Consider the following 57,671-nt stretch of genomic DNA (forward strand, 5'->3'; position numbering starts at 1 on the left):
GATTTGGTCTGCTCACGAGCCAGCTCGACAGCACGACGACGGAACTCAGGCGGGTGTGGTGCAGGCACGAAGACATCCTCCCTGGTGACCACAGGTCACCTCAGGTGAGGTGTCCGGGCAACGGGGGAACCTCACCACACCAGCACGCTCACACCAGACCCGCCACAAACCTGCTGGTCAAACCAGCCCTGAATGGACACTCTCCAACCACGACAGGCCGCGCGGGCACTATAGATAGATCCGACGCTCCTTCGCTACCGGGTCATCTGCCTCGCCGTAACGCAGAATCACGTAATCAGGGCGTATTGTATTGTTGCGCAACAGGGTCGAGATTGATTCGTACAGAGCATTCGCATCTGGTCCATAAAGGAAAAGTGCTGCTTCGCCGCCACCAAACTCGTCACCATCAAGTTCGCCTATACCCGCCGCCCTGAGCGCATTTTCAATCTTTCTTCCCAGCGCGCGAACTTCATCACGCTCATAGCCTGAACCGAAGTCGTCGTCGCTTAGCTTGAAATGCACTATTACTGCGTTCTCAGACAAAGCCTGCATACTCCGTTCGTCACTCTTCACACTGTCGCACTTCTAAGTTTCGAGCGAGCAAGCCTAGCAGGTCACGAGCTTCGACGACGGAGGCCAGGCGAGTTCACATCGTTTGCAAGATTTTCTTTCCCTCCAAGCAGCTCAATAACATCAGCCTCAACCGCCTCTCGTGCATCTTTATCGCCACAAACGTGAATACATATGACGTGACCATCAGCATCACGTTTTCCGGTACGCACGTGTTCCTTTAGGCGGCGATCAAAGTTGTTTGTCTGACCCACATAAGGCAGACCAGACCGCTTCTCTGTAAAGACATATACTCCAGAGTTATCGCAATTATGGACCAGCACCGGCACATCAGTGACAAGGACGTGGTACGTGTGGATGTCGTTGATGGTGAGGTTGTGGACTCTTTGGTGCGTGATGTAGGGCCGGGTGGCCAGTACCTCACCCTGGCTTGTACCCGCGACCCGTAGGTCGTCGCCTGTGCGTAGGTCTTCTGCGTGGATCCAGCGGGCGTGGTTGTCGATCCAGAAGGGGTGGTTGGCGGTGGCGGTCACGGTGCCGGTTTGGTCGCCGGTGGGGCCGTCGGTGTCGATGGTGACCTCGACCAGGTTCTTGCGGCCCTGGCCGACGATCGTCGCGACCACCTCGCGAGGGCCAGTCTCACCGGTCACCGGATCCGTAGCCAGCACCAAGTCCCCGACTTCGACGTCATCGATCGGCTTCGACGCGCCATCAGCCAGCAGCACCTCGGTACCTGGCACAAAGCTATTGGTCTTGCACGATCGGACTCCGGTACGCGCGGCATCGGCGGCGTTGTCGATACCGCGGAGCAGCCGGGCGCCCGGGACCGCGCTCGCGGCCAACCACGCACACGACTCCGCGCTACCACCCAAACAATCGACCGCATCCGGAACCGGCGTCAGCTCGTACACGAACCGCATCAGGTTGACCAGACCGTCACCCCACACGTCCGGCATGCACTCATCGGCCGCACCGTTCTGGATCTGACAGACGATTCGCCATCCCACATCACTCTGGAGCGCGAACTCAAGGGCCTCCAACCGAGAGAACCGGGCCGACCCCTTATATTTATTCTTTTTAAAATAGGCGAGAAGACTCGGGTCGATGGACTGGCCCAGGATCGGCGAGTTCATGTACACGTCACGTGCGGCCGCGTCCGGGTCCACACCCGACTTGTCCTGGGCCTTGTCGTTGTACTCCTGTGCCTTGTCCGGGTTCGTCGTCCACAACGGGCCCTCATACGGACAGTCCCCACCAGGACCGCCACCACAGATGTAGTAAAGCCCGCTTGGATCGGTGAACGTCATCGGACTGTTGTTGGCGTAGGCGTAGCCGTGCATCTGCTGTGAATCAGCCAGATCCATCAACGGATCAACCGACACGAACCGCCCCAGGGCGGGGTCGTACTCACGCGCACCCAAATGCGTCAACCCGGTCGAGGTGTCGATCGTGCCGCCCACGAACCCTCGCTCACCCGGCCATCCGACCGGTGCCGCGCCGCGGGGCGCGCCGAACGGCTGATGCCGACGACGCGTCACATCCAAGGTGTTCTGATTGATCGACACCTCGGCGGTGCCGTTGCGGTCACCCGCCAACCACGACAGACCCGAACCCTTACGAACCGCGACCGTCTGCCCACCATGCGCGTAGTACCGGGTACCGGTCCGCACACCCGACTGGCGGTCGAGACGGATCTCCTGGTTACCCAGATACAACGTCACCGCCTGTGGATCACGCCGGATCAACCGGTCACCGCCGGGGGTGTAGACGAACGTCGTCTCCGCGCCGGCCTCGGTGGTGACCTTGTTGAGGTGGCCCTCGGCGTCCCACTCGAGTGTCTGCTCCTCACCCACCACAGAGCGGCTGGTGGTATTGCCCACCGCGTCGTAACCGAACTCCTCCAATCTCGTCCCACCGGAGTCGGCGGTGGTCACGGAGTTCAGACGGTGGCCGGTGCTCGCATACGTGCGGGTCGTGTCACCGGACAGGCCGTGTTGGGTCTCGGTGGTCCGGTTGCCGACCTCGTCGTAGGCGAAGGTGTGCCAGTACGGTGCCGGACCACCCAGCCCCACCCTCGTCGGCTCCGCATCACAGCCAGCGGCTGGTGTCCATGCTTCGGTCAACCGTCGCAGGTGGTCGTAGCGGAAGCACTGGGTGTCGGCGGGTTGGTTGATCGGCGTGTCGGCCATGGACAGGACGTTGCCGGCGTCGTCGTAGGTGTAGTGGTAGTCGGCGACCATCGGGCGTGGGATTTCGGCGTCGACGACGGTGCGTTCCAGTCGGCGGGTGTCGTCCTCGTAGTAGTACGAGAGCCATGCCCGCTGTGTGTCCTGTCCGAGTGTCAGGCGTTGTGGTTCGCCGTAGCGGGTGTAGTTCGTACCGAGCACGTAGTCGACCGTGCTGTCGATGCCGCCGCGCGTTCCATCCGGTAGGCCGAGGTCGTTGTAGTCGTAGACAACGCTTTCCTCGGCCAGGTCGCCCGCTTCCGGGTACGACTCCGAGCCCAGGGAGCCGTCTGGCCGGTAGGTCAGGTACGAGGTGTAGGTGCCTGCGAGGTTGCCTTCGGCTGCGGGGATGTCCACTTCCGTTACGCCCGGTTGGTACAGAGGCGAGTACCCGGTCACTCTGGTGGTGTAGGCGGCGGCGCCGACGTAGCGGGTGGCGGTCGCTGGTTGGCCTTTGGCGAACGGGACGGTGTCGTAGGTCCAGTCGGCGAGTCGGGTGCCGGTGGTCGAGTCCCGGTGCAGTGTGGTTTTGCGGCCGAGGGCGTCGTAGGAGTACACGAGTGTCGCACCGCGCGCGTCGGTGGAGGATAGGAGCTGGTTGGCGTTGTCGTAGGTGTAGGTGGACTGGCCGCGATCGGGGTCGTCTTCGGCGATCTTGCGGCCGCGGAGGTCGTAGTCGTAGGTCCAGACGTTGTCGCCTGGATCGGTCACCGTTTTCAGGTCACCGGCGGGGGTGTAGGTGTAGGTGGTGGCCTGGAACCCGTCCGGGCCGTGTTGGCGGAGTTCGGTGGTGCGACCGCGGGCGTCGGTGATCGTGGTCGTTCGGGTGCCGCCCTGGGGTGGGGTGACGGTGGTCCGGTCGCCGCCGTAGGTGGTGGTGGTCTCCCATCGTTTCTCGCCGTAGCCGTGGAACGCCTGGGACACGGGACGGCCGGCGCCGTCGAACAAGCTGACGGTCATGCCCGGGATGGAGTTCTCGAACGGCAACCAGAGTTGAGTGTTGACCGAGGAGCCGTTGTAGTAGGGCTGGGTTACTCGTGCGGGGCGGCCGTGGGAGTCGTAGCGGATGTCGGACAGCAGCCGGCCGCCGCCGGGCGCGGGGGTCTGGGTTTGCCGTTTGCGGAGCAGCCCGTCGTAGAGGTCGTGGTTGGTCGTGTAGTTGCCGTTGGGCCGCAGCGTCGTGGTCGTGATGACGTTCGGGCCGTTCTTGCGGATCTGGTAGGAGAAGCGGTGGTTGCCGTTGGCGTGCTGGGACTTGCGTCGGTTCGCCAGCCACACCTCGGTGGTGCGGCCGAGCGCGTCGTAGGTGATCTCGGTGGGTCGGGTGTTGGGGTCTTCGATCAGGGTCGGCTGGCCTCGGCGGGGGTCGTAGGTCGTGGTGGTGGAGAGGCCTTCGGGGACCGTGTCGGTGCCGGGGGTGGTGGTGACGACCTGCGTGGTCGGGCCGCCGAGGGCAGGGGTGTAGGCGGTCGTGGTGGTGTTGCCGAGCGCGTCGGTGGCCGCAGTGACACGGCCGTGGTCGTCGTACTCGCTGCTCCCGGTGGTGACGTAGACCGGGCCGGACGCGGGGCGGGAGGCGGCGACACGAACCTCGGTGGCGTTCCCGATCGTCGGGGGCGTGTTGTTGGTGTGGCCGTCGTAGAAGGTGCGGGTGTCGCTGACCGCGTCGGCGGGGAACTCCGGGGTCTGTCCGCAGCGGAGGGACACGGTCTCGACGCGGGTCGGGAAGTCGATCAGCCACCTGGTGGTGTTCGGCGTGTAGGTGGTGGTGGTGCACAGGTCGTCGATGTCGGTGGCGATGTCGCCGACGTCGTTGACCGAGGTCGGCAGGCCATAGGTGGTGTCGTAGGTCGTCTCGGTGCTGGTGACTCGACGACCGCCGGCGGCGAGCACGGTGTAGGTCTTCGCTACACCGGAGCGGACGATGTAGGACTTGAACGGGCCCCGCGTCGCGGTTGGACCGTGCACGAACGGCGTGCTGATCGTCTTCGTCAGGCGGACCGGGACGGGCGCGGTCGACGGGGCCTCCCTCGCGAACGTCGCGGTCTCGTACTGGAACCCGCGCAACCAATCCGAGTCGGTGCGCGAGACGTTCTCACTGTCGGGAACGGTCACCGACCGAGTTCCGTTGGGAAGCTTGTCGCCGTGCATGCCGCGGTGGAACCGCTGCTCGGTCATCGTCCGCGGGCCGTCCTCGCCGGAGCCCTTGCGGATCCTGATCCGGTTGAAGCCCCGGAACTCGTCCCAGGTCTTCTTGTCCTCCTTCACGAACTCGGAGGTGTTCCAGTGCCACGCCGCACCACCGAGGTACTCGTAGGCCGTTTCGACCGCGAGCGTGCCGGCGACGCCGTCGTACTCGTTGATCGACTCCACGACGTACTTGTGGAAGTAGTCGGTGCGTTCCGGTGACATCGGAGGTGTCCATCGCACCGGGAAACAGCGTTTGGTGTTCGTGTGCGCGTTCGCGGGCATCGAGGAGCCGTGCACGCAGTCCGGTTCGGCGTAACGGATCGAGGTCACGCCGCCGGCCTCGGAGACGATCGCGTTCATCCGGAACCGGATCAGTGCGGAGTAGCCGTCGACGCCGTGCACGCGGTTGGGCATCCGTACACCGTCGAAGGTCACCTCCGGCAACGAGATCGCGGTTCCGGTGTGCCCGGTGTGCGTGATCCCCTTCAGCCACAGTGCGGCCTTCTCGCCGTCACCAGGGTCGGGCATGATGTGCCGGAGCTTCCAGCTGTCGACGGTGGCCAGCTGTCCGGAAACACGCGCCTTCGTGGTGACGGTGGTGAGTTTCTTGGTCGTCCAGAACGTCGGCGACCACGTGTCCTCGCACGTTCCGCCGGTGCAGCGCAGATCCAGCGGCACGTCAGGCAGGTTCAGCGGCTTGTCCAGCGTGCAGTCCGAGCCGGGCACGCAGCGGTCAGCGACCGTGAAGGTCATCTGGCCGGCGGCCGGCACCGACGGGTCGTCGGCCCGCAGACCGTAGTCCACGCGATCCAGCCAGCCGCCGCGGACGTACTGGGTGGCGGCGCTGTTCTTGTTACGGCCGTAGAAGTTCGTCTCGGTCTGGTAGTGGTAGCGGATCATGTTGCCGTGCCGGTCGACGACCTTGTCGAGGTTCCACCGGTAGGCCTGCGTGCACCACGAGCCGGCGAACGTTGCGGCGTGGCAGGGCTCGTTGGCGTCGTCGCCGAACACCGGCACCGTCCAGGTCGACTTCGACGCCGCGCTCGACCCGTAGAAGTACTGCGTGCCGTCGACCGTGGTGACCTTCCACGTCTCGTTGTTGTCGTCGGCGTTGTCCCCGTTGGTGAGCCGCTCGACCCGCGACCCGTCGTCGGACTTCGGCTTCCAGACCGAGCTCGTGCCGACCCGCACGAGCTCGGAGCCCGACCCGTTCAGCGACAGCGTCGCGTTGTCGGTGTGCCAGCACAGGTCCGCCGGCTTCGGGTCGGCGACACCGTCCAGGTCGTCGCCGCAGCCGCGGTACCGGCGCTCGATGAACCCGGGCCACAGGCTCCACCCGTCACCCACCCAGGACGCCTGGTTGTTCGTGGCGCTGGTCAACCCGTCCACCGCGCCCGAGGAGTACGACAGCCCAAGCTGGGGAACCAACCCGCCAGGCGCCGGCGGCACCGGCAGCGGATAGGACCAGGTGAAGTCGCCGGTTTGTCCGGAAACCTGCCAGGTGGCGGACGGCTTCAGCGAGGTCGCCGTGTAGGTGCCGCCACCCGCCGAGAACTCCTCGCCGACGGTCTGCTCGCCGTCCCGTGCGAACTCCGACGTCTCGTCGGTCGACGCTGGTGCGTCCCGCCCGGCCTGGCTGCCACCGACCGAACTCACCGGTGGCAGCGGCACCGACGGGCCGCTCTGCGCCGACGCCACCGGTGGCAGGGTCACCTGCACCAGGGTCGCCGCCAGCGCCGCGGACAGGAACAGGGCGCCACTTCGCCACAGCCGCATGAGTTTCCTTTCCAACAGCAGACGAGGAGCGGGGGCGCTCAGTCGGTTCCGGGCACCGGTACCGGTGGGACCGCCAGCACGTGCCCCAGCAGACGGTCCACGGTGTGCCCACCGCACGTTTCGGACAGCGAGGTGAACCGCTGGACGTCCTGCTGCTCGCCGACGTCCGACAGGCACCGGTACAGCGGATAGGTGAGCAGCTCCGGTGGCGCCTCAGCCCAGACGTGCCCGATCGTGGCCACCACCTGCGCGCCCTCACAGGCCGGGTCGACCGAGGTGAACGTGTCGGTGTCGGCACGGCAGCTCATCAGGGGCTGGGTGCCGGGCACCGCGACCAGCGGGACCCAACCCTGGTCGCCCTCGGCCAGGTAGCCCGGCGTCGTCCCGTCCACGGTCGTCCAGTGATCGTCACCGTACGGGCCGCGATACCGGGCCAGCGGCGCGTAGGCGGCCGCATATCCGAGCACGACCTCCTCGGTGGCCGCGCCGCAGTCAACCGCGTCGAACCGGTCTCCATCGGTCGCGCACCGGTAGATCGGCACGGTGGCCGCGTGCTCCGGCGGTGTGGTGTGCACCAGTCCGATCTCGCCCAAGAACACCTGTCCACCGCATGCCGCGTCGGTCGAGGTGAACAGGTCGGTTCCCGTCTGGCACGCGTACAGCACATGCGTGCCATCCGGCACCGTACCGTCCTGCTCGCGCTGCACCGGGGTCCCGAGAGTGCGCTCGAATCGGTACCCGGCACGCACTGGCTCGCTCGTGGCGGCCGTGTACCGGTCCCCGACCGCGTTGACGAACACTCCGAGCGTCCCCGGCTGCGGCGCCGACCAACCGGCCCGCCGCGCGATCTCGTCGTCGGACACCATTCCGAGATCCGCGCGCGCCTCGTCGATCACGCCCGGGAAGAACTCGGCCGGCTCGCCGTTGACCACGCCCCGACCGATCGTGAACCCGCCGGTGGCCGCCCACAGCGGCAGGTGATTGCGGGTACCGGACAACTGCCCGTCGACGTACAGCCGGACCTGCTGCGCGGCCCGGTCGTAGACACCAGTCAGCTGCACCCACCGATTCAGCACCGCTGGTTGCGCCGACGCCGCATAGGTCAACGCGGCTCCGTCGGTGTCCGAAGCTCGAGAACCGAACACCCACCGGCCGTTCTCCGGACGGTACTGCAAGACGAACCCGCTCATCCGGCTGCCGTCCTGCCCCAGCACGGTGGCCACCTGATCCCTCCGGCTGAGCTTCGCCCAGGCCGAGACCGTGAAGCTGTCCCGCATGGACAAACCACGCACAGCGGTCACCGCCGCTCCCGACTCGCCGTCAAGTGCCAGCGCCTGACCGCTGATCCCGGGCACGAAGGAAGCCCCGTCGGAAACCGTCGCCGCCGCACGGCCGGTGTAGTCCCGGCCCGTTCCGTCATCGAACCGCCACGAACTCAACGTCATCCACGACGCGCTGTCGTGCACCAACCGGATCTCACCGTCGGACAACGCACCGGAGAACACCCGCACGTCGTCGATCCCTCGCGGGAAGAACCCCATGTTGGCGCCATTCCACTTCCCACGCCCGATCGTGAACGGACCATCCGACGCCGGGATCGTGACGCCATAACGCTGAGCAACCAGCACTCCGTTGACGAACAACCTCAGCTCGTGCTCGTCCTTGTCGTAGACCACACCCAGATGGGTCCACTCACCAAGCCAGGCAGGCTCGGTGGACACGATCGCCTTCGTCGCCGGGTCAACGGTGTCCGTTTCGGGCACCACCACCGACCACCGCTTCTCCGTCGGCTCGAACCCCAACAGGAACGAACTCGCCTGGGCACCGTCCTGGCCAAGCACCACCTTGCCCGCACCCTCGTCGGTGGACAGATACACCCACGCGGTCGCCGAGAAGCTCTCCCCGTCCCGCACCACGGGCTCCGCCGTCTGGGCATAACTCGTCGCACCGTTGAACCACGCCGCCCTACCTCGACGACCAGGCTTCCAGTCCCCCGCGTCACCGCTGCCGCCGTGGATCGTCGCGTGCCGCTGGTACTCGCTCCCGTCACTGGCGGTGTTGCCAGTACCTTCGTCGAAGGTCCACAAACCCAGATCCGGCTCGGGAAGCGTCGGCGGAGGTGACGCGGCGGGAAACGACTGCCGAAGGGTTTCGACGCGAGCACGGCTCAGAGCACCGGAATAGAGCCGAACGTCATCGACCCGGCCCGGCCAGTACTCGACAGATTGTCGGTCCGCGCGCCCCCGTCCGATGTGTAGTTGGCCGTCGGCGTGCCAAGAGGTGGGCAACACGTCGTCGTACTGTTGGACATTCTCGACATAGAGCCGAATCAGACCGCTCGGCTGGTCATAGACCCCCACCAGATGTACCCACGTTCGCACCTCCGATTGCCGGGTCGACACGGCAGCACGAATATCGGGAGAACCAGCGGTGTCCGCAACAGGCATCTCGAAAACCCACTGACCGAACGGATACTCCATGCTCCGTGGCCGGTACCCGAGCTGGAACTTGCTGGTGTGCGTGCCATCAAGGCTCACCGCGGTGGCGGCGTCGGCAGTGCTGTCCAGATAGACCCAGGCCGCCACGGAGAAACTTTCATCGGTCCGTAGGTCCACGCCACTCGTCGAGACCACTCCGTCACCACCGTTGAGATGGACCGCATTGGCAACCCGACCATCCCCGAAGGCCGCACCGCCGGACAACGTGCCGCCGCGCGAACCGACCGCGTCGGCGGCGTTGGTGCCGCTGGCCTCGTCGAGCCGCCAGTGGTGCACCAAGCTCAGATCGCGGCCTGCCATTACCCGGATCTGGTCGTGCAGCAGCGGTCTGCTGTAGACGGACACGTCGTCGATCGCGCCGGTGAAGTGATCGGAATAGCCGCCGTCGTGTCGCCCACGCCCGATCTGCAGGTCACCCTCGGCCGTGAACGACGCCGTGTCTGACGCGGACGCGACGAGGTCCCCGTTCACGTACAGGTCCAGCTGCCCTCGTACGGCGCCTGACTCGACGAACGTGCGGTAGACGCCGACCAGGTGTGTCCACACGCCCACCTGCACCGCACCACCCGTTGCTTGGTGGAGTTGCGCACCGTTCGCATCGGTCGCGTGCATGCCGAACGACCACTGCCCGGTCGACAATGACCGGAGCGTGAAGCCGCTGACCTGCGAGCCGTCCTGGGAAACAACCACCGCCTGCTGCTCGGGCTCGTCCACCCGCGCCCACGCCGTCACCGAGAAACTCTGCTCGGTGTCGACGGCGGCCGGCGCCCGCACGTACTCGTCGGTCGCGCCGGTCAACAGCAACGCCAGATCACCGGAAACCGGGTCGGTGGACTGGCCAGCGGTCCAGGCCGGATCCCCTGCGACGGTGCCGTCCAGGTCCTGTGCCGAGTCGGTCGCATCGCCGTCGAGCTTCCAGGTACCGGCGGCCACGTCGTCCTGGCTGACGATGGCCTGAATCTCGTCCGGGGAGATGACCCGGCTGTACACCCGGACCTCGTCGATCAACCCGTCCCACGAACGTTGCGGCTGCCCAGCGACCTGCGCCTGCCCGATCCGGAACGGTCCGGTGGCCGGCCACGGCGAGGTGTGGCTCGCGGTTCCCTCGAGCTCGCCGTCCACGTACAGCGAGATCCGCTGGGTCGTCGCGTCGTGAACACCAACCAGATGCGTCCATTTGGTCGTAACTTCCTCGTCCGCACCTGACACCACGGAGGCGGTTGCGGACGGGTTGTCCGCATCGGATCCCGGCATCCCGAACGTCCATCGACCCGTTTCCGCGTGCCCCAGGCAGAACCCGGATATCCGAGAGCCGTCCTGACATATCGCCGCCCGGTCCGCCAGGTCGAGATCACGCAGCTGCACCCACGCGGCAACCGAGAAACTCTGGTCGGTCCGGACGGTCGGTGCGTTGGTCGTCACCCATCCGGCCCCGCCGTCCGCCCCGAACTCGACCGCACCGCCACCCGCGACACCGTCCTCGACGAACCTCGCGTCGCCCTCGAGGACCGCCATCGGCCCACCCTGAACCGCGTTGCGCGCGGTGCGTCCCGGATCAGGCAGTTCCACCGCCTCGTCAAACGTCCAGTGCGCCACCTGCACGTTGGACGTGCCGACCGCCGCCTTGACCTCCGCAGGCTCAACGGCTCGGTCATACACACGGACCTCGTCGACAGCACCGGCCCAGGGATCGACGATGTTCCCCTGCCACCTCATCTGCCCGATCCGCATCAAACCGGTCGCGTTCCACGGAAGTACCGATCGCGGCGCGGACCCGGCCAACTCTCCGTTCACATAGAACCGCAGCTCACCTGCCCTGGCGTCGTACACACCAGCCAGGTGCGTCCAGGTGTTCAACTGCGCCGTCGCCGGCGACAGCACCTGATCCGTCCCGGCATAGGTGTCATCGGACTTGGCCATGCCGAACCCCCACCGGCCACCGTTCTCCGGCCGATACCACAGCACGAAACCCGGAAAGTTCACCCCGTCCTGACTCACCGCAGCACGCGCGAAGGCGCCATCAGTCAACCGGACCCACGACATCACCGAGAAACTCGCCTCGGTCGACACCGCGTTCGGAGCCGTCACGTCCGACCCCGCACCACCCTCGAAGTGCACGGCCGTGCCCACAGCCCCGTCGCCGAAGGACGCGTCACCGTTGAGCGTGCCGTGCCGGTCACCGAGAAACGCCGTGTCCCGCGCGTTCCCCTCGAACGGCCACTGCGCGTACGGGCCGTTGCCGGCACGCACATAGATCCGATACGCGGTAATCGGGCTGGGATTGCCGGCCCTGTCCCGTGCTCCCACGTAAAGCGTCTGTGGCCCATCACCGGTCGGTGCGAGCCTCACCGACGCGCTGCCACCGAGTTTGTCGGTCGGGATGGCCTTGGTCGTCGGCGGATACTGCCATCCGTAGATGTAGTGGTCGATATCCGTGTCGGCAGAGCTGAAGGTGAACGTGTCAGCGACGCCGACACCGCCGTGCCAGCGGTTGTCGTCATCGTCGTACAGCTCGGACTTGACGTCTGGCAAATGAGTGGGTTTCTTGTTGTCCACCATGAAACTCGGTCCGTTGACCGGACCGGTACCCAACGCCCCGTCCGTGCCGGCCACATCCCACGTCACGGCCGTACCGGTCTTGATCGTTTCCTCGTTCACGACCAGTTGGGTGGCGGCCTTGTGTCCGGCCGCACGGTTCTGCGACACCCTGCTCTCGGTCGGCTTCCGAATCCGGAAGTTCGCCGTCACCTGACCCCCATCCCGATCATGGACGGTGCCAACCAGGTTCAACGACGTGTTACCGATCCACGGAACGCCGTCGCACCACACGCAGGCGACCAACCGTGGCTCCATACCCACCCCGGACACCGTCGGCCGATGGTTGTAGGTGATCGACAACATCGGATACGTACCGTTCTGCACATAGAACCGCTTCCACCCACTGTCCCCGGTCTCGTCATTGGCCCGAAGACCGAGCACCACCGTGGGCGATCCGTTATTGGCGGCACTCTGGGTTCCAGCCGTGGCGTTCATTCCCACCCAAGCGGGATCACAATAATTTGCCTTGGGCACCGACCGCACCGACGACAGGTGCTGGATCCACCTCGGCTGATTGTTCCACTTGGTGGTCGAGTCGATGCCGCCGGTCTGCCAGAGGTGCATCGGATCGACATCGCTCGGGTTGCAGGAGTTCGAGAACTTCCACACCTGCCAGATCCGGAACCTCGCACTCACCACATCCGTCCCCGCCAACCGCCGCGTATCAAACGCGAACAACGACCGATCCAGGTACTCCGGCGGCCACCCCGGCGCATGCCCAACCCGGGCCACACCCGCCAACCGCTCATCCTCGTCCTGCGGCCGCCGATTCCAATGCGAGATACCCGGGTGCGATCGCCGCACCAACGTCCACGAGTTCCGCGCGTTCGGGGTGTAACCGCTGTACGTCGGGTCAATGGTCACCGGAAACTGGGTCGACGGGTCCCGCAGCATCCCCAGATCTGGCAGCAGTGTCACCGAGTTCGCATCCACCTCGACGCCGACCAGACGCTCGATCCGGGGATCGGAGCTGTCCCACATCATTGGCGCCGGAGCATGGAACACGACCTCCCCGGACTCATCGCTCGCCGACAAATTTCCCGTCCGATCCGCGCGCAACGCCACCCCGGTCGTGGACAACCCCAACCGAATTCGCGACAGCTTCGGGTTCGCCGCCGCCTCGCGGGTCTTCACCACCACGTCGTGTCCGAACCCCTGATCCGTCGCCCGAACCCGCAGGTCCACACCCGGCAACACGTCCCGGTACGTCGCCACCGACCCGTCGACCTCCGGCCTCGGCAACACCGACGGCCAGAACAACGCGATCCCCTTGTCACCCACCGACGCCCGCGCCAACGCCGCCCGGCCACCCCCGGACACCTCGACCGCTGTCGACGTCGCCCTCGTCGCGAACGTCCCGTCCGACGTCTTCCCCAACGAGGTGTCCACCGGCACCCAACCGTCACCGCGACGCACCCGCACCGGACCCACCGACTGATCCAACGTCCACGACCCATCCGGGTTCGCGTACGTCGTCGCCGTCTCCGAACGCAGACTCGCTACCTCGACCCTGCTCCCCTGCCGCATCGCAGCCAACGACGCCGACGCCTCATCCGGAGCCACCGCCACCGGCTCACCCGGCTCCACGGGACGCTCCCACGGCGCACCGGCCACCACCAGCGACGCCAGCAACGACAGAACAACCAGCGGAAGAAGTGACCGACGCAGGACGAACCGAGCGCGCGAACCAAACCCGCGCGCCAAAAGACGGCGCATTATCGACTAACCCCCACAAGGTCAGCGCATGTCCCCCGACATCACACGACCCGACAAGAACCGACACTCAGCGTCGCCGATCACGCACGAAGCGGCAAGACTCCAAACGGACGCTGAGAGCTTGCCACCAGAGTGATGTCCGGAGTCGACGCAGCACATGATGTTGGTGGCGAGGGGAACGAGGCCGTGGTGGATGATCGGTGCGGTCAGCGCCTCGACCAACAGCCGGTTCCTCCCCCGACCACCAGGCCCAGCGACTGTGACTACAACCGGGTTCGCCCGGTGAACGCCCAGGAGCGTTCTGGCGACACGTGCCGACGTAACGAAGGCGGTCGCGGCACGAACGGCGACGGGACAAGCCGATGCCCGCCGTGCACACCAAGAAGCCCTCGTCTCGGTGAAGGGCCGTCCTGGCAGGGACGGCGATCAGCCCTTGCTGCTGCGGCGCGGCCTCGGGGTCGTGCCTCGATGAAGGGTTGGGCCCCCGCCAGGCGCAGGTCGACCACACCCGCGAGCTGACGACCCAATCAGTCGTTCGGCGGTATCAGGAGGAAGTCCCTGATCCGCTCCCGCACCCAGGGAGCCAGCTTCCGCCACCCTAGCCGGACGAGCATACCGGCCAGTGAGGTCAGCGCGACGTAGAGGGCGACCGGTTGAGAGGCCTCGGCGAGCTCGCCGGAGACCCGCCCGGTCACCGTGGCGGTGAGGACGAGAGTTGCGAGGAAGGCGACGAGGAGCGCGACGACATCGACCCGCTCGAGCCGGAGCGGCTCGGTTCCCGAACGCTGCGCAAGTGCCATGGGTCCTCCCGATGCCTTCCGCATCGAGGGTCCCAGAGCCACGCTGGATTCGTCAATATGGAGAGTGATTCCCGATTTTGGAGAACACTGCTAGTCTAGGCGGCGTGGAGAAGCTTGGACCGACGGGGCACCGCGTGGCGCGGCGCCTCGGTGAGCTGCGACGCGAGCGGGGCCTCACCCTCGGTCAACTGGAGAAAAGGCTCACCGAACTGGGTCGTCCCATCCAGCTCTCCGCGCTGTCGAAAACCGAGAAGGGCGAGCGCCGTGTCGACGCTGACGACCTGGTCGCGCTTGCCAGGGCGCTCAGCGTGTCTCCGAATTCACTCCTCCTTCCCCTCCAGATCACGGCGGACACGGAGGTGGAACTGACCTCGGCAGTAGTCCTCCAGGCGGAAGAAGCCTGGACGTGGGCGCTGCGAGACCACCCGTCCATGCGCAGGACCCGCAACTCGAAGGGAACAGCGGCGCTACCGGTGCATCGCTTGATGCTGGCCATGGACGTCGTGGGAGCGTCCACGCGGTCCAACGTCATGCGAGCAACACTCAGGAACACCATCCACGACTTGCTCGAGCGAGCACTCCTGATGTGCGGCATCAGCGAGGACTTGCGGGACCCCCACTTGGACCGCGGCGACGGTCTACTCGTGTTGATCTACCCGGCGGATCAGGTGCCCAAAAGCCTCCTGGTCACAGACCTCCTCCCGCGACTGGCCGCGCTGCTTCAGGAGCACAACGAGACCGCGTCTGACCAACCGTTGCGCCTCAGGGTGGCGCTCCACTCGGGTGACATCCACTTCGACTCACGTGGGGTTTTTGGCGAGGACATTGACATCGTGTTTCGCCTGCTCAACTCAGGGGAGCCCAAAGCTCGGTCACAGCAGTCGTCAAGATTCCTCACCGCGACCATCTCCGAAGGGATGTACCGCTCGGTGGTTCGGCACGGCTACGACGGGATCGACGCCAACGAATTCGAGCCCGTTGCCGCCGGGGAGCATCGGGGGTGGATGACCTCAGTGAGGAGACCAGGCGCGGACCACGTCTTCCAGGACAGACAGCGGTAACGCGCCGTCGCCCAGCACCACGTCGTGGAAGGTGCGGAGGTCGAACGACGACCCCAGGCGCTGTTGATCTCCACCTCGGACATCGGGGTGTTCTCTCGCAGTAGGTCGCCGCCTGGGCACGGACAGCCCTTCGCGTGCGCGTCCGTGTCCACGAGCGGACTTTCTGCGGTGAGCAGGTAGTCCATCAAGCCATCGTTGAAGCCCGGCCAACTGTCGCGTCCGTAGTCGCTCGGCCAGTCATCGATCGCGGCGATCATCGCATTGCGCAGGTCATCGGCACCGTCGCATGACGCCGCGTCCACCTCGACAACCTCGTACCCCAGCCCGGCGAGATCAGCCACGAGACGCGACAGCGCCCATGTGTTTCGGAACAGATGAAGATGCCCTGATTGAAGCAGTTGAAAGTCCTCCGGATGCGTACTCCGGACATCGTCGTCGAATGCCACCACCGAGGCACCATAAGCCCGTGCCGCGACTGAGGTCACACCAATTGCCGTCCCACGCTGCCAGCCAGTCTGTCCCGCCACCACCGCGGTAGCCGCCTGCGCATCGACACCCGAGGGAGGACAGCTCCGGCTTCCGGCTGGTGGACGGCCCGCTGGTGAAGATCGCGAAGAAGGCGGACGCCGACCAGAACAACGACTACGTCCTGGTGATTGAACCGGGGGAATGTCGCGCGGGTGTTTGGTGAGCTGTACTTCCTCCCGGAACATCGCGGCGAACCGCTCGGCTGCTGTACCGAGAGGAGCAGTTCGCCCAGGCCACCGTCGTCACAATCGTCAAGGTCATGTCGATGATGCTGGCCGACGCCGCCGACGAACGCCTCATCGCCACCAACCCCATCCAACCCGACGCCGCGGGAAACGCCACGAGATCCGCACCGAACGAGTCTGGGCCAACCCCGAACAAACCCTCGGCGTCGCCGCCCAAGCGCCGCGCTCGTGGGGGGACTGGGCTGGCTGACGATCACCGCCGCCTGGACGGCGCGCGCTGGAGCGAACTCGCCGGGCTGCGCCGACACAACCTCCACCTTGACGACGCGGCCATCGTCATCGACCCCCACACCGGCGCATTGCACGAGGTGAACGGGCGGGTCGAGCTCGGGCCGCCCACGACCGCTGGACCCGCACGATCGCCCTGCCGCCTTCTCTCGTTGGCCCTCTGCGGACACACCTCGACGGACACGGCCACCCGCATGTGTTCGTCATCGCCGAGCTGAGCCCACGGCAACCCCCGCCACCGTGAGTGAAAGGACGAACCCGGATCAGGTGATCCCCGCCGATCATTGAAAGGCCGATTCTTGACGTGGCGACAAGTGCGGCCGCTCTACCAGCACAAATGGGCGCAGTGGTCGCAGTGTGGTCGCAGCCTGCCGCCAGACGAGTCAACCGGCTCGTCAACACGTCCGGCGCAAGGAGTTGATCATGCAGAATCCCACCCGCGGACGGGTCTACCGTCGGTGCGCATGCCGAGATGACAGTGGCGACCAACTTGGCCCTCACTGCCCGAAACTGGACAACCGAAGCCACGGCCGCTGGAGCTACGCCGTCGATCTGGCTCCGGTAGAGGGCAAGCGCAAGACTCGTCGTCGAGGTGGCTTCGCTACCAAGCAGGAAGCACGAGCCGCTCTGGCCAAGATCCTCGAGTACGAGCACACCGGCCTCGTGATCGATGACCGGCAGACCGTCGGTGACTACCTCACCGACTGGATGCGCACCAAAACGCTGACACTCAAACCGACGACTATCGCCAACTACCAGCGATACATCGCACAGGACCTGCTGCCCAGCCTCGGACACCTGCGCTTGGAGACACTCAACCACCGCCACGTGATGCGGTTCGTCCACGACCAAATCACCGCCGGCCGCGGCCTGACCACCATCCGCCGCTGCGTGGCCACGCTATCCAGCGCACTCCACGACGCCGTCCGGCAACGGCGCTTGCCCCACAACGCCGCCAGATACGTGACTATCCCCCGTCCACCCAAATACGAGCCAACGTGCTGGACTCCTACACAGGCAGCGCGATTCCTGCGCCACTGCGCCGACCACGATGACCCCCTCACCGACCTGTTCGAAGTGATCATCGGCACCGGCATGCGCAGAGGAGAAGCGCTTGCTCTCCACTGGGCTGACATCAATCTCGACGAACGGCTGCTATTCGTCCGCTACACGCTGTCAAACATCAACAACACCACACCGGTGTTCACCACGCCCAAAACCCGTAGCAGCCAAGCCTGGATCAGCCTGTCCGACCGGGTCATCGCAGCCCTGCGCCGTCAAGCAGCACGCCAGCCCGGACACGACCTGGTATTCACCCGCCGAACCGGACAACCACTGCGACCCGACTACGTTCTACGGCACTTCCACGATCTCAGCGCGCAAGCAGGGCTACCCAGGATCCGAGTGCACGACCTACGACACTTCGCCGCGACGACCATGCTCAGCTCACAGGTCCCGCTGGTGATGGCATCCAGAACACTGCGCCACTCCACGGTATCGACGACCACCGAGATCTACGCGCACCTGCTCAAACCGCTCGCCAACGACGCGGTCAACACCATCGAAGCCGCCCTGGCCCGCTGCGACCACAATGCGACCACAAGTGCCTGAAAACAGACCAGGTGGTCTGCTACGAACAGCAGACCACCTGGTCGCGACCGTCGGGCTGACAGGATTTGAACCTGCGACCCCTTGACCCCCAGCCGGTTTGCATAATTCCCGCGACCTGCGGAAATAGAGAATTCCATGCATAGAACAGAGCAGCTCAGGTCCGCTGAAGGCAGTTCACCTCATGAACGGCATAGTGAACTCTCCTGATTTTCTCCTTCTCCTTCATCACGGAGCAGCAGGTCCGCGCCCTTGGCCGACTCCGGAACCTCGATGCCGCCGACCGTGCTCTGTCCGGGCCTCGACACGTCACCGGAGACGACCACGCGTCGGCCGTACGCATGCACGACGACACCGGCGCCGCCGATGATATGTCCTGCGGGAAAGAGTTCGACCTCCACGTCCCCGATGCGCGTCCGTGTTCCGAACGGAACCTCGCGGACCTGCTCGAGAGCGTGCTTGACATCCTCGCGCAGGTAGGGCGCGGGAGAGGCTTCCGCCGCGTCGTTCTCGTCGCTACGGCGCGCGAGCACCTTCGCCGAGTCCAACCACATCGTGGCCAGGAACGCGGCGGTCGCACCGGTGGCGAACACCGGGATCCCGGGCTGGTCGACCAGCAGTGCGGGGACCCAGCCCGCGTGGTCGTTGTGGGCGTGGGTCACGACGATACCGTGCAGTGGCCCTGCGACGGCCCGGTCGATGCGCTCCGGCGCCATCTCCGCAATGGAGCGCCCCGTGGGGCGAGTCCCAGCGTCGATCAGCAACCGGGTATCGCCGGCCGTGATCAGTACGCAGGAGCCACCGATCGCCCGGCCACCACCCAGCACGGCCACCTGGAGGACGCGTTCACGCACCTGGGCCGGCGGACGCGGTGGGGTGACGTAGGCGGCGAGGAGGGCGGGCAACCAGTCGCCCACGGTATCGGCGATATCGGCAGCAAGACCGACGATTCCGGCGGCTTCGACCAGTCGGGACATGTCCACGCGCGACGGAGCCGTCGGCCTGCCGGGGTCGACTCGCGCCGGTTCTCCCGGTGGACGTGGGCCACGCTGCGGCCCTGGGACGAGGAGGTGGGCGGGATGGATACCGAGGAGGCCCGGCTTCGGGAACGGGTGGACAGGCTCGCGCGGGGGCTCGGCACGCTGCACATCGAGACCACGGCTGCTCGCCGAAGGCGTTCACCTACGAGATGGAGTTCCTCGCTTCGCTCGGCACAAGGGTCGAGCACGGCAGTGGCACCACCCGTCGGCGGATGGAGTCGGCGTTCAACGCGCTGCGCCTCGCTCGGCAGCACCGTATCGCCTCGGAGTGGGCCGCAGTGGGACGGCGGATCGCCGACGGCGACGGGACGATGGCCAGCCAGGGTCTAATGAGGGGCGTGCCGGGTTTTTTGGAACGCTGCGGTTACCTGCGCGCCGATCTCCGGGGTTAATTGGCCCGTCAGCTCAAATCCGAGTTGATTCGCGACGTCTCGGCTGTGCAGGTCGACCGAGGACTCTACAAGGTCCGCGTAAACACCGACCGAGCGGCGGATTCGTCGTCGCGACATCAGCGACAACCACAGTCCCGGTACGAGCGCGGGCCACCAGAACGCGCCGACGGCCAGGCACGCCAGGGCCCACATCGGGGTGCGAGCGGCCGAGGCGCACCGCTCCTGACTGGTCGCCACCTCCGCTCGGGTCGCGTCCGGCAGTACCAGCCACAGGCGCGGCCAGGTAGCGGTCAGGTCGAGGCCGGTGCTACGACGGACGCGGTCGGCGACGGCACGCAGCCGGTCGCCGGCCCACGTCGGGCAGGTCGGCTCGATCTCGGAGATCGCGTCGCGTCGTAGCACCGCGTGACGCGCCCTGAGCCTGGCCTGGCGGTCGTCCGGACCGGCGAGCACCGCCTTGACTGCGGTGTCCGCCTTCGCCACTGCCCGCTGCCAGCGGCGACGACGCAGCGCGGTGAACGGCCTGCCGAGGCCCGTGCCCGTGGCTCCCCACGTGGCGATTACGACGTCGCCCAGTGCGGTCACCGCGAGGCACACCACGGCGGTCGCGGCGAGGAAGCCCGCTGCGGCCCACGCCAGAGCCGGGCCCGTGGAGACCGTCATCACGTGGGACCGCAGTAGCGCGACGTCGAGGGCGTGCGAGTGCCCGAGCACGGCCGCCACCATCGTGACCGCCACGAACACTGCGGCGGGCAGCGTGAGCGCGGTGGCCCAGCGGCCCACCAGATTCCTGCCGAGCTCGGTGAGGAAGGCGTTCACAGCTCAACCGTGGTTTCGCGGAATGGTTGGCCGGTGAGGTGGCACGACGGCGGCTTGTCGGTCGCCACGCGCGGGCACGCGCCCGTCGGGCACACCCATGCTGTGACGACCACGTTCCGCGCTCCCGGCCACGGTTGGAAGCTGCGGTATGCCCGTGTCAGGTGGTCGATGCCGTGCTCGGCGAAGGCGCTGTCGAGCAGGTCGAGGTCGGCTGCTGGCACGTTGCCACGAGACGCCGCCGCGACGACCCTGGCCAGCACGTCCGCCACCCCGTACCGCGCGGCGCGTTCCGCCAGTGCCTCTCCTGCTTGTTGGCAGAGCACTTCGACACGTGGACCGGTCGTTGATGCCATGCCGATCTCCGCTCCCCCTTCTTCGCGATCCCCGACACGCTACCGTGGACGGAACGGGTCAGGGGGCTTCGCGTGTATGACGACGTTCGGTTGGTGGTCGAGAACTTCGAGTACTCCGGTGACGTCGGCGCACTGCTCGCCGCCGCCCTCCCGCCGCCGTCGCAGTGCCCTCGGCACCTGCTGCCGCACCTCGCGCGGGCGCACTGGCACCGATACCGCGCGCAGAGCGGTTTCGAAGGGCTGATCGACCGGGAGTGCGCAGCGTCCATCGTGGGTGAGGACGCCGATCTCGCGGTCGCCGCTGTCACGGCAGAGGAACGGTACTGGGACCTGCTGGAGGCACGGGCGAATTTCCACGAATGTCAGGACGCCGGGTCGATCGTCGACTTCGTCAACGCTTACACGGCGTTGCTGGACGCGGTCGACGACGAGCGGATGACGGTCGCACTCACCGTCGACCAATGCGCGTTGCTGCTCACGCTCGACGAGTACCGCGGCACGAACGACTACGCAGAGAACGTCGTCAACGGGTTGGCGTGGGCGTTGGCCCGCACGCCCCACGACGACCCGCAACGCGCTCGCCGGCTGGTCGACCGCGCCCGTGCCAGGGCGAACGCTGGGTGGCGTCGAAGCGGGGTGATCGCCGACTATCGGGCCGCCACCCAGCTGGCACTGCGTGAACGTCCGGTGTGGCGCGACATCGTGATCGAGCTCGCGCAGTACGAGTCCGATCTCTATGCGAACGGGGGCGCGCCGATCCACCTGGCGGGTGCGCTCGTCACGTGCCGCGACCTCGCCGACGCGCTGGAGCGGGACTTCGGCCACAGCGCCGCGCTGCCCGCGCTCGCTCAGCTCGAGCGCGAGGTCAGTAGTCGGATCGGGGCGGACGTAGCACAGTTCCTGCTGACCTGTCACCGCGATCCTCGCGCACTGCAGGCGCAGCGCGACAAGGTCGAAGCGCTGCTGCGACGGGAAATCGGGCCCGGCGTGCTGGTCGAACGGCGAGACCAGGCGTGGTTGCTCACCCTCGGGCTTCCGCTCGACCACGAGGGCAGGTTGGACGCGCTGTTGGGCCTCTACCGCGCGCACAACGACCTGTGGGAGCTCGGCGGTGACGACACGGCGATCTGGCTCGCCTACGACACGGTCAGCGAAGCGATGGTCACCACCCCACCCGCCGACGCGCGCAGAGCGGAGCTGCTGACGGCGCTCGCCCACGCCGCCACCACCGTCTCCGTCCAGACCGGTTCCCCCGACGACGCGACGGCCGCGGTCGACGCTGCCCGCGCCCTGCTGGAGATGCCGGCGCCCGACGACGCTGAGCGAGCACTTCGGCTGTCCACCCTGGCGTCCGCGCTGGCCAGGCAGTTCGAGCTGGACGCCAACCCGGCGGCCGGCCAGGAGGCCATCACCGTTGCCGAGGAGTCCATCGCGCTGACTCCGCCCGGCGACGAGGAGCTCGCGCTGCGCTGGTCGGATTTGTCCGCCGCGGCGTGGAAGGTGGCCGAGTCCGAGGACCACAGCCTATTCGCCAAGGCCGTCGACGCGGGTGCGCAGGCGGTTGCAGCCATTCCTGCCGACGACGTACGCCGCGTCGGGATGCTGTACAACTACGCCGCCGCTGTGCAGAGCCAGGCGGTCACCACGGCGGTCACTGACGCGGAACCGTACCGCGAGGCCGAACGCGCCTACCGGGCCGCGCTTGCGTCGCTACCGCCCGGTCACCCCGACCACCCACGCATCGAGAGCACGATAGCCGACCTGCTGTATCACCGGTACCGGCACTGCGGTGACCTGGACGCCCTGGACGACTCGCTCGACCTCGCGAAAAAGGCAGTCCGCGAGACTCCGCAGGACCACCACTGGTGGCCGTTACGGGCACTCGCACTGGCGCGCACGGCTCGTGAACTCGCCACGTTCGGCGGGCTGCGGGCCGACGAGCTGCGCGAACTCGCTATCAGGCAGTACCAGTCGGTCGCGGCACACCCCGCCACCACCGCAGAGCATCGGATGCTGTGCGAGCAGGCGCGGGCCAGGATGCTCGCCGAGGCGGACCCGGTGATGTGGCTGGACGCGCAGGAACGGGTGATCGCCGCGATCCCCACGACGATCAGCCGGGCGCTGCCCCGGTCCCAACGGCTGAACGCCGCGCGGCAGGTGGACGGTCTCGCCGACCTGGTGGTGGACGCGGGTGTGCGGTCGGGGGAGCTGGAAAGGGCACTGCAGCTGGTCGAACGGTGTCGGGCCGTGCTGTTCGCCGACGCATGGGGGATCCGCCGCGGCTGGACGAAACTGCGCGAGATCGAGCCGCAGCTCGCCGAGAAGCTCAGCCAGGTGGAGAAGGACCTGGCCGACGCCGACTCGTATTCCGACGTGACGTTCCACATCGAGGTGGAGTACCAGGGCCGCATCTCCGCCAAGGACTGGGACCCGCGGCCGCAGGCCGTCGAACGGATCAGGCGGCTCGCGGCGCGCCGGGACGGGCTGATCAAAACCGTGCGGGCGGTGCCGGGGTTTGAGAACCTGCTGATGCCGCCGAGCCTCGAGGTGCTGCGCGAACGCCTGGTCGGGCGCACCGCAGTGGTCGTGAGCGCACACGGCACCGCGATTGTCGTTTCCGGCGACCACAGGCAACCCGTCGAGGCCGTGCCGCTGCCACAGCTGACCGAAGTCACCGCCCGCACCCAGGTCAGGAAGCTGCGGGCCGCGCTCGCCAACGTGAAGGATCCCACGTGCTCGTTCGACCGGCGCGAGCAGGCTCAGCTTGACGTGCACGCCGTGCTGGAGTGGTTGTGGGACACCACGGCTGTGCCGGTGCTCGATCGCGCCGCAGACTCGCGGCTGTGGTGGTGCCCGATCGGCATCGCGGCAGAGCTGCCGCTCCACGCGGCGGGCAGGCACCGCGACCGCACCGGACAGACAGTGTTCGACCGCGTTGTCTCCTCGTACACGCCGTCGCTCACCGCGCTCGCTGACACCGCCACCACACCCCCGCCGCATGACGCCCGCCACAACGCGCTCATCATCGGGGTCGGCGAACGTGACGGCGTGCTCGTGCTGCCAAACGCCCGCGACGAGGCCGAGGCGGTGGCCGCGCTGCTGCCCGGCTCCACGGTGCTCGTCGACTCCGCCGCCTCCGCGGACGCCATCAACGAAGGCCTGCACGAGCACGCGATCGCCCACTTCGCCTGCCACGGCCGGGCGGTCGACTCCACCGGGCACCCCGATCTCGGCGGACTGATGCTCAGCAACGGGATGTTCGTGCCGTCGTTAGTGCACGGCCTGCGCACCACGCGAGCGCGGTTCGCGTTCCTGTCCGCATGCGGCACCGCCGGTCCTGATCAAGAGCTGTTCGACGAGCCACTGAACCTGGCTTCGGCGTTTCACCTCGCGGGCTTCCGTGGCGTCATCGGCACGCTGTGGCATACCGCAGACAGTGCCGAGACCGCCGTGGCGGTGTACGAGACGCTCACCGCGCACGGCACCCGACCCGCCGACACCGTCCAGGCGGCCGCCGCGCTCACCACGACGATGCGCGGCATGAGAGACGCCTACCCGGCCGTGCCATCGCGGTGGGCCGCGCACGTGCACATCGGCAACTGATCCCGTGGACGTGGATGAGGCAATGACCCGGCTGGCGGCCTTCGCCGACTTTGCCCCCGCCGCCCGCAGGTCTGCGCATTCGGCAACTCACCAAGAGCCCCTAACGCATTGATGTCTGGAGTCGGCGCCAGCTGATGATGCTGGTGGTGAGTGTGAGGAAGCCGTGGTGGATGTCGGTGCGGCGTTCCCAGCGCTCGGCGAGGCGGTCTCGCCCGCTCCGATGGACCAGCACCGCACGGTTGCGGTTGCGGTAGCGGTCGGTACTGGTGCGACGGGCCGACGCTGGTGACGGGGCCGGTATCGAGGAGCAACCAGGTGAGCTTGCTGTCCTCTGGGAGCGGGATGTTCTCTAGCAGTTCCCACCACGCGGCGGGGATGCCGTCGTCAAGCGCTCCCTCGGGCAGGAACGCGAGCGCAGCCCCGCTGCCGTCGAGGGCAGTGAGAGCCTCGCGTAGCGGGGAACAAGCCGACCACCAGTGGGAATCACTCACAGTACCCATCTCGCCGGACCTTCGGCCCGGCGTGTCTCGCCGGGCACACCGATCTCGGAACAGTCCAGGGAACTCTGCGAACCACACGAGAAAGTAGGTCAACGTCGATTGTTTTTGGTAAGTTGTTTGTTGGCCCGTTCTCTTTCTGCCCTCGCATCTTCGACAGCTTGGACTGTCTGATCAAGATCCAGTAACGAACGTCCGGAGGCTGCTGGCGCGCCTTGGCTGACCTCGTCGACTCCGCCATCGTCCAGTCCTACCTGGACACAGCCACCAAGTGGGGCCGCTACCATCAGCATTACACCAGCTGAATAGCTACGATCAACGCTGCCAGGGCCTGCTGCGCCGGCACCGACCACCAGGGCCTTCTTCTCGATTCGAGAAGGTCCGTCATTCGGTGTCGGCGACCTCGGCGAGATAATCAAAGTGCTCACGGGAAGACCCCACCAAACCGGCCTTGCCCACGCCAAGAACACGCCGCAAGACAAATTTTGGTAGCACACCTCGTTCGGCGAACTCCGCTAACGAGTGAAGCTGTGCTTCCTGCGCCGCAAGGTCGGTCTCGACCTCATAGCTGCATCCCACAACAAAAGTCAGGATCAGTGTCTCCGCATCGCTGTATTCCTGTATGAGGTCCGTCGCAGCATCAGCCCCCTGAGCTCGAGCCGCCGAATCAGCACTCACAATGTCCCGAAGGATCCCCAGAATCCGCACCCCCTCATCCCTCTGTATGCTTACCATGGCAACGGGATCCCTCCTGGCCACGGGATGTGCGTCGCGTTCGCCGCGGCCGGATCGTAGTTCGGACTGTTGGGATTGTGGACGCCTCTCGGGTACAGGTTACCTTGTGCATCGGCGTACCGTCCTCCGACTTGGATCCGATAGGTCGGCCCACTGGCCGCGTTCGATCCCAAGGGCGCGGTCAGATCAGCATCGTGTGCACGAAGGCGGATGGTTTGCCCTTGCTTGTTTACCCACTTGTACTCGACGCCTACTTGTGATCCACCAGTAGACGACGGTGTCAGCCGACGCATCGAGGCGCCCTTTGGCACGATTGCCATCGGGTTTCCATACCCGCCCAGGGTATTGGCAGCCCGCCCACCCGATGCACCTAATCTCAGTCCGAGCAAAGCGAACAGAGCAGTCTCTACGTGAGCATTGACCGCGTGCTCGAATTCACCTTCTTGACCGCATTCTTCAAAGTGGTCGAGACAGTATGTGGCGGCGATCCTTTTGGCTCCAGCGACATCGTCAGGATGATCGAGGATGTGACGCCATGCTTCCTGACATCCTTTGCGGCCAAAGCATGCGTTCTCGCCGCCGCCCATGCCCATGCGCCAGAAATCGCGATCGGTCGCTCCGTATTGCGCGGACCAGAGCGACGCGAGCTGGGTCGGGTCATCGACCGATTGAGGCGAATTCTCCCGAATCCACTCGTTTTCCGCCCCGGCGTCTTCTACTGCTTGGACTGCGTGCTTGATTTGTTGTGGGGTGGATCCGCAGACGCAGTCGCCGAGAAGGTATCTGTGGCCGTCGATTTCGATGCCGGTGATGGGGTTGCCGCCGGCAATGCTGTAGCGGTTGCCGGTCCAGGGGTTGGTGGTGAGGTTGAGGTCTGCCATGGCCCCGTTGTATGTATCGCGGACGGTGAAGCGGTTGATACCGGGTTGGTAGTCGCGGAACCCCATGTCGTAGCCGCCGGAGGCGGGGTCGAAGCGTTTGCCGGTGTAGCGGTAGTAGTTGAACGGTTCCTTGCCGGGTTGCTGCGCATCCGGCTTGTCGACCCCTGTAAACGCCTCGGTGTCGTCGTTGCCGTAGGCGGTATAGCCGTAGGTGGCTTTGGTGTCACCGATGCTGGTGGTGAGGGTTTCGACGTCGGTGTGCGGGTTGTAGCCGTAGAAGGCGTCCTCGGCGACCTCGGGCCCGCCGCCGTCGGTGTCCTTTTTGTTTTGAGTGAGGCGGCGGCCGTAGGCGTCGTACTGGTAGGTGCGTTGGAGTTGGCCTGCGATTTCTTCGGCGACGACTTTGTCGGTGAGGCCGAGGTAGGCGAAGTCGGTGGTCTTCGCGTCCGCCGTGCCGGCGTGGTCGGTTTTCGAGGTGGTGCGGTCGAGGGGGTCGTAGCGGTAGGTGGTGTCGACGATGGCGCCGGTGTCGTCGAGTGTGCGGTGTTTGGTGGTGCGGTCGAACCCGTCGTACGCGTAGTGCTCGACGATCTGGTCGGCGGAGAAGACGGTGTCCAGCCGACCGAACGGGTCGTAGTTGTAGCTGCCGGTCACACCATCGGTCACCGCGGTGGCGAGGCGGTTGCGGTCGTAGGTGAAACGGGGCGTGAGGTTCCCCCCGTTGCCCGGACACCTTGGCGTTGCCCCGGTTCTCCGGACCGTCGTCTGTGGAGTGTCAGGCGGGTTGTTGTAGTTCGTGAAGTCTTTCATACTCGACCGGGGTGAGGTAGCCGAGCTTGGAGTGGCGTCGTTGTCGGTTGTGGAAGATTTCCAGGTACTGGAAGATTTCGTTGGCTAATTCGGTCCGGGTTTTCCATTTCTTTCGGTCGAGAAGCTCGGTCTGCAGCTTGGACCAGAATGACTCCATCATCGCGTTGTCGTAGCCAGCCCACGATCTTGCGGCTGAACGCGTCCCGCACGGCGCAGCAGTAGAGTTTGCCTTCGCGGGTGGGATGCTCGGTGATGTCACACACCCAGAGCAGCCCTCGGTACCAGCCCCGACACCGCGTAACTGCGCTTCGACCCCGAAGCACCCTCGCCGACCACCGCTGGCCCCACGAACATTGAAACCACCCAGATGACGTCACCAGACGCGACGTGGTTGATCATCCGGATCGCGCTAGCGTTGCGGCCCATGGGCCCGCTCGCGATCTCCCACGATTTGTTCGGTCGGCTGCGCCTCGCCGACTTCCTTCCGCCGGGAACGGTGGAGCGGCTGGACGGCTGGGAGTACCTCGACCGCTACTGGATCGGCGAGGCATGCGGGTTCACCGAGTGGCTGCGTATCGAGTCCGAACCCGAGGAAGTGCGCTCGATCGCACTCGACCTCGCTGAGCTGCCCGCGGGCGCGAGCGCCGCCATGCTCGCGACGCTGCGGCTGCCGCTGCGCGCCGGGATGACCCTGCCGGAGATCACCACTGTCCTCGGCCAGCCCGAGCACACCGAGGTGTTCGTACCTGACCGCGCCAACCACGACTTCCAGGTGGACACCGTCGGCAGCTACACCGTTGGCTGCACGGTGCACGAGGACGACGGCCTGATCTATCTCACCGTCCACACCACGCCGCTACCCGAGTAGCGAAGCGCCGCCCGGCATCAGGGCGAGCCGACCCCAACTCGCGTCGACCACCGGCAGTGCGGTGAACCCACCCGACGCCAACAGTCCGGCAGCCCCGCATGTCCGCGGTCATCGTGGCCACCGGGCCACTCATGACGTCCCGCGCCAGCATCGTGCACCCGCCTCTCTACGAGGGTTCACCTCGTGCGGTTGGGCTACCCACTGCCGGAGCGGGCGACCCGTTGCCGCTAACGGAGTGGGAACCCGAGCTGGCGGCCGGCATCGCGGAGCTCGTCGCGGACATCGGGGTGGGCGACGTTATCGATGACCTGTTGCGCCTGGTCGCCCGCGTCGCGGCCCCAGACGGTGGCGGTGCCCTGCTCGCTGACGATGAAGCTGTGCTGGAACGAGGTGACCGGTCCGGCCAGCCGCGGCACGACGGTGGACACGTCGGCCTTGGGGTGCCATGAGGGCAGGGCGATGATCGCCTTGCCGCCCGGTGAGTGCAGTGCACCGACCACGAAGTCCGTCTGCCCGCCGAAGCCGGAGTAGATCATTCCGTGCACGCGGCTGGCGTTGGCCTGGGCGAACAGGTCGACCTGCAGCGCCCCGTTCACCGACACCAGTGTCCGCTGCCGCGCGATCAGCCCGGGGTCGTTGGTCTTCTCCGTGCGCAGCAACCGCACCCGCGGGTTGCGGTCCACCCACTCGTACAGCTCAGCGCTGCCGAACACGAACGACGCCGTGACCGGAACGTCGGGGTCCAGCGCGCCGGCCCGCTCCAGTCCCAGCACACCGTCACTGAACATCTCCGACCACACCGACAGCCCGCGTCGACCGGTCAACGCGGCCAGCACCGCATCCGGGACCGCGCCGATCCCCAGCTGCAGGCTGGCGCCCTCCAGCACCAGCGACGCCACTCGGTCACCGATCTGTTGGGACACGGTGCTCACCGGCCGCGGCACGGGAGAGGCGAGCGGAACGTCCACGTCGATGGCGTAGTCGACCTCGTCACAGGCCAGCACCGCATCCCCGTAGAGGTAGGGCATGCGCGGGTTGACCTGGGCGATCACCATGCCGCCGCGCGCCCGGACCGCCTCGATCGCCGCCGGCAGTACGTTCACCTCCGTCCCCAGTGACACCGTGCCGTCCACGGGCGTGGAGGTGTGCACGAGCACGATGTCCGGCGGCAGCGACTGGGACAGCAGGTGCGGCACGAGCGACAGGCGGGACGGGAAGTACCGCAGACTGGTGCGGCCACGCATACCCGCGCCGACGAACGGCGTCTCCAGCGTCACCCCCTCGCGGTCCGGCATGCCCGGTTGGGCGTTGAGCACGAACAACCGGTATTCCGCCACCGACTTGTCCAGCACCGCCAACCCGTGCGCGGGGGTGGCGAAGTTCCCGCTGACCACCACCCGCGGCACCCCGGCTACCCGGGTCAGCACGGTGGCGAGCTGGGAGTCAGAAAGTGTTCGCATGACCTCTCGATACCATTCAGGTGGTGATGATTCCGCGCCTGTCGAACCGGTCGCGGACGTGCCGCAGGAGGTCCGGGCCGGGGGGCGGAGTGTGCGCTAGCGGGAACGGGATACCCAGATCCGCGTACTTGACCGCACCCAGGGTGTGGAACGGCAGGACCTCGACGCGTTCGACGTTGCGCAGCGTGCTGACGAAGGACGCGAGCCGGTCGACGTCGTCGGGGTCGTCGGTCAGCCCAGGGACCAGCACGTAGCGGATCCACACCGGTTTGTCCATCGCGGCCAGCCGGCGCGCGAACACCAGTGTCGGTTCGAGGTCCACGGTGGTCAGTCTCCGATAGCGGGCCGGGTCCGAGGACTTGATGTCGAGCAGGACGAGGTCGGTGTCGGCCAGCAGCGCGTCGGTGGCACGCGCTCCCAGGTACCCGGACGTGTCGAGGGCGGTGTGCAGGCCGAGCTCCTTGACTCGGTGCAGGAGTTCACCCACGAACCTCGGCTGTAGCAACGGTTCTCCGCCGCTGACGGTGAACCCGCCGCCGGCGACCTCGATGAACCGCCGGTACCTCACCACCTCGCGGAGCAGCTCGTCGACCGTCGTTCTGCGTCCGTCGCGCATCCGCCAGGTCTCCGGGTTCTGGCAGTACAGGCAGCGCAGCGGACACCCGCTGGTGAACACGACGAACCGCGTTCCGGGTCCGTCGGTCCCGGTCGAGATGTCCCAGGAGTGGACCGAGCCGGTCACAGCGAGTCGTGGAAGGTTCGGTTGACCACGTCCCGCTGTTGCTCCGAGGTCAGGCGGGTGAAGTGAACCGCGTACCCGGACACCCGGATGGTCAGCTGCGGGTACTTCTCCGGGTGTGCCATGGCGTCCAGCAGGGTTTCCCGGCTCAGCACGTTGGCGTTGAGGTGGAACCCGCCCGCGTCGACGTAGCCGTCCAGGATGCCGACGAGGTTGGTGATCTGCTCCTCCCTCGTGCGGCCGAGCCCGGCCGGTGTGATGGTGGCGGTGAGCGAGATCCCGTCCTGCGCCTGGTCGTACGGCAGCTTGGCCACCGACAGCGCCGCGGCCACGAGGCCGTGCGAGTCACGGCCGTTCATCGGGTTGGCGCCAGGGGCGAACGGCTCACCGGCCCGGCGGCCGTCCGGGGTGTTGCCGGTGTGCTTGCCGTACACCACGTTCGAGGTGATGGTGAGCACCGACTGGGTGTGGACCGCGTCGCGGTAGGCGGGGTAGCGTCGCACCTTCGCCATGAAGTCCTCGACGATCTCCACGGCGAGGTCGTCGACCCGATCGTCGTTGTTGCCGTATCGCGGGAAGTCACCCTCGACGGCGTAGTCGACGGCGAGACCGCTCTCGTCCCGGACGACCCTGACCCGCGCGTGTTTCACCGCCGAGAGGCTGTCGGCAACGATCGAGAGCCCGGCGATTCCACAGCCCAGCAGCCGCTGTACGGGGTGGTCGTGCAGCGCCATCTCGATGCGCTCGTAGGAGTACCTGTCGTGCATGTAGTGGATGATGTTCAGCGCGTCCACATAGGTCTTCGCCAGCCAGTCGGTCATGCGGTCGAAGGCCGTTCGCAGTTCGGCGTAGTCGAGGTAGTCGCCCTCGAGCGGCGGAAACGCCGGCGTGACCTGCTCACCGGTCACCTCGTCCCGGCCGCCGTTGATCGCGTACAGCAACGCCTTGGCCAGGTTGGCCCTCGCGCCGAAGAACTGCATCTGCTTGCCCACCCGCATGGCCGACACGCAGCAGGCGATCGCGGCGTCGTCGCCGAACCGCGGCCGGATCAGCTCGTCGCTCTCGTACTGGATCGAACTCGTGTCGATCGACACCCGGGCACAGAATCGCTTGAACCCGGCCGGCAGCCGCGGCGACCAGAGCACGGTCAGGTTGGGCTCGGGCGCTGGGCCGAGGTTGTAGAGGGTTTGCAGGAACCGGAAGCTGTTGCGCGTCACCAGCGTCCGGCCGTCCTCGTCGATGCCGCCGATCGTCTCGGTCACCCAGGTCGGGTCCCCGGAGAACAGCTCGTCGTAGGCGGGCGTACGCAGGAACCGCACTATCCGCAGTTTGATGACCAGGTCGTCGACCAGCTCCTGTGCGTCTACTTCGGACAGGAGGCCGGTGTTCAGGTCGCGGTTCAGGTAGATGTCGAGAAACGTGGATATCCGGCCGATGGACATGGCCGCACCGTTCTGCTCCTTCGTCGCGGCCAGATAGGCGTAGTACAGCCACTGCACCGCTTCCCGCGCCGTACCCGCCGGGCGCGCGATGTCGTCGCCGTAGGCCGCGGCCATCTGCCGCAGCTCGTCGAGCGCGCGGATCTGCTCGGCCAGCTCCTCCCGGTCCCGGATGACCGCCTCGGTCGAGCGCACCGCGTCGAGCCGGGCCCGCTCGGCCCGCTTCGCCGCCACCAACCGGTCGACCCCGTACAACGCGACCCTGCGGTAGTCGCCGATGATTCGGCCGCGCCCGTAGGCGTCCGGCAGCCCGGTGATGATCCCGGCACGGCGGGCGCGTTTGATCTCCTCGGTGTACGCGTCGAACACGCCGTCGTTGTGGCACTTGCGGTACTTGGTGAAGATCTCCCTCACTGCCGGGTCCAGCTCGTGGCCGTAGGCGGCCAGGCCGGCCTCCACCATCCGCAGCCCGCCCGCCGGCATGATCGCCCGCTTCAACGGCGCGTCGGTCTGCAGCCCGACCACCAGCTCACGCGAGCGGTCGATGAACCCCGGCGCGTGCGCGGTGATCGACGACGGCGTCGCACGGTCCACGTCCAGCACACCCCGGCGGTGTTCCTCGACGAACAACGCCTCGAGCCGTGCCCACAACGACCTGGTCCGCTCCGTCGGCCCTACCAGGAACTCCGCGCCACCCTCGTACGGGGTGTGGTTGTCCCGCACAAAGCCACGAACGTCGACCTCGTCCCGCCACCGCCCACCGCGGAAGCCCGACCACTCCGGGGGCTCCACGGTCGACTCGATCACCGGTGCGACCATCAGACACTGCCCTCCTCTGTCGTTCCTGGGATCCACCATCCCTGAATCGATGCACGGGACCCAGGGACCAGCGTCGTGACCACGCGTTACCAAGGTCCCTGTGACCGACTTCCGTCCCGTCCCGGCAGGAACCTTCGACCGACCGGCGGCGACCAACGGCTCCCTGGGTCGCGTTCCAACGCCCGTGTGCGAGACCGGTCGAGAAGAGGAGCGTTGATGCCGACAGGGAACCCACCCGCTCGGCCCTCAGGAGTTCGTCATGAACGGCACCATCGCTACCCCCACCGTCGACCTGTTCCGCACCAACGACAGCTGCGACCGCTGCAGCGCGCAAGCCAGGGTTCTGGTCCTGTTCAACACCGGCGGCGAGTTGGTCTTCTGCCGGCACCACGCCCGCCGGTTCCGCTCGGCGCTGGAGCCCATCGCCCTGGTCATCGAGCGCGACCCCGAACAGGTGTAGACCCCGGGCCGGAACGAACGTGGAACGATGACGACGGGCCTCCGGCGCTCGGAACGGTGTGGACCGCCGGGCTCGAGCAGGACCTCTGCCGGCCCCGCTCCCGCGGTTCCGGGGTTCCGCGGAAGGCCGTCATGCTTCTCCCCCGACGAGATGGGTGTGGCTGTCGGAGCGCGACCGAGCGACGACCACAGGGCAGCCGCTGCGGCGGATGAGGTAACGGCTCACCGAGCCGAACAGGGTCGAGGCCAGCCGGCCACGCCCGCGCGAACCGAGCACGAGGAGGGCGGCTCGGCGCGAGTGCGTGGCCAGCACGTCCGCCGGGTCCCCGCGGACGGTCACCTCGGACACCGAGACCGCGGGGTGCAGCGCGCCGAAGCCCAGCACCATCAGGTGGTGCTCGTGCTCCGAGGTGTCGGGGAGCCGCCCGTCCGGCAGGCACCGCAGCACACGTAACGGACGGTGCGCGCGCTGTGCGGCGGCGAACGCGTAGGCGAGGGCGGCCAGCGAGGTGCCCGGCTGGTCGATGGCCGCCAGCACAGGTGCGTCGGCGGTGGTGGGCGGCACCGTCTTCGGCACCACGGCGAGCGGGCAGGGCGAGGTGGTCAGCAGCGTGCCGGGCACGGATCCGGACATCGCCTCGGCGAACGGGCTCCGGTCGTCGGCGCCCACCACCAGCAGGTCGGCCGACTCGCCGTGGTCGGGTAGCACGTCGGTCGGCGCACCGTCCGTCGTCTCGGCGGTGACACCCAGCTCCGGGTGGGCGCTCTTCGCCTCGCGGGTCGCCCGTGTCAACCGATGCCGCGCCCGCTCGTGGATAGCCGCCGTGGAGTTCGATGGCAGATGCCGTTCCAGGTCGGTGGCGGGTGGTACGGCGGTGACCAGACGCAGCTCGGCGCCCCGGGCCGCGGCCTCCGCCGCGGCCCAGCGAACCATGGGAAGCCGTTCGTCTACCGTGGACACGCCGACGAGGACCCGGTCGTGGTCGGGTCTCACCGCTGTTCCTCCCTGTGGGCCACCGCGATCGGGCATTCGGCGTGGTGCGACACGGACTGGCTCACGATCAGCTGCGCGCCGGCGCCCTGCTTCGGCCAGTCCCGGTCGACGATCGTGCGCACCTCGACGATCGACGGCTGTTCGGCGGAGAGAGGTGTCATGACCCGTCCTCCTCCGATGACGTGCCGACGCGGCAGCAGAACCTGCGGAAACCCAGGACTTTCGACCGAGCCCGAGCGGGCCTCCGGCAACTGGAGCGGCGGGGTGACCGGGGACTGGACCAGCAGGATCTCCTCGCGCAGCGAGTTCGAACCGCCGTTCACGACCGCCTCCGGTGTTCGAGGATCTCCCGCTGGACATGGGCGGCCCGGTCCGCCGCTCGCGAGTTCCTGTCCTCCAGCTCTCCCGCGATCACCACGTGGGCGTCCGGGCCGGGGAAGACCAGCGCCTGGCGACCGGTGTCCAGCCACCGCACGCGGTAGGGCGGCGCGCCGTCGGGTAACGAGACCTCCTCGATCCGGCCGCGTCGGGCCTCGCGTTCGGTGTTGGCCTGCTCGACGACGAGCCAGTCACCTGGTTGGGCGCGCATCGTCCGACCTCCCGCCTGGGCGTTCCGCTTTATCGCTCTCCATGGTCGGGAGTACGACGGCGCCCCGGCAGGGCACCAAGTCACCGGAGCGAGGGCCGTACGCACTCGGATCAGCACGCCGTCGACGACCGCCGACACCGAACTCGTGGGACCAACGCCCCTGCCCGGCGAGCGGTTCGCGGCGGACGGTTGACGGAGCAGAGGAAGGAGCACAGCGATGACCCGCAAGCACAACGACAGTCCGGGCATCGTCGTCGGTGTGGACGGCTCGGCCGCGAGCGCGGCGGCGCTGCGCTGGGCACTGGCCCGGGCGGCGACCGACCACGAGACGGTCACCGCCGTCGAGGTCCAGCCGATCGAGCGGTTCCTGCCCGGAACCTCCTACGCCCCAGCGCCCTACGGGACAGCGCCACCGGCGGAGCGGTTGCACAGCCGCCTGCACGAGACAGTCGCCCCGGCGGTCGCGGCGGTGCGCAACGCTCCGGAGGTGATCGAGACACACCTGCACGGCGACCCGGCGGCCGAGCTCGTCCGGACCGCCGAGAACGCCTCGATGCTCGTCCTGGGCCACACCCCGCACCGCCGGATCACCGAGTTCCTGCTGGGCCGGGTGACCGCGGAATGTCTCCGCCGTTCCGGCATCCCGGTCGTCCTCGTGCCGGCGGGTCGAACGGTCCGCGGACCAGAAGCCGGATGACGGGCCGTGCGTCGCCCCGGCCGGACCGCGCGGTGACGGACACGACCTTGCATTCCGTCATCGGCCGCGACCGCCTCGGTCCGGCCGACACCAGCGGGGTTGCTGTGCGTCCACACGGGCCTGGCCAACCGCGGGCACTCGGACCGCGTCGAAGGATGTCGGCAGGGACTTCGGACCCGGCAGGTCGGGAAGTACGCCACTCCCCGCCAGCGATGTCGACGGCCACGGTGGTGCCATGACACGGGTACTGGTGACCGTGGCGAGCAGGACGGGCTCGCCCGGCGAGATCACCGAGGTGATCGGGCCACGAGTGGCGGCCGTCGCCATCCTCGACGGAGGCCTGGAACGCCGGCAGCCGGGCGACGCGCGGGACTGTGGCGAGATCTCCGCCTTGGCCGGCCACACCGCTGACGCGCTGCTGGCCCGGCAGACCCCTCGACCACCTTCAGGAGGTGCCCGATGAACACCGACCTGCCCGACGACCACACGCTGTTCGGCGCGCTCGAACTCGCCAACCGGGCCCCGTCGGTGCACAACACCCAGCCCTGGCGCTGGCTGCTCGGCGACAGCTCGATCCACCTGATGGCCGACCCGGCCCGGCAACTGCCGGTCACCGATCCCGCCGGACGGGACCTGGTGCTCAGCTGCGGAGCAGCGCTACACCACCTGCGGGTGGCGATGGCAGCCCTCGGCTGGGACACCGCCGTCCAGCGCGTGCCCAACCACGGCGACCCCACCCACCTCGCCGCCCTGGAGGTGTCCCCGCACCTCCCGTCGGACGAGGACATCGCGCTCGCCGCGGCGATCTCGCACCGCCGCACCGACCGCAGGCGCTTCTCCTCCTGGCCCGTGCCGGAGGGACACCTGGACCTGATGGTCCGCAGAGCGACCGAGGTCGGCGCGCTCCTCGTCCCGGTGACCGACGCGTCGACCCGGCGGCGGCTGACCCGCGCCATCGACATCGCCGACCGGATGGGACATGACGACGTCCGGTACCAGATGGAGGTCGCGCTGTGGAGTGGGCGCAGCCGCGTGGCCGAGGACGGCGTCCTCTCCGCCAGCAGCCCGCGACACGAGCACGTGCACGGGGACACCACCATGCGGACGTTCCCCCGCGGTTCCCTGGGCGAGGTGGAGACCGGCCGCGGAGAACCGGACGCCGGTCAGCTCCTCGTCCTCGCCACCCCGGCCGACGACACCACGTCCCTGCTGCGCGCCGGTGAGGCGGCCAGCGCCGCCCTGCTCACCGCCACCGACCTCGGCCTGGCCACCTGCCCGCTGTCCCAGCCCCTGGAGATCGCGGACACCCGAGCCCTGATCCGCGACCAGGTCCTCGACGGTGCCGCCCTCCCGCACCTGGTCGTGCGCACCGGATGGCTCCCCACCGCCGCGCCACCGCTACCCCACAGCCCGCGCCGCCCCACCGACAAGACCGTCGACTTCCTGCCGGGAACCCGGCGGGCCAGACACGAGAGGTGACCACATGACCATCCGAGTGGCCGTCAACGGCTTCGGCCGCATCGGCCGGGACGTCCTGCGCATCGCCACCGACCGGGCCGCCATGGGCGAGAAGGACATCGAGATCGTGGCGGTGAACGACATCACCGATCCCGCCACCCTCGCCCACCTGCTGCGCCACGACTCCACCTACGGTCCCTTCGCCCACCACGTGACCGCGGGCGAGAACTCGATCTCCGTCGACGGGCGCAGCCTGCTCGTCTGCGCGGAGCGGGAACCGCAGCGGCTGCCGTGGCGAGACCTGGGTGTCGATCTCGTCATCGAGGCGACCGGCAAGTTCCGCACCGCGGAGAAGGCGGGCGCACATCTCACGGCGGGTGCGCGCAAGGTCGTCATCACCGCTCCCGGCAAGAAGGTCGACGCGACGATCGTGCTCGGGGTCAACGAGGAGAGCTACCGGCCGGGTGAGCACCACATCATCTCCAACGCGTCGTGCACCACCAACTGCCTGGCGCCCATGTTGTCCGTGCTGCACCACACGTTCGGCGTGCGACGCGGCCTGATGACCACGATCCACAGCTACACCAACGACCAGAACCTGCTGGACGGTCCGCACAAGGACCTGCGGCGGGCGCGGTCGGCGGCGGTCAACCTGATCCCGACGAGCACCGGCGCGGCGGCGGCCATCGGCGAGGTCCTGCCAGAGCTGGCCGGGCGCCTCGCCGGCGTGGCCGTCCGGGTGCCGGTGGAGAACGGCTCGCTCACCGACCTCACCGTCGAGGTGGCGGCCACCGACGTCACCGCCGGACAGGTCAACCGCGCGTTCGCGGACGCCGCGGACGGCCGGATGAAGTCGATCCTCCGCTACACCGAGGAACCGATCGTCTCCCGCGACATCCTCGGCGAACCGGCGTCCTGCGTCGTCGACGGTTCGCTGACCACCGTCGAGAACCAGCTCGTCAAGGTCTTCGGCTGGTACGACAACGAGTGGGGCTACGCCAACCGCACCCTCGACCAGCCAGCCGCCCTCCGGGTGGGCGTCGAGGAAGCCGCGTACCAGGGCTCTCGCCTCGGTGACCCGCAGACCGTCCGGGCGGGGTGGCTGCCCGGCCGGCTCCCGGCGCCAGGCGGCGTAGCGGGCGATCCGGCCGAGCGCGGCCGCGGCGGCGGCCGGGTCGGCGAAGCTGGCCGCGACCGGAACGCCCTTGTCGACCAGTCCGCTCACCGCGGCCAACTGCCCCGGCCGCGTCACGAGGACGGGCTTGCCGGCACGCCGCGCGATCCCGGCGACCGCGGCGACCGGGTCACCGAGGGCGGTCGGCACCCCGGTGGCGAGGACCGCGTCGACGTTCTCGTCGGCCAGCAGGACGTCCAGGCAGTCGCCGAAGACCTCGGCGGCCACGGCGGCCGTGGTGTCGATCGGGTTGGCCAGGCTGGCCTGTTCGGGTAGCAGCCGGGCGAGCCGCTCGCGGGTGTCCGCGCCGACCTCGGGCAGGACCAGTCCGCTGTGGACGCACGCGTCGGCGGCGAGCACCCCGGCTCCGCCCGCGTTGCTGAGGATCGCGACGCGGTGGCCGGTCGGCAGCGGCTGCCAGGCGAGCGCGGCGAGCACGTCGGTCGCCTCGCTGACCGTGTCCACGGCGATCACGCCGGCCTGCTCGAACAGCGCGTCCCGGGTCACCGCCGGGGTCGCCGCGGCGGCGGTGTGCGAGGCGGCGGCCGCCTGCGCCACGTCGCTCTCGGCCGAGCGCACCGCGATCACGGGCGTGGTGCGCGCCAGACCGCGGGCGAGCCGGCTGAACTTGCGCGGGTTGCCGAAGGACTCCAGGTACAGCACCGCGGCCGTCGTGTTCGGGTCGTCCCGCCACCACAGCAGCATGTCGTTGCCGCTGACGTCGTACTTGTCCCCCGTGGACACCAACGTGGACACGCCGAGCCCGAGTTGGCCGAGCACCTCGACCAGCGCGATGCCCACCCCGCCGGACTGGGTGACGACTCCGACCCTTCCCGCGGGGACGCGGCCGCGGGTGAACGTGGCGTCCATCCGCACCCCCGGCGCGGTATTGACCACGCCAACACAGTTCGGGCCGACCAACCGCATGCCGTGGTGGCGCGCGGAGCTGAGCACCCGCTCGGCGAGCGGCGTGCCGGAGAGCCCGGCGGAGATCACCACGACCGCGCGCACCCCGTGCCGACCGCACTGCTCGACGGCGTCCGGCACGGCCGCCGCCGGCAGGCACACCACGGCCAGCTCCGGCGGCCCGGGGACCTCGGTCACCGACGGCCAGCACGGCACCCCGGCGATCCGGTCGGCGTGCGGGTTCACCGCGGTCAGGGTGCCGGCGAAGCCACCGTCGAGGAGGTTGCGCAGCACCGCGTGCCCGACCGTGCCCGGGCGCCGACCGGCGCCGACCACGACGACTGAGGCCGGGCGCAGCACCGAGGCGAGGCTGGCCACGTCGGCGACCCGGTCCCGCTCGTCGACCGCGGCCGCGAACCGGTCGTCGAACTCCAGGGAGATCTCCACGTGCCGCTCCGGGCCGTCCACGCTCATCCGGTACGGCAGGCCGGCGTCGAGGAACACCTGGATCATCCGCCGGTTCTCCGCCAGCACCTCGGCCACGAACCGGACCACCCCCCGTCGACGAGCCGACGAGGCCAGGTGTTCCAGCAGCAGGGTGCCCACGCCTCGGGCCTGCACCGAGCCGTCCACCACCAGCGCGACCTCCGCGGTGGCCGGGTCGGCGAGCACCTCGTAGTGCGCCACCCCCACCAGCCGCTCGTCCAGGTAGGCGCACAGCCCGCCGTGCCGGTAGTCGTCGTCGCGGGCGATGCGCCGCGCCATCCGGTCGAGCACCCTGGCCGTGGTCGATCCGAAGAACCGCAGGTACCTGTCCTGGTCGGACAGCCGCTCGTGCAGGTCCCGCACCTCGTCCACATCCGAACCGCACAGTGGACGCACCGTGACGATCCGGCCGTCGGCCAGCAGGGCTCGCACGCCTTCCGGCGTCTGCGCCACGATCATCGGGGACTCCGTTCGACCTCGTCGTTCCACCAGAAGGACATCCGGTTGCGCACCGCCACCACCCCGGGGACGGCGCGGACCACGCGCTCGATCCCGGGCAGGTCGCTGCGGTACTCCGCGCGCCCGAGCAGCAGCACCTCACCGTCCCGGACGTCCGCCCGAACGAGCACTTGGTGACCGGTGGCCAGCCCGTCGCGCTCGACCTGCTCGCGGATCTCGTCGTCGTCGCGGAGGTAGCCGCGCAGCAGGTCCCGCCGGCTCAACACGCCGACCAGTCGGCCGTGCTCGACCACGAACAGCCGCCGCACCCCGGTGGCGGCGAGCCGACGTGCCGCAGCTGACAGCGGCTCGTCGGCGGCGATGGTGGCCACCGGTGCCGTCATCACCTGCCGCGCGGTCAACGACGCGCGGTCGCCGCGTGCGCGCGGCCCGGCCCGGACCAGGTCCACTTCGGACAGGACGCCGATCGGGCGGCACCCGTCCAGCACGGGGACCGCGCTGACCCGGTTGGTGGCGAGAACGGCCGCGACGGCACACAGTGGCGCGTCGGCGGGCACCGAATCCGGGCACCGCGTCATCACCTCGGCCACGGTCAGCTCCGCGACCGCGGGGTGACCGGCCGACACCACCGCTGCTGCTCTCATCATGCCTCCTCAGCACGCTCCTGCTACTGAGAAGTCTTGTCGTGCGACACGGTCCCGGACAGAGCCGCAGGCACTCGGACCGAGCGCCAAAGGTCCCGGCCCGCTCGGGACGTCGGGCGCGCCACCCGGCCATTCCCCTGTGAAAACAGTACGGAAGGCGAACCGATGCTCGTGGTCGAGCTCGCCGTCGCGGTGAGCTACCGGAGTTTCGCGTGGCGATCGCTCGATCTCGTGCGGCAGCGGGTCACCGCGGCCGCCGCGACCAGGATCGGTCCGAGGGTGCACCGGCTGGACCTGATCGTCGAGGACGTCTACGGAGTGTGACCGGGTGAAGGACACGATGGACAGGGGCACAAGTGACGCCCGGGACACCGGCCGTGCCCCGCTGTTCGAGTATGTGGTCAGCTCCTCGGTCGTCGCGGCCGTCGCGGTCCACGCCGCCGTCGCGGTGCCCGGTGTGCTGCGGGTGGAGCCGGGCCTGACCGGGTTGGTCGGATCGGTCGTCCGCACGGCTCGTCAGCGGATCAAGGGACTGGAACCGGCGCCGACAGAAGGCGCGCGGGTCGAGTTCGTGCGGGCGGACACCGTGCGGGTGGAGGTGGACGTGGTGATCTCGGGACAGGACCAGGCCACCGCGGTGGGCCATGCGCTGCAGCGTGCGGTGGCGGGCGCGGTCTCCGAGGCGACCGGACTCACCGTCGCCGAGGTCGGCGTGTCCGTCCTCGACATCATCTGGGACTGACCCCGGCGATGAACACCACTGAGTTCGCCCGCGACCTCGTCGCCGCCGTGGCGAAGATCCCTGGGCTGCGTCCGGCCACCCAGGCCGGGCCTTCTCCGTTGGGGTGGCAATGGGATGCCCTGGCCGTCGACGTCATCCGCGGTGCCGGTGGCGGCGACGTGGTGATCCGGGCCGTGGCGACCCGGCTGCCGCTGCCACCCATCGTGCGCCAGGCGGAACAGGCGCTGCTGGCAGTGGTCGCCGCACGGCGTCTGCCCATCGCCCGCATGCGCCTGGAGATCACCGAGATCGACGGCGCGGCATTCGGCACGGGAAAGGGCTCACCGGAGTGAGGAGAAATCCGCGCGGGACCCGTGACGTTGGCGGCCCGCCGGTGTCCTACCAGTGTGTGACGTCGACGCGACAGCATCCGCTTCGCGAGGCCTCCACCGGACACCAGGAGTGCCGTCATGACCGCTACCCACAGCCCCCCGGCCAACTCGAACACGCCGGCAGGCAGCACCTCCGTCGTCTCGTCGTCGGAGAGGACCACCACGTCGCCGAACACCTCCCAGGGCACGTCGCTGGCCACATCGCAGGGCACCACGACGGTGGCCGACACCGTGGTACAGAAGATCGCCAGTCTCGCCACCAGGGAGATCAACGGCGTGTACGACCTCGGCGGCGGCGCGTCCCGCGCGTTCGGCGCCCTCAGGGAGCGGATTCCCGGCGCGACCGCGAGCGCCGCGCAGGGGGTGGCGGTCGAGGTCGGCGAGACCCAGGCCGCGATCGACCTGCAGCTCCTCGTCGAGTACGGCGTCTCCATCGCCGATCTGGCCAAGGCGGTACGTCGCAACGTGATCACCGCGATCGAGCGGATGACCGGCCTGGAAGTGGTCGAGGTCAACATCCACGTCAGCGACGTCCACATCCCCGGCACCGAGGACAGCACGCCAGAACCGACTCGCGTGCACTGACCCTCGGCGTCGAGACCGACGCCGAAGGCATCGCCGCCGCTGTCCAGGCCACCGCGACATCGCGGACCTGGACGGCGGCAGGCCCGCCGTCGACCTCAGCTAGGAGAACAAAACTGATGAACGCCACGACCCTGGGACTGATGGCCGGACTGGCGCTGGGTTTCGCCGGCGCGTTCGGTGGCTTCGGTGCCTTCCTCATCGTGCTCGTCCTGGCCGCGCTGGGCCTCCTCGTCGGTCGGGTACTCGACGGCAAGCTGGACGTGTCGCAGCTGACCGGCGTCGGCCGGGACCGGGGCTGAGGACATGACCGCCACGCTCGCTCCCCGCGGTCGGACGACCCTGTCCGACCAGGCCGTCGAACGCGTCGCCACCCAAGCTGTCACCGAGGTCGCCGACGTGGGCGGCGCGGCGCACTGGCTGCTCGGGGAGACCCTCAACGGGACACCCGAGAAACGCTCCGCGCAGGTGAGCGCAACGGTCGACGACACGACCGCGGCCCTGCACGTCCGGCTCTCGATCGCCTACCCGGCATCGGTGGCGCGCACGACCGAACAGGTTCGCGACCACCTGATCCGGCGGCTCCACGAACTGACCGGACTGGTGGTGACGCGGGTCGACATCACCGTCGTCGCCCTCTACCTCAACCAGCCAGGGCCACGGCGAGTCCGATGATGCGCAGGCCCCGCCGCACCGTCCCCGCCACGGTGACCGCCCTGGCCCTGCTCAGCGTGTGCGTACTGACCGCGATCAGCGTGATCCAGCTGCTCGCCGGCACGCGACCGCTGATCAGCTACGCGGCGATCGCCGACCTGGCGCACACCACACGCTGGGACAGCCTCGGCGTCGCGATCGCCGCCGGCGTCGTCATGCTGACCGGGCTCGTCCTGCTGCTCACCGCGATCCTGCCCGGCAGGCCCACCGTCATTCCCCTGCGCGCCACGGACACCGGCGCGGCCATCGACGCCGGTGCGTCCCGGCGGAGCCTGCGCGGCACGCTGCGTGCGGCGGCGAACGCCGTGGACGGTGTCACCGCGGTGAGGTTGACACTGCGCCGCCGAGCGGTCACCGCGGTGGTGCGCACCCACCGCACTACCCCCGAAGGGTTGGCCGAGGCCGTCCGTGCCGCCGTCGAGCACCGGCTCGACCAGATCTCCCCGGCCACCCGTCCGGCAGTGCGGGTCAGGGTCGTCGCCCCCAGGAGCACCTCATGACCAGTACGAGCCGCCCAGCCCGCCTCAACCGCTGCCTGCTCGCGGTCATCGGCGTCACGCTCGTGACCGGCGGTGGTCTCGCCATGGCCGCCAGTCTCGGGATGCTGCCGGTCGACCCGGCCACCACCCTCGTGCCCGGCACCGACCTCCCGCCCACGTGGGTGCTGTACGCCGTCGCGGCCGTCGCCGTCCTCCTGGCCCTGCTGTGCCTGCGCTGGCTGGCCGCGCAGCTCGTCAGGAAACCCAGGACCCACACCTGGCGCATCGAGGACGACCCCGAGCACGGCCACACCGAACTGGCCGCCCGCATCGCCACCACACCGTTCACCGCCGACGTCACCGCGTATCCCGGCATTCACGCCGCACACGCCGACCTCACCGGCCCCCAGCACTCCCCCACACTCGCCGTGGTCGTCACCACCGAACACGACGCCGACCTGTCCGACATCCGCCACCGCCTCGACACCCACGGCCTCCCCCGCCTGTGCGGCGCACTCGACCTCACCTCCCTGCCGATGACCCTCGAGTTCCGCTACACCACCAAGCCCAGCGCCCGCACCGTCTGAAGTGCTCAGCGCCGGAGGCACAGGACGGGCACCTGGGCGGTTCCGTCCGCCATGGCGGCGGCATGGTGACGACCCCATCGCAGCAACGCCGTGATATCGACACCGTGGGCGGACGTGCCCTCGTAGGGCTCGATGTTGTCGGCGCCGCGGGTGAGCAGGGCGCCCGCGCCGGCAAGGTTGCCGCGGGCGGCATGTGTGACGCCAACGGCCAGCTGTGCCAGGCCCTTCCACAGCGCACGCGACGCCTCGGGTGCTGCCTTCCAGGCGTCCTCCAACACTTCGTGCGCGTGGAACGGCATGCCGAGGTCGAGCAGCCGCTGCGCCTCCAGAAGCGTGTCCTCCGGTGTCCTGATGACCCCTTCGGGGAGGCGCGGAACGCCCCGGACGTTCCGGGAGTTGAGCACCTGCCTGCGCGGGCGCGACAGTGGGTATGCCCTTGTGCCCGAGGTGAACGAAAGACCATCTCCACCCTGCTTGACCTCAGATCCTTGCGCCACAACGCTTTCACACTGGACGACAGCGGCCTGCGGGACGAGCTGGGTCGCGGGCGGCGCCCGCCGCTCTCTCCACCGGCGCACGACGTTGCCTGACCGGCGATCGACCGCGCACGGGAGTTCAGCGGGTCGGCTCCGGAATGTGGTCGATGGCGTAGACGACCTGTAAGGCGAGCTCACGGGCGACGTCGTCACCGATCGTCTGGTTCTTCGCGAGGACGTCCTGTACGAAAGCGACCCGCCGCTCGTAGCGGGAGATGAACGCGATTTCCTTCATGGTGTTCTCCTTGTGCCGGCCGCGTTTCTGGCGAACCAGTGAGGTGACGCCGCGCGAGGCCGGTGAGGAACCAGCACCTCGAACGTGGGTGTCATCGGTTCCGATGCCCTGAGCATACGCCCGCTCACCACCGATGTGCTGAGAGTCGGCTGTGAGTCAACGAGTCCGGCAAGAGGCCGACAGCGTCGCGAAGCTCCCCCGAACTCCGAGTTCTGCCGGCCGCCGAAGTCCGGTACGACGCGGTTCGCCGCATGAGTAGTCGTCCTTCGGGCCGTGGCGGGCTGCTTCAGGAGGCCCCGTGTGCGGTGATGGCCTCGACGTCGGCGGTGCCGTCGATGACCTGCCGGGCGAGGTCGGAGAGGCGGTGATGGTGCGAGCGGGCGTAGCCGCGCAGGGCGGCGAAGACCTCTTCCGGGGTCATGGTGCCGCTGTGGGCGGCGAGCATGCCTTTGGCCTGCTCGAAGATGACACGGGAGTTGAGGGCGGTCTGCAGTTGCTCGGTGAGCACGACGGCATGGTCGATGGAGCGTTGCTGCAGGATGCCGATGGTGGCGACATCCGCGAGGGCTTGACCGAGCTGACTGGACTCCACGGGCATGCCGTCAGGCTCGCCGTTGAGCAGCGACAGGGCACCGATCACGTCGCGGCGCAGCCGCATCGGCAGAGCGTGCACGGCGCGAAACCCGCACGCCTCGGCCGCGGCGGCATAACGTGGCCACCGGTCAGCGTCGGCGGTCAGGTCGGCGCTGGCCACCACTTCACCGGTCCGCACGCACTCCACGCAGGGGCCACCGGCGGTTTCCGCGGCGAACACCTCGAGCAGTTCGGACTTCTCCGAGGACGCGGCCGCCATCCGGAGCCCACCGCGCTGGTCGGAGAGCAACACGCCGGCGGCGTCCACGTCGAGAAGGTCCACACAGTGGTCGACGAGCATGTGCAGGAACTCGGCGAGATCGAAATCGTCGACCATCGTGTCGGCGAGGTTCACGAACGCCCGCCCGATCCGCTGTTCCCTCGGCGCGGTCGCGCCACTCTCGTCGCCGGAATCGACGGGCCGGGCCGTGTCGGAGCTCCTGGGGGTCGCTCGTGGTTCGCGTTCCAACTGGTCACTCCCCGTCGTCCAGCCGCAACCGGCGCTCGATGATTTCCTTCGCGACCTCGGTCAGTGTCCTGTGATGAGCGAAGGCGTGTCCCCGTATACGCAGCAGCGCCTCTGCCAAACTCACCCGCATGTCCACTGCGACCATACCGGTCGCCTGGTGCACCTCGGCATGGATGTCGACCAGCCCGGACAGCGTCAACAGCGCCACCCCGTGCACGTCGTCGAAGATCGTGTCGGTGGCCGCGTCCGCGAGCAGGAGCGCGTCGGTCAGCTGTGCTTGCGTCAACGGCCCGGCCGATCGCCGATGCATCTCCAGCACGCCCAGCCGAACCCCACCGACCTGCAGCGGGAACGAGAACAACGCGGCAGCGCCCGCGGTGACCGCGTCCGCGGTGAACCCGGGCCAGCGGCCGCTATCCGAGGTCAGATAGGGAACGAGCACCGGACGCCCCAGTTCGAACGCGTCGAAGCACGGCGCCAAGCCGACGGTGACGGCGAGATCATCCAGCCGCACACCGAGTTCGTCGGAGGAATAGACCAACGCGCCCCCACCGTTCACGCTCGTGGCGCCCAGCACCCGCGCTCGCGCACCGGAGACAGCCACCTCCGTCACGCACAGGTCACAGATTCCCCGTAGCAGATCCGCCGCGTTGTCGTATTCCGCGAGCAGGTTTTGCAGGTGCTCGCGCCGGTCTGCGCTCACCGCTCCGCCCTTCTGCACACGCGACCCGCCGCGGCGGGATATGGCGATTCACCATACTCCTCTCGCCGACCGGATGTCTTTCCGACGACGCCGGACCGAACGGGTGACCGTCCCATCAGGACACACCAGCGGTGAGGCGTACTCGTCGAACGCCTCGCGGAGAATCGAGACCTGACCGGACGGGCCATCGGGAACCCGCGACAGCTCGATGTCGTCGGACTGCGCGTCGGCGGCGGAGCCCGCGACTTTCCGCGCGGCGGGTTCCAGGACCACGCGGGTGATGGTGGGAGTGCGCGACCGGTGCACGGTCGCGCTCAGCCCGGCCGGTGCGGCCCTGCGCCCGGAGGTGCAGGCCATTCTCGACCGGGTCGACGCGGCAACCGCCCTGGTGCGCTCTGTGCGCGCGGGATCCGGCGAACCGACCCCGGACTCCACGACCGGATGCTCGCCGAGATCCACGGACCTGACGACGTGCCCGACATCGTCAGGTCCGAACCCGGTGACGACCGCCGCGTCGTCGCCGTCCCGGGCCGACACCCTCCGCACCCGTGGCGTCGTGTACCGCCAGTTCGTGACGCCGGAGCCGTGCGCCCGAGTCGGTCTCGCCTACCGGACACCACCGGTTCCCCCCGATCGAGCGATAGTCCACCGGATGGTGGGGGAGCATTCCCCAGCCGGGCGCGTACGATGAAGGGGATAGATGCCCGGGACCCCGGTATGACGTCAGCGAACCGAGGGGCACCCGATGGCACAGATCGATCCGATCCCGGACACCACGAGGTTCGAGCGGGTCGCCGAACCCCACCAGAGCACGGTCGCGGCCATCGTGTGCGCCACCGAGCGGGGGCTGCTCACCGCGGCCCAGGCCCAGGTCATGATCGACCGGGTTCGGGCGCACCTGACCGTGCGACCTGTCACCGGGGCGGCCATGTCGTCCTCGTCGGGCACGCTCCTGACCACCGCCGTGGGACTGCCGTCCGACGACGTTTGGATCGACGGTCCCCGGGAAACTCCACGGACGAGCTGCCCCAGATCCCGGCGGAGATCCTGGGCGACCACGGTTGGCGGCAGGCGGTGACTGAGAGTGTTCCCTGTCAGCACCGCCGGCGGTCGCTTCGTGCGCTCGGGACGATCCGACACTCGCACGTATCCCCGGAGGTGCGGAGCCCGATGACATCTGTGTCTTCCCAGCGCCGGAGCGAAGCCGGTGACTTCGCGACGTTGTCGCGGGAGATTCGCGGCGCCGGTCTGCTCGAGCGACGGCGCGGTTACTACCTGGCCAGGATCGTGGGGAACCTGGCTGTGTTCGCCGCCGGCTGGGTGGTGTTCGTGGCGATCGGCGACTCGTGGTGGCAGTTGCTCATGGCGGTGTTCTTCGCGGTCATGTTCACCCAGCTGGCGTTCATCGGGCACGACGCCGGTCACAAGCAGATCTTCCGCGGCCGCCACGGCAACGACGCCGTCGGCTACCTGCACGGCGGCCTCGTCGGACTCAGCTACGAATGGTGGGTCGGCAAGCACACCCGGCACCACGCGAACCCCAACCACGAGGACGACGACCCGGATCTCCACATCCCCGCGCTGGCCTTCACCCGGGACCAGGCACGGACCAAACGCGGGCTCCTGCGCTGGATGGCCAGACACCAGGCCGCTCTGTTCTTTCCGCTGTTGCTGCTCGAAGGGCTGAACCTGCACTGGTCGAGCATCAAACACGTGTGGCGCGGCGACGGCCGAGCACGCCGGCTTGAAGCCGGCCTGCTGATCGCGCACCTGGTCGGCTACCTGACCGTCGTGTTCACCGTGCTGTCGCCCCTGACCGGGCTGGCGTTCATCGCCGTGCACCAGGGCCTGTGGGGAGTCTACATGGGATGCTCGTTCGCGCCCAACCACAAGGGAATGCCGACCCTGCCCCCCGGGCACCAGCTCGACTACCTCCGCAAGCAGGTCCTGACCTCCCGCAACGTGTACGGCGGCCGCTGGGTGGATTTCGTCCTCGGTGGACTCAACTACCAGATCGAGCACCACCTGTTCCCCACCATGCCCCGTCCCAACCTGCGCCGGGCCCAGGTGATTGTCCAGGACTTCTGCGCACGCCACCGCATCGACTACGCCCAATGCGGACTCGTGCGCTCCTACCAGCACGTCCTACACCACCTGCGCGACGCAGGCGCCCCACTCCGACACAAGGAGGCCAAGGCGGCATGACACGCCATGAACCCCGTCTCGAAATAAAACCCACCGGTGCCGCCACCGGCAGCGTCGACGGCGGCTGGTGGCCACAGTCGCTCGATCCGACAACCGCCTTTCCCGAACTGGTCTCGGCACTGCGCCCCTGGATCGGTCCGGTCGGCCGCATCGCCTACAACCTCGGCCGCTGGGAGCCGGCGCCCCGCAAGCAGACCGTGAACGGCCAGGTCATCCGGTACGAGGGCTTCCACACGATCGACCCGCACACCGTGACCGCGATCGGGACCAACGCCCGCCGGGTGAGTCTGCTGGTCGTGCCGCCACACACGCCAGGCGGCGTCGCCAGGGCGGTACTGCGATCCGCGGCCGCCGCGGACAGCACCGCCACCGTCGCGGACATCCTGGCCAGCAACGGCGTTCCGCCCCAGGACGGCGCCGGGGCTCCTGCCGACCCGACCCGAGCCGAGCAGGTACCGGAGCAGCGCTGGGAGGCCGATGGCGGCTACGTCCACAACACCGACCGGCGCACGGCCGCGTCACCAGGCTCAGCCCGATAGGAATCGAATTCGCGGAACTCGCACACTGTGGAGGCAGACATGCTCATTCTCGTAGTCGTACTACTGGCGGTGTGGCTCATCGTCTCGATCATCGGTTTCGCGATGGAGGGACTGCTGTGGCTGGGCATCGTCGGCATCGTCCTGTTCATCGGAACCGCCGTGATCGGCGGCGTCCGGCGCAAGACCCTCAGGCGGCCGTCCACACGCTGAACCGGGCCTCAGCCGACGACGCCGCTCCCGACATTGCCGGAGGGTGGTTGGCTCCCCCTGATCACCTCATTGACCACGACTTCCAGGTTCGGGCGGTGTCACGATCGTCGGCGTCGACCCGATGCTGGTCGAGCGGGGCGTGGCGGAGGGTGCTGACCACCGGGGCACTGTTCGGATCCCTGGTTCGGCCTGTTAGGCCTCGGCTCGAGGACAACGGAACTTCGTGTCGCACACCCAACTGGTCACGGGACCTGCTCGCAGCACTCGCCTACGCGACAACTGACGGTCCACCCCGAACACTCCATCGATACGACACGAAGAAGAGCACCGACATGAGCACGACCTCGCATTCGTCGTCCAACACCAAGGAACTCACCACCGAAAGGCTGACGTTGCGGCCCTGGCGCGTCGCGGACGCCCAGACCGCGCTGGACGTCTACGGGCACGCCGACGTGACCCGCTGGCTCAGCCCCGACATGGACCGCGTTCCGAGCCTGCCGGCCATGCGGCTGCTGCTGCAGCAATGGATCGCCGAAGACGCCCGGTTGCCAGCGCCAGCGGGCCGATGGGCGATCCAGGTCAACACCGACGACCGCGTCATCGGCGGCGCCATCCTGCTCCCCCTGCCACCCGGCAACGAGGACCTCGAGATCGGCTGGCAACTCCACCCCGACACCTGGGGCAACGGCTACGCCACCGAAACCACCCACGCCCTGGCCACCTGGGCGTTCAGCCAGGACGTCCAGGAGATCTTCGCCGTCGTCCGGCCCGGCAACGCCCGCGCCGCCGCAACGGTCCGAAACAACGGCATGCACTGGGTCGGTGAGACCACCAAGTACTTCGATGCCGACCTGCAGGTGTACCGCCTGCGCATGGCCGACCTCGACCGAGCAGCCCCCGAAGGCCACCACCCACCCGGCCTCAACCACTGACGTGGTGCCTGTCAGCGGGTGCGAGGTGTTCCTGGCCTGACGAGCCGGTCGGTCATGTCCGGGGTGGCACGCCGGGTCGGGTGCGCGAACCCTTGCGAACGTGGTCGTCATCGAGCGTTCCGTCGATGATCTGTGCGGCGACGTCGCTGAGGCGGCGGTTGTGGCCGCGGGCGTAGGCGCGCATCACCTGGAAAGCTTCGTCCATGTGCAGCCCGGCGCGTTGGGCGAGGACGCCTTTGGCTTGTTCGAGTTGGACGCGGCTGTTCAGGGCGGTCTGCAGTTGGGTGGCGAGTTGTTCGCCGGTGGCGATCGCGCGTTCCTGGATCAGGCCGACGGTGGCGACATCGGCCATGGCCTGACCGATGCTCAGATCGGCGTCGGTGAGTCGGCCGGGCTTGAGCCGGAACAGGTTCAGCGCGCCGACGGTCTCTGCGCGCAGGCGCATCGGGAGTGCCTGTGCGGAGTGGAACCCGAAGCCCTGCAACTGGTCGGTGAACGCGGGCCACGAAGTGCGCATCGCGGGCAGGTCGTCGCGGGCCACGGGGCGCCCGGACCTGAAGCAGTCCAGGCAGGGGCCTTGGTTGTTCTGCAGTTCGTAGAGTTCCAGCAGGCGGGCCTCCTCGGCGGACGAGGCCATCAGACGCAGGGCACCCCGCTGGTCGGCCAGCATGATCCCGGCGGCATCGGCGTCGAGCAGTTCGACGCTTCGGGTGGCCAGGGTGTGGAGGAAGTCGACGATGTCGAAGTCGGCCACCAGGGTGTCGGCCAGGCTCACGAAGGTGCTGGCGAGGAGTTGTTCGCGGCTCGTCATGAGCCCACCGCCTGTGTCTCGTTGGAGGTCACGACCAGCCCTGCCCTGTGGCGCCGGACTCGTTGTCGTCGAATGACAGGCGTCGATCGACTACGTCGGCGGCGACGACCGACACCGTCTGACCGGTAGCGTACGCGTACGCACGCAGCCGCAGCAGTGCCTCGTCGAGGCCGATGCCGAGTTGGATCGTGAGCATCCCCGTCGCTTGGTGGACCACCGCCTGGCTGTCGATCGGCCCGTCGAGCGCGGCGTTCGCCGCACCGTGCTCGTCGTGGTCCTGCAGGTGCAGCACCATGACGGTGGCCGCTTCGGCGAAGGCCAGCGCGTCGGCGAGGTCGAGGTCGGTGAGCGGTCCTGCGGTGTCGCGGTAGAGGTCCAGGACACCCACTCGGATGGCGCCGACCCGCAGCGGGAACGCGAAGATGGCGCGCACCCCGGCAGCGAGCGCTGCGGCGTCGAACCGCGACCACCGCGCCGACCCGACGGCCGTGAGGTCCGGCTGAAGCACCGGGCGACCGCTCCCGGACGCCGCCGCGCACGGCCCCTCACCGAGAGCGAACTGCAGTTCCTCCAACTGCCGGGCCCGCCCGTCGGTGGCCGCGAGCACCACCCCACTGGGCCCGTCGGCGGTCATCAGCGCCACCGCGACACCGCTGACCGGCAACGCCGCCAAGCACTCCGCGCACAACCTGGCCGGCGGCGTGCCCTCTCCGCTCTCGGCGATCGTCGACAGGATCTCGGTCACTCGGGGACCACGCACGGCGGCTATCCGTCCGGTCCGCAACCGGCACGCACCAGGGCGTCGGTGAGGTCAGAGCTGATGTGGAACACGCTGTCGAGGCCGGTGATCGCCAGGGGCATCAGCACCGGGCGGGTGGACGCGACCAGGCAGAGCGTGACACCCGCCGTCGCGGCCGGTTCTCTGGCGTCCACGAGGACGGTGAGACCGGCCACTCCGAAGAACCCCACGTCGGTGAGGTCGACGATCACGTGCGGCACGGTGTCCCGCACGAGCGGGAGCAACTGGTCCGCCATCTGTGTGCTGGTGAGCATGTCCACCTCGCCGTGCACCGTGAGGACGGTCGCGGCGGGCGGGACGGGATGCGCGGTGATGGTCAGCAGCTGAGTAGCCGAGTACGGGTGTGGCTGGACGGGCGGATAAACCGCCATGGGCGTGGTCACAAGACTCTCCCGTCGTGAAGGTGTGAAAGGGGACGACGCCCGCTCACCGCAGTGGGAACACCACTACAACGGACACCGGTACTGGGTCCGGCCGGAGTTTGATCAACATGTGCCACGCGTCAGTCCCTCGGTCGGCTGTCCTCAAACCGGGGTCCCGGGCATCTCCATGACATGTTACGCCCTTTTAGCGGAGATCGTTCCCTGAATATTCACAGTGGACCCCAGGAGACGTCGCGCGACACAGGTTCCCAGCGGGGACAACCGATCCCACGATGGCGATGAGCCAGGTGGGACAGGTCGGAGAACCCGCCCGTGGCCGCGATGCCGAACACCTTTCAGGCCGCCCGGCCACCCAACAACGCTTGGCGACGCTGCCGACGATCAGTCGCAGCACATTTCGCCCGGTCGCGTGGCGATACGGACGCCCAAGCAGGCCGCTCGCGAATGTCAGGTGGGAACGGTTCGGGAGAAGACGCCCGCGATCTCCTTGACGCGTCGACGTGCTCGGCATGTTCGTCGCCAAGGTCCGGGGCGATGCCCAATCACACCAGGCCCCGTTCCAGTGACCGGGTGCCCCCTGAGCGTAGACCCTCGCAGGCCGTCCGGCAGGACCGAGACGAGAGTGGTACCTCGAGTCACGACGACCAGGCCGCTGATCTCAGTCGTGTGTGAGCAGCCACCACGCCACGAGCACGCCGCCTGAGTTGGTGGCCAGATGCACCAGCATCGGAGCGAGGAGACCCCGGGCGACGTGGCGCCACCAGTGCAGGACCACCCCCGCCACGGCGGCAGCCAGCATCGTCAGCACGGACACCACCAGGACCGGCACACCGCCAAACGTCGTGCCGATGGCGGCGTTCTGCGTGATGGCCAGCGACGGAAACGCATGCCAGAGCCCGAACAGCGAGGCCGCGACGAGCACCGGACGCCATCGCCACCGGTCACCGGCGCCCAACAGCGCCGGTAACACGCCCCGGAACGCGATCTCCTCGAGGAGCACCGTGCCCAGCGGGATGCGGACCAGGGTCACCCACGCCAATGTGCCGACGCCGAGCGTGTCCATCCGGGCATCACCGAAGAGGCCACGCAACCCTGGGAACGCCGCGGCGATCCCGAACACCAGCCCGATCGCCCCCAACCCGACCAGGCCGAACACCACCGGCCTGCGTAGTCGTCGAAGGTCCAGTCCGATGGAGCGCGCCCGCAACCCCGACCACCGGGCCACTCCCAGCGTCGCGGCCGCGACGACCAGACCGCACAACGGGTACGCCCAACCGGGCAATACCAGATTGACCAGCACAGTCGCCGCGGTCAACAGCACGAGAACCGCGATCATCGCCGGCACCCGACGGTTCGTCGCGTGAGAATCAGGTGGCAGCACCGCCGCCACAGTGGTCGACGAAGTCATTATGGCTCCAGTGTGCGCCAGCCCAAGCGGCCGAGGTGAACGAACGGGCCGGCGTTGACATATCGCCCACAATCCGCACACGTGGGTACGTCAAGTCCGAACGGACAGCGTTGAAAGCCCTGGAGCTCCCGCCAGTCCGCACCGAACCCCAAGGCCCTCGCCACCACATCACGGCGACTCGCTCGCCAGGGTCTATCCCATGATCGGTGTGTCCGGCGTTGTTGATCAGTAGGTCTCGGCTCCCGGCCAGCGGTCACCGAACGTGATGGCGAAGGCGTTGAGTACTGGCTTCCAGCGCATCGTCCACTTGGTGCGGCCTGTGCCGGTCGGGTCGAGGCTGCGGGTCACAAGATACAGGCACTTCATCGCTGCCTGTTCGGTCGGGAAGTGCCCGCGTGCGCGGATCGCCCGCCGGTAGCGGGCGTTCAAGGATTCGATCGCGTTGGTGGAGCAGATCATCCGGCGGATCTCGATGTCGTAGTCGAGGAACGGGATGAATTCTTCCCAGGCGTTGCGCCAGAGTCGGATCATCGCCGAGTATTTTTTCCTCCATTTCTCGTCGAGTTCGTCCAGTGCCGCTAGTGCGGATTCTGGGTTGGGGGCGGTGTAGATGGGTTTGATGTCCCGTTTCACCGCGTCCCAGTCCTGACGGGCGACCAGCCGGAACGTGTTCCGGATGAGGTGAACGACGCAGGTTTGCACGATTGTTCGCGGCCATACGTTCGTCACGACGTCGGGGAGGCCTTTCAGGCCGTCGCAGACGAGGAAGAACACGTCGGCGACGCCGCGGTTCTTGAGGTCGACCAGCACGCTCATCCAGAACTTCGCACCTTCGCCGCCGGTGCCCATCCACAGGCCCAGGACGTCCTTGCCGCCGTCCACGGTGACCCCGATCGCGGCGTAGACGGGCCGGTTGGCGACCTGACCGTCGCGGACCTTCACCACGATCGCGTCGATGAACACCGCCGCGTACACGGCGTCCAACGGCCGGTTCGCCCAGTCATTCATCTCGGCGACGACCTTGTCCGTGATCCGCGAGATCGTCTCCTTGCTGACCGACGCACCGTAGATTTCGGCGAAATGCGCGGAGATCTCGCCCGTGGTCATTCCTTTCGCATACAACGACAGCACGATCTCATCCACATCACCGAGCCGCCGCTGCCTTTTCTTCACGATCTGCGGCTCGAACGTGCTCTCCCGATCCCGCGGCACGCTGATCTCGACCTCGCCCGCGGCATCCGAAATGACAGTCTTCGACCGGCTACCGTTTCGCACATTCGCCGACTCGCGCTCGGGCTCGGCCCGGTTCTTCTCATGCCCGAGATGCTCGGTCATCTCCTCGTTGAGCGCGGTCTCCAGCACGTTCTTGGTAAACAGCTTCAACAGGCCGTCCGGGCCGGTCAACGCCAACCCCCGCGCCTTGGCCTCGGCCACCATCGCCGCCGCAGCGGCCTGCTCCGGCGACAGCTCTCGCCCCGGCTTCTCACTCTTGCGTGGACTCACAAGGTCCGATGTCATCACTCACAGTGCCCATCCCGCCGGACCTTCGGCCGGCGTGTCGGGCCGGACACACCGATCTTGGAACAGTCCCACCGGGCCCCGTTTGGTGGTCCAGTGGTTATGAGAGTGCTGGTTGGTTGGTCCATTGTTGACGGAACTGGGTGGGGGTGAGTCCGCCGAGTGATCCGTGGGGTCGGGTGGTGTTGTACTCGGTCCTCCAGTCGTCGGCCAGGACCTGGGCTTCCAGGAGTGTGTCGAACTGTTCGGTGGTCAGGAACTCGTCGCGGAACCGGCCGTTGAACGACTCGCTGTAGCCGTTCTGCCAGGGCGAGCCGGGCTCGATGAACACGGTGGCCACCTCGGCGAATCGGCACCAGTCGCGCATCGCCGCGGCGGTGAGCTCGGGCCCGTTGTCCATGCGCAGGTTCGCCGGCCGGCGCCCGGTCTCAGCGATGATCTTGTCGAGCAGGATGGTGGTGTCATCGGCGGTGAACGATCTGGCCGCCGCGGTGGCCAGCGCTTCGCGGGTGAACTCGTCCACCACGTTGCACCACCGGATCTGCCGGCCATCGGCGGTGACGTCGACCTGGAAGTCCAGTGCCCACACCTGATCGGGACAGGTCGCGGTCAGCCGGTCGCCGCGTTGCGGCCCGACCCGCTGCCTCTTGCGGGACCTAACCGGCCGCGTGAGCCCTTCGACGGCCCAGTAGCGGCGGATCCGCTTGTGGTTCACCAGGTGGCCTTCGCCGCGCAGCAGCCAGTACGCCTTGCGCCAGCCCCACCGCAGATGAGCCCGGCTGATCTCGCGCAACCGGGTCCGCAGCATCGACTCCACGTCGCTGGCTTGTCCCGGCGCGCGGCGCTGGGTCGAGCGGTGCCGGCCGACCACCGCACACGCCCGGCGCTGCGAGACCCCGAACCTCTGCTGAAGCACGTCCACCGCGCGACGCCGTCCGCCGGGGCTCACCAGTTTCCCCGGTTCAACTCCTTGAGCATGTCGATGTCCAGAGCCTGTTCGGCGACCATCTTCTTCAACCGGGCGTTCTCCCGCTCCAACTCCTCCAACCGCTTGGCGTCATCGCCCTTCATACCGCCGTACTGATTGCGCCACCAGTACCACGTCGCCTCGGTGATCTCCAGGCGCCGACACACCTCCGGCAGCTCCGCACCCTGCCCGAGTTGCTTCTCGCCCTCCCGCAGCTTGCGGATGATCTGCTCCGGCGTGTGCCGCCGACGTCGAGTAGCCATCGTCTTCGAGTCCTCCTACACCCATCATCGGGCATCGGACTCTCACACCAGACGGACCACTATCCGGGGACCCGGTCACGGGCGTGAACTCGTGCTCTGCCCATGAATGTTTGCCGGGCTGGCGACACGCGGTCAGGGTTGTGGTTGGTGACCGAGTTGCCGTCTGGCTGGGTGGCAGCCCATGGTGGTGCTTGCCTCGGCCGCCGGGAACACCGCGCCGGCGATCGGCCGCCCGATCCAGGGCGATGAAGACAGGGTCGAACGGTGTTTCACCCCGACCCACTCATCCTGGGGCCAACCCGATCGAAGTGCACGTCGCGCCGCTGCGCACCTTCGTCTTCGCTGGCTCGAACCATCCGAACCGCACCGTGGCAACCCGCGCACTGCACGAGCACCTGCGCTGGCGCGAACGAGCACGCGTCCCCAGCGAGAAAGGCATCCGCCGGGACGGCCAGCCCATCACCCCAGCCGCCCGACAGACCCGGCCAACCCACTGGACACAGCACTAGAGATCGGCGGGAGTGGTCAGATAGCGGAGGAGCATGGCGACCAGCTCGCGCTCGAATCGGTCGGCGTCCGAGGGGTCGGCGCCGGCGTGGAAGCGGTGAACGAGGGACTCGATCGCACCCACGACCAGCCGCGCGGCCATGGGGACGTCTTCGACCGTCACGTCCTGGTCGGCGGTGAGCATCCGCTCGGCGGCCGCCACCAGCCGCCGTTCCGCGTCGCGCAGGTAGGCCAGCAGCTCGGGCGGACGTGGCGCCTCGTCGAACAGAACCCGGTGCAGGGCGGGATCGTCGCGGTGGTTGTCCATCACGGCCCGGACGAACAACCTGATCCTGCCCTCGATCGAGTCGGGCAGCCGGCCGTCGGCGATCAGGCGCTCGACCGCGGCGATGCCGGACCTGGCGTGCGCGGTGGACAGCTCGACCAGGATCCCGTCCTTGTTCGGGAAGTACTGGTACAGCGAACCGACGGAGTGCCCGGCCTCTTCCGCGATCCGGTTCGTGGTGCCCGCCGCGTAGCCGTGCGTCGCGAAAACGCGAGCAGCCGCGTCGAGCAGCCGTTGCCTGGTCTCCAGCGCGCGCTGCTGACCTGGGACCTTCCGCGGTCTCAGCCGCTTGTCCGGCACGCGCGCACCCCCGGTGAAAGCGAGTAGTTCCCATCCGGCTGTGCGTCGGACTTGTGTGCCAGGGTCGTGTTCCGTGGTCCGCTGCCGAC

The 57,671-nt window shown here is 68.1% G+C and carries 50 protein-coding genes and 3 pseudogenes (1 of these 53 running past the window's edge); 22 read left to right on the forward strand and 31 right to left on the reverse strand.

All coding sequences use genetic code 11. The annotated features are described in order from the left end of the window. Window positions 1-228: 228 nt before the first annotated feature. The 4 genes from JT362_RS33065 to JT362_RS33080 all read right to left on the reverse strand — a co-directional run bounded on the left by JT362_RS33065 (window position 229) and on the right by JT362_RS33080 (window position 14,373). Complete coding sequence (locus JT362_RS33065) at window positions 229-573, reverse strand: hypothetical protein (RefSeq protein ID WP_260195832.1); 345 nt, start codon at window positions 571-573, stop codon at window positions 229-231. Window positions 574-614: 41 nt separating this feature from the next. Further along, window positions 615-6,761 carry an RHS repeat-associated core domain-containing protein gene (locus tag JT362_RS33070; RefSeq protein ID WP_260195833.1) on the reverse strand — a complete coding sequence of 2,049 codons (6,147 nt, stop codon included), beginning with the start codon at window positions 6,759-6,761 and terminating at the stop codon, window positions 615-617. A gap of 38 nt (window positions 6,762-6,799) precedes the next feature. Continuing rightward, window positions 6,800-13,573 (reverse strand): LamG-like jellyroll fold domain-containing protein, encoded by a 6,774-nt coding sequence (locus JT362_RS33075; RefSeq protein WP_260195834.1) that lies wholly within the window; start codon window positions 13,571-13,573, stop codon window positions 6,800-6,802. A gap of 527 nt (window positions 13,574-14,100) precedes the next feature. Further along, the gene (locus tag JT362_RS33080; RefSeq protein ID WP_260195836.1) at window positions 14,101-14,373 is read right to left on the reverse strand and encodes a hypothetical protein; all 273 of its coding nucleotides are present in this window, start codon (window positions 14,371-14,373) and stop codon (window positions 14,101-14,103) included. Window positions 14,374-14,477: 104 nt separating this feature from the next. Between JT362_RS33080 and JT362_RS33085 the strand changes: the two genes are divergently transcribed. Further along, window positions 14,478-15,434 (forward strand): helix-turn-helix domain-containing protein, encoded by a 957-nt coding sequence (locus JT362_RS33085; protein WP_260195837.1) that lies wholly within the window; start codon window positions 14,478-14,480, stop codon window positions 15,432-15,434. On the opposite strand, the gene JT362_RS33090 is transcribed toward JT362_RS33085, so the two are convergent. Further along, on the reverse strand, window positions 15,384-15,554 hold the full coding sequence (locus JT362_RS33090; protein WP_311202788.1) for a DUF885 family protein: 171 nt from the start codon (window positions 15,552-15,554) through the stop codon (window positions 15,384-15,386). The genes JT362_RS33085 and JT362_RS33090 overlap by 51 nt on opposite strands. 1,304 nt (window positions 15,555-16,858) lie before the next feature. Here JT362_RS33090 and JT362_RS33095 point away from each other — a divergent pair. After that, the gene (locus JT362_RS33095) at window positions 16,859-18,046 is read left to right on the forward strand and encodes a site-specific integrase (RefSeq protein WP_260195839.1); all 1,188 of its coding nucleotides are present in this window, start codon (window positions 16,859-16,861) and stop codon (window positions 18,044-18,046) included. A 179-nt stretch (window positions 18,047-18,225) separates the two neighbouring features. Here the strand turns inward: JT362_RS33095 and JT362_RS33100 are convergent, their stop codons facing one another. From JT362_RS33100 to JT362_RS33110, 3 genes are all read right to left on the reverse strand, one after another. Further along, the gene (locus JT362_RS33100; RefSeq protein WP_260195840.1) at window positions 18,226-19,020 is read right to left on the reverse strand and encodes an MBL fold metallo-hydrolase; all 795 of its coding nucleotides are present in this window, start codon (window positions 19,018-19,020) and stop codon (window positions 18,226-18,228) included. Window positions 19,021-19,409: 389 nt separating this feature from the next. Beyond that, window positions 19,410-20,294 (reverse strand): hypothetical protein, encoded by an 885-nt coding sequence (locus tag JT362_RS33105; protein ID WP_260195841.1) that lies wholly within the window; start codon window positions 20,292-20,294, stop codon window positions 19,410-19,412. Further along, window positions 20,291-20,647, reverse strand: a complete 357-nt coding sequence (locus JT362_RS33110) for a hypothetical protein (RefSeq protein ID WP_260195843.1) — start codon at window positions 20,645-20,647, stop codon at window positions 20,291-20,293. Before JT362_RS33110 ends, JT362_RS33105 begins: the two co-directional genes overlap by 4 nt. Before the next feature lie 72 nt (window positions 20,648-20,719). Here JT362_RS33110 and JT362_RS33115 point away from each other — a divergent pair, with 72 nt between their 5' ends. Next, window positions 20,720-24,250, forward strand: a complete 3,531-nt coding sequence (locus JT362_RS33115) for a CHAT domain-containing protein (protein WP_260195845.1) — start codon at window positions 20,720-20,722, stop codon at window positions 24,248-24,250. 881 nt (window positions 24,251-25,131) lie between these two features. Here JT362_RS33115 and JT362_RS33120 read toward each other — a convergent pair. The 3 genes and pseudogenes from JT362_RS33120 to JT362_RS33130 form a co-directional block, all read right to left on the reverse strand. After that, the gene (locus tag JT362_RS33120; RefSeq protein ID WP_260195846.1) at window positions 25,132-25,455 is read right to left on the reverse strand and encodes a hypothetical protein; all 324 of its coding nucleotides are present in this window, start codon (window positions 25,453-25,455) and stop codon (window positions 25,132-25,134) included. 20 nt (window positions 25,456-25,475) lie between these two features. Beyond that, on the reverse strand, window positions 25,476-27,173 hold the full coding sequence (locus JT362_RS33125; RefSeq protein WP_260195847.1) for a polymorphic toxin type 30 domain-containing protein: 1,698 nt from the start codon (window positions 27,171-27,173) through the stop codon (window positions 25,476-25,478). Beyond that, a pseudogene (locus JT362_RS33130) lies at window positions 27,139-27,442 on the reverse strand (IS3 family transposase); the annotation flags it as partial. The pseudogene JT362_RS33130 and the gene JT362_RS33125, both read right to left, overlap by 35 nt. Before the next feature lie 155 nt (window positions 27,443-27,597). Between JT362_RS33130 and JT362_RS33135 the strand changes: the two are divergent. Next, window positions 27,598-28,041, forward strand: coding sequence for a hypothetical protein (locus JT362_RS33135; RefSeq protein WP_260195848.1), 444 nt, complete (start codon window positions 27,598-27,600; stop codon window positions 28,039-28,041). A 227-nt stretch (window positions 28,042-28,268) separates the two neighbouring features. On the opposite strand, the gene JT362_RS33140 is transcribed toward JT362_RS33135, so the two are convergent. From JT362_RS33140 to pflB, 3 genes are read right to left on the reverse strand one after another with little or no spacing between them, the layout of a single operon-like run. After that, complete coding sequence (locus JT362_RS33140; protein WP_260195849.1) at window positions 28,269-29,501, reverse strand: acetyl-CoA hydrolase/transferase family protein; 1,233 nt, start codon at window positions 29,499-29,501, stop codon at window positions 28,269-28,271. A 16-nt stretch (window positions 29,502-29,517) separates the two neighbouring features. Next, window positions 29,518-30,243 (reverse strand): pyruvate formate-lyase-activating protein, encoded by a 726-nt coding sequence (pflA, locus tag JT362_RS33145; protein WP_260195850.1) that lies wholly within the window; start codon window positions 30,241-30,243, stop codon window positions 29,518-29,520. Further along, window positions 30,240-32,498 carry a formate C-acetyltransferase gene (gene pflB, locus JT362_RS33150; protein WP_260195851.1) on the reverse strand — a complete coding sequence of 753 codons (2,259 nt, stop codon included), beginning with the start codon at window positions 32,496-32,498 and terminating at the stop codon, window positions 30,240-30,242. The genes pflA and pflB overlap by 4 nt, the downstream gene beginning before the upstream one ends. Window positions 32,499-32,757: 259 nt before the next feature. On the opposite strand from pflB, the gene JT362_RS33155 reads away from it, so the two are divergent. Then, a complete protein-coding gene (locus JT362_RS33155) occupies window positions 32,758-32,958 on the forward strand; it encodes a DUF7455 domain-containing protein (RefSeq protein WP_260195852.1) in 201 nt (66 codons plus the stop codon). Between the two features lie 129 nt (window positions 32,959-33,087). On the opposite strand, the gene JT362_RS33160 is transcribed toward JT362_RS33155, so the two are convergent. The 3 genes from JT362_RS33160 to JT362_RS33170 are packed head-to-tail and all read right to left on the reverse strand — an operon-like array spanning window position 33,088 to window position 34,540. After that, entirely contained in the window at window positions 33,088-33,951 is an 864-nt protein-coding gene (locus JT362_RS33160) for a universal stress protein (protein WP_260195853.1), read from the reverse strand. Beyond that, window positions 33,948-34,274, reverse strand: a complete 327-nt coding sequence (locus tag JT362_RS33165; protein WP_260195854.1) for a hypothetical protein — start codon at window positions 34,272-34,274, stop codon at window positions 33,948-33,950. The genes JT362_RS33160 and JT362_RS33165 overlap by 4 nt, the downstream gene beginning before the upstream one ends. Next, window positions 34,271-34,540 (reverse strand): DUF1918 domain-containing protein, encoded by a 270-nt coding sequence (locus tag JT362_RS33170; RefSeq protein WP_260195855.1) that lies wholly within the window; start codon window positions 34,538-34,540, stop codon window positions 34,271-34,273. The genes JT362_RS33165 and JT362_RS33170 overlap by 4 nt, the downstream gene beginning before the upstream one ends. Window positions 34,541-34,757: 217 nt before the next feature. On the opposite strand from JT362_RS33170, the gene JT362_RS33175 reads away from it, so the two are divergent. The 4 genes and pseudogenes from JT362_RS33175 to gap form a co-directional block, all read left to right on the forward strand. Further along, window positions 34,758-35,237 carry a universal stress protein gene (locus JT362_RS33175; protein WP_260195856.1) on the forward strand — a complete coding sequence of 160 codons (480 nt, stop codon included), beginning with the start codon at window positions 34,758-34,760 and terminating at the stop codon, window positions 35,235-35,237. Window positions 35,238-35,472: 235 nt separating this feature from the next. Next, a complete protein-coding gene (locus tag JT362_RS33180) occupies window positions 35,473-35,700 on the forward strand; it encodes a hypothetical protein (protein WP_260195857.1) in 228 nt (75 codons plus the stop codon). Beyond that, window positions 35,697-36,716, forward strand: a complete 1,020-nt coding sequence (locus JT362_RS33185; RefSeq protein ID WP_260195858.1) for an Acg family FMN-binding oxidoreductase — start codon at window positions 35,697-35,699, stop codon at window positions 36,714-36,716. The genes JT362_RS33180 and JT362_RS33185 overlap by 4 nt, the downstream gene beginning before the upstream one ends. Before the next feature lie 4 nt (window positions 36,717-36,720). Continuing rightward, window positions 36,721-37,710, forward strand: a pseudogene (gene gap / locus JT362_RS33190) (type I glyceraldehyde-3-phosphate dehydrogenase); the annotation flags it as partial. A gap of 336 nt (window positions 37,711-38,046) precedes the next feature. Here the strand turns inward: gap and JT362_RS33195 are convergent. Continuing rightward, window positions 38,047-39,720: pseudogene (locus tag JT362_RS33195) on the reverse strand (bifunctional acetate--CoA ligase family protein/GNAT family N-acetyltransferase); the annotation flags it as partial. Further along, a complete protein-coding gene (locus JT362_RS33200; protein ID WP_260195859.1) occupies window positions 39,717-40,364 on the reverse strand; it encodes a CBS domain-containing protein in 648 nt (215 codons plus the stop codon). The pseudogene JT362_RS33195 and the gene JT362_RS33200, both read right to left, overlap by 4 nt. A 165-nt stretch (window positions 40,365-40,529) precedes the next feature. Between JT362_RS33200 and JT362_RS33205 the strand changes: the two genes are divergently transcribed. From JT362_RS33205 to JT362_RS33240, 8 genes are all read left to right on the forward strand, one after another. Continuing rightward, a complete protein-coding gene (locus tag JT362_RS33205) occupies window positions 40,530-40,688 on the forward strand; it encodes a hypothetical protein (protein WP_260195860.1) in 159 nt (52 codons plus the stop codon). Window positions 40,689-40,704: 16 nt separating this feature from the next. After that, a complete protein-coding gene (locus JT362_RS33210) occupies window positions 40,705-41,106 on the forward strand; it encodes an Asp23/Gls24 family envelope stress response protein (protein ID WP_260195861.1) in 402 nt (133 codons plus the stop codon). 8 nt (window positions 41,107-41,114) lie between these two features. Beyond that, window positions 41,115-41,438, forward strand: coding sequence for a hypothetical protein (locus tag JT362_RS33215; RefSeq protein ID WP_260195862.1), 324 nt, complete (start codon window positions 41,115-41,117; stop codon window positions 41,436-41,438). A gap of 117 nt (window positions 41,439-41,555) precedes the next feature. Next, entirely contained in the window at window positions 41,556-42,062 is a 507-nt protein-coding gene (locus JT362_RS33220; RefSeq protein ID WP_260195863.1) for an Asp23/Gls24 family envelope stress response protein, read from the forward strand. Between the two features lie 116 nt (window positions 42,063-42,178). Continuing rightward, window positions 42,179-42,361 carry a hypothetical protein gene (locus JT362_RS33225; protein WP_260195864.1) on the forward strand — a complete coding sequence of 61 codons (183 nt, stop codon included), beginning with the start codon at window positions 42,179-42,181 and terminating at the stop codon, window positions 42,359-42,361. A gap of 4 nt (window positions 42,362-42,365) precedes the next feature. Further along, window positions 42,366-42,734 (forward strand): Asp23/Gls24 family envelope stress response protein, encoded by a 369-nt coding sequence (locus tag JT362_RS33230; protein WP_260195865.1) that lies wholly within the window; start codon window positions 42,366-42,368, stop codon window positions 42,732-42,734. Further along, on the forward strand, window positions 42,731-43,273 hold the full coding sequence (locus JT362_RS33235) for a DUF6286 domain-containing protein (protein ID WP_260195866.1): 543 nt from the start codon (window positions 42,731-42,733) through the stop codon (window positions 43,271-43,273). Before JT362_RS33230 ends, JT362_RS33235 begins: the two co-directional genes overlap by 4 nt. Then, window positions 43,270-43,839: an alkaline shock response membrane anchor protein AmaP gene (locus JT362_RS33240; protein ID WP_260195868.1), complete on the forward strand. Its 570-nt coding sequence runs from the start codon at window positions 43,270-43,272 to the stop codon at window positions 43,837-43,839. Before JT362_RS33235 ends, JT362_RS33240 begins: the two co-directional genes overlap by 4 nt. A gap of 5 nt (window positions 43,840-43,844) precedes the next feature. Here the strand turns inward: JT362_RS33240 and JT362_RS33245 are convergent, their stop codons facing one another. The 5 genes from JT362_RS33245 to JT362_RS33265 form a co-directional block, all read right to left on the reverse strand. Further along, a complete protein-coding gene (locus tag JT362_RS33245; RefSeq protein ID WP_260195869.1) occupies window positions 43,845-44,243 on the reverse strand; it encodes a DUF309 domain-containing protein in 399 nt (132 codons plus the stop codon). Window positions 44,244-44,454: 211 nt separating this feature from the next. Beyond that, a complete protein-coding gene (locus tag JT362_RS33250; RefSeq protein ID WP_260195870.1) occupies window positions 44,455-44,610 on the reverse strand; it encodes a DUF6307 family protein in 156 nt (51 codons plus the stop codon). 286 nt (window positions 44,611-44,896) lie between these two features. Continuing rightward, entirely contained in the window at window positions 44,897-45,712 is an 816-nt protein-coding gene (locus JT362_RS33255; protein ID WP_260195871.1) for a GAF and ANTAR domain-containing protein, read from the reverse strand. 4 nt (window positions 45,713-45,716) lie between these two features. Then, entirely contained in the window at window positions 45,717-46,415 is a 699-nt protein-coding gene (locus tag JT362_RS33260) for a GAF and ANTAR domain-containing protein (protein ID WP_260195872.1), read from the reverse strand. A gap of 48 nt (window positions 46,416-46,463) precedes the next feature. After that, on the reverse strand, window positions 46,464-46,952 hold the full coding sequence (locus JT362_RS33265; protein WP_260195873.1) for a hypothetical protein: 489 nt from the start codon (window positions 46,950-46,952) through the stop codon (window positions 46,464-46,466). Between the two features lie 208 nt (window positions 46,953-47,160). Here JT362_RS33265 and JT362_RS33270 point away from each other — a divergent pair, with 208 nt between their 5' ends. The 5 genes from JT362_RS33270 to JT362_RS33290 all read left to right on the forward strand — a co-directional run bounded on the left by JT362_RS33270 (window position 47,161) and on the right by JT362_RS33290 (window position 50,301). Continuing rightward, window positions 47,161-47,493, forward strand: a complete 333-nt coding sequence (locus JT362_RS33270) for a hypothetical protein (protein WP_260195874.1) — start codon at window positions 47,161-47,163, stop codon at window positions 47,491-47,493. A gap of 92 nt (window positions 47,494-47,585) precedes the next feature. Further along, window positions 47,586-48,620 (forward strand): fatty acid desaturase family protein, encoded by a 1,035-nt coding sequence (locus JT362_RS33275; protein WP_260195875.1) that lies wholly within the window; start codon window positions 47,586-47,588, stop codon window positions 48,618-48,620. Then, the gene (locus JT362_RS33280) at window positions 48,617-49,159 is read left to right on the forward strand and encodes a DUF5994 family protein (protein ID WP_260195876.1); all 543 of its coding nucleotides are present in this window, start codon (window positions 48,617-48,619) and stop codon (window positions 49,157-49,159) included. Before JT362_RS33275 ends, JT362_RS33280 begins: the two co-directional genes overlap by 4 nt. Before the next feature lie 39 nt (window positions 49,160-49,198). Continuing rightward, a complete protein-coding gene (locus JT362_RS33285) occupies window positions 49,199-49,369 on the forward strand; it encodes a hypothetical protein (protein WP_260195877.1) in 171 nt (56 codons plus the stop codon). A 332-nt stretch (window positions 49,370-49,701) separates the two neighbouring features. Next, window positions 49,702-50,301 (forward strand): GNAT family N-acetyltransferase, encoded by a 600-nt coding sequence (locus JT362_RS33290; RefSeq protein ID WP_260195878.1) that lies wholly within the window; start codon window positions 49,702-49,704, stop codon window positions 50,299-50,301. A gap of 52 nt (window positions 50,302-50,353) precedes the next feature. Here JT362_RS33290 and JT362_RS33295 read toward each other — a convergent pair whose 3' ends face one another. The 7 genes from JT362_RS33295 to JT362_RS33325 form a co-directional block, all read right to left on the reverse strand. Beyond that, window positions 50,354-51,112: a GAF and ANTAR domain-containing protein gene (locus JT362_RS33295; protein WP_260195879.1), complete on the reverse strand. Its 759-nt coding sequence runs from the start codon at window positions 51,110-51,112 to the stop codon at window positions 50,354-50,356. A gap of 28 nt (window positions 51,113-51,140) precedes the next feature. After that, the gene (locus JT362_RS33300; protein WP_260195881.1) at window positions 51,141-51,857 is read right to left on the reverse strand and encodes a GAF and ANTAR domain-containing protein; all 717 of its coding nucleotides are present in this window, start codon (window positions 51,855-51,857) and stop codon (window positions 51,141-51,143) included. 20 nt (window positions 51,858-51,877) lie between these two features. Continuing rightward, window positions 51,878-52,294 carry an STAS domain-containing protein gene (locus JT362_RS33305; RefSeq protein WP_260195882.1) on the reverse strand — a complete coding sequence of 139 codons (417 nt, stop codon included), beginning with the start codon at window positions 52,292-52,294 and terminating at the stop codon, window positions 51,878-51,880. Between the two features lie 658 nt (window positions 52,295-52,952). Further along, window positions 52,953-53,702, reverse strand: a complete 750-nt coding sequence (locus tag JT362_RS33310; protein ID WP_260195883.1) for a CPBP family intramembrane glutamic endopeptidase — start codon at window positions 53,700-53,702, stop codon at window positions 52,953-52,955. A 225-nt stretch (window positions 53,703-53,927) separates the two neighbouring features. Further along, the gene (locus tag JT362_RS33315) at window positions 53,928-55,220 is read right to left on the reverse strand and encodes an IS256 family transposase (protein WP_446014143.1); all 1,293 of its coding nucleotides are present in this window, start codon (window positions 55,218-55,220) and stop codon (window positions 53,928-53,930) included. A 100-nt stretch (window positions 55,221-55,320) separates the two neighbouring features. Beyond that, window positions 55,321-56,450, reverse strand: a protein-coding gene (locus tag JT362_RS33320) for an IS3 family transposase (protein ID WP_375546594.1) whose coding sequence is annotated in 2 segments (ribosomal slippage) — window positions 55,321-56,183 and window positions 56,183-56,450 — 1,131 coding nt in all. Because the reading frame shifts where the segments join, the coding sequence is not laid out codon by codon here. Window positions 56,451-56,955: 505 nt separating this feature from the next. Beyond that, window positions 56,956-57,671 carry the 3' portion of a TetR/AcrR family transcriptional regulator gene (locus tag JT362_RS33325; protein ID WP_260195886.1) on the reverse strand. Its footprint extends 229 nt past the window's final position, so 716 of the gene's 945 nt are visible here — the last part of the coding sequence; its start codon lies off the right edge, out of view — the gene reads right to left on this strand; its stop codon occupies window positions 56,956-56,958.

The organism is Actinophytocola gossypii (genome assembly GCF_025165815.1).
GTDB lineage: Bacteria > Actinomycetota > Actinomycetes > Mycobacteriales > Pseudonocardiaceae > Actinophytocola > Actinophytocola gossypii.

Bases quoted from the DNA above. Each gene is read 5' to 3' on its own strand.
- JT362_RS33140 (WP_260195849.1), bottom strand. From the start codon at position 29,501: ATGCGAACACTTTCTGACTCCCAGCTCGCCACCGTGCTGACCCGGGTA.
- JT362_RS33125 (WP_260195847.1), bottom strand. From the start codon at position 27,173: ATGAAAGACTTCACGAACTACAACAACCCGCCTGACACTCCACAGACG.
- JT362_RS33315 (WP_446014143.1), bottom strand. From the start codon at position 55,220: ATGACATCGGACCTTGTGAGTCCACGCAAGAGTGAGAAGCCGGGGCGA.
- JT362_RS33225 (WP_260195864.1), top strand. From the start codon at position 42,179: ATGAACGCCACGACCCTGGGACTGATGGCCGGACTGGCGCTGGGTTTC.
- pflB (WP_260195851.1), bottom strand. From the start codon at position 32,498: ATGGTCGCACCGGTGATCGAGTCGACCGTGGAGCCCCCGGAGTGGTCG.
- JT362_RS33290 (WP_260195878.1), top strand. From the start codon at position 49,702: ATGAGCACGACCTCGCATTCGTCGTCCAACACCAAGGAACTCACCACC.
- JT362_RS33180 (WP_260195857.1), top strand. From the start codon at position 35,473: ATGACACGGGTACTGGTGACCGTGGCGAGCAGGACGGGCTCGCCCGGC.
- JT362_RS33185 (WP_260195858.1), top strand. From the start codon at position 35,697: ATGAACACCGACCTGCCCGACGACCACACGCTGTTCGGCGCGCTCGAA.
- JT362_RS33155 (WP_260195852.1), top strand. From the start codon at position 32,758: ATGAACGGCACCATCGCTACCCCCACCGTCGACCTGTTCCGCACCAAC.
- JT362_RS33210 (WP_260195861.1), top strand. From the start codon at position 40,705: ATGGACAGGGGCACAAGTGACGCCCGGGACACCGGCCGTGCCCCGCTG.
- JT362_RS33170 (WP_260195855.1), bottom strand. From the start codon at position 34,540: ATGCGCGCCCAACCAGGTGACTGGCTCGTCGTCGAGCAGGCCAACACC.
- JT362_RS33070 (WP_260195833.1), bottom strand. From the start codon at position 6,761: ATGCGGCTGTGGCGAAGTGGCGCCCTGTTCCTGTCCGCGGCGCTGGCG.
- JT362_RS33295 (WP_260195879.1), bottom strand. From the start codon at position 51,112: ATGACGAGCCGCGAACAACTCCTCGCCAGCACCTTCGTGAGCCTGGCC.
- JT362_RS33135 (WP_260195848.1), top strand. From the start codon at position 27,598: ATGGGCCCGCTCGCGATCTCCCACGATTTGTTCGGTCGGCTGCGCCTC.
- JT362_RS33080 (WP_260195836.1), bottom strand. From the start codon at position 14,373: ATGGCACTTGCGCAGCGTTCGGGAACCGAGCCGCTCCGGCTCGAGCGG.
- JT362_RS33240 (WP_260195868.1), top strand. From the start codon at position 43,270: ATGACCAGTACGAGCCGCCCAGCCCGCCTCAACCGCTGCCTGCTCGCG.
- JT362_RS33280 (WP_260195876.1), top strand. From the start codon at position 48,617: ATGACACGCCATGAACCCCGTCTCGAAATAAAACCCACCGGTGCCGCC.
- JT362_RS33235 (WP_260195866.1), top strand. From the start codon at position 42,731: ATGATGCGCAGGCCCCGCCGCACCGTCCCCGCCACGGTGACCGCCCTG.
- JT362_RS33175 (WP_260195856.1), top strand. From the start codon at position 34,758: ATGACCCGCAAGCACAACGACAGTCCGGGCATCGTCGTCGGTGTGGAC.
- JT362_RS33285 (WP_260195877.1), top strand. From the start codon at position 49,199: ATGCTCATTCTCGTAGTCGTACTACTGGCGGTGTGGCTCATCGTCTCG.
- JT362_RS33110 (WP_260195843.1), bottom strand. From the start codon at position 20,647: ATGGCATCAACGACCGGTCCACGTGTCGAAGTGCTCTGCCAACAAGCA.
- JT362_RS33100 (WP_260195840.1), bottom strand. From the start codon at position 19,020: ATGTCCCGACTGGTCGAAGCCGCCGGAATCGTCGGTCTTGCTGCCGAT.
- JT362_RS33075 (WP_260195834.1), bottom strand. From the start codon at position 13,573: ATGCGCCGTCTTTTGGCGCGCGGGTTTGGTTCGCGCGCTCGGTTCGTC.
- JT362_RS33275 (WP_260195875.1), top strand. From the start codon at position 47,586: ATGACATCTGTGTCTTCCCAGCGCCGGAGCGAAGCCGGTGACTTCGCG.
- JT362_RS33310 (WP_260195883.1), bottom strand. From the start codon at position 53,702: ATGACTTCGTCGACCACTGTGGCGGCGGTGCTGCCACCTGATTCTCAC.
- JT362_RS33270 (WP_260195874.1), top strand. From the start codon at position 47,161: ATGGCACAGATCGATCCGATCCCGGACACCACGAGGTTCGAGCGGGTC.
- JT362_RS33205 (WP_260195860.1), top strand. From the start codon at position 40,530: ATGCTCGTGGTCGAGCTCGCCGTCGCGGTGAGCTACCGGAGTTTCGCG.
- JT362_RS33230 (WP_260195865.1), top strand. From the start codon at position 42,366: ATGACCGCCACGCTCGCTCCCCGCGGTCGGACGACCCTGTCCGACCAG.
- JT362_RS33095 (WP_260195839.1), top strand. From the start codon at position 16,859: ATGCAGAATCCCACCCGCGGACGGGTCTACCGTCGGTGCGCATGCCGA.
- JT362_RS33215 (WP_260195862.1), top strand. From the start codon at position 41,115: ATGAACACCACTGAGTTCGCCCGCGACCTCGTCGCCGCCGTGGCGAAG.
- JT362_RS33250 (WP_260195870.1), bottom strand. From the start codon at position 44,610: ATGAAGGAAATCGCGTTCATCTCCCGCTACGAGCGGCGGGTCGCTTTC.
- JT362_RS33220 (WP_260195863.1), top strand. From the start codon at position 41,556: ATGACCGCTACCCACAGCCCCCCGGCCAACTCGAACACGCCGGCAGGC.
- JT362_RS33200 (WP_260195859.1), bottom strand. From the start codon at position 40,364: ATGAGAGCAGCAGCGGTGGTGTCGGCCGGTCACCCCGCGGTCGCGGAG.